The sequence below is a fragment of the Oceanobacter sp. 1_MG-2023 genome (assembly GCF_030689025.1).
Taxonomy (GTDB): domain Bacteria; phylum Pseudomonadota; class Gammaproteobacteria; order Pseudomonadales; family Oceanobacteraceae; genus Oceanobacter.
In genome coordinates, this window is record NZ_JAUYWA010000010.1 from 1 (window position 1) to 57671 (window position 57671).

At 53.3% G+C, this 57671-nt stretch carries 60 protein-coding genes, 3 tRNA genes and 1 pseudogene (1 of these 64 running past the window's edge); 10 read left to right on the top strand and 54 right to left on the bottom strand.

The window, feature by feature from the left end:
* Positions 1-166: 166 nt before the first annotated feature.
* The 7 genes from Q8W22_RS08340 to Q8W22_RS08370 form a co-directional block, all read right to left on the bottom strand.
* Positions 167-242, bottom strand: a tRNA-Thr gene (locus Q8W22_RS08340).
* A 13-nt stretch (positions 243-255) separates the two neighbouring features.
* Positions 256-329 (bottom strand) — tRNA-Gly (locus Q8W22_RS08345).
* Positions 330-402: 73 nt separating this feature from the next.
* A tRNA-Tyr gene (locus Q8W22_RS08350) sits at positions 403-486 on the bottom strand.
* Between the two features lie 104 nt (positions 487-590).
* On the bottom strand, positions 591-1247 hold the full coding sequence (locus Q8W22_RS08355; RefSeq protein ID WP_303433691.1) for a hypothetical protein: 657 nt from the start codon (positions 1245-1247) through the stop codon (positions 591-593).
* A complete protein-coding gene (locus Q8W22_RS08360; RefSeq protein ID WP_303433689.1) occupies positions 1220-1933 on the bottom strand; it encodes a type III pantothenate kinase in 714 nt (237 codons plus the stop codon). Before Q8W22_RS08360 ends, Q8W22_RS08355 begins: the two co-directional genes overlap by 28 nt.
* Complete coding sequence (locus Q8W22_RS08365) at positions 1914-2870, bottom strand: biotin--[acetyl-CoA-carboxylase] ligase (protein WP_303433687.1); 957 nt, start codon at positions 2868-2870, stop codon at positions 1914-1916. Before Q8W22_RS08365 ends, Q8W22_RS08360 begins: the two co-directional genes overlap by 20 nt.
* Before the next feature lie 210 nt (positions 2871-3080).
* Positions 3081-4208, bottom strand: a complete 1128-nt coding sequence (locus Q8W22_RS08370) for a potassium channel family protein (protein WP_305415623.1) — start codon at positions 4206-4208, stop codon at positions 3081-3083.
* A gap of 165 nt (positions 4209-4373) precedes the next feature.
* Here Q8W22_RS08370 and Q8W22_RS08375 point away from each other — a divergent pair, with 165 nt between their 5' ends.
* Positions 4374-5369 (top strand): adenosine kinase, encoded by a 996-nt coding sequence (locus tag Q8W22_RS08375; RefSeq protein WP_305415622.1) that lies wholly within the window; start codon positions 4374-4376, stop codon positions 5367-5369.
* Positions 5370-6320: 951 nt separating this feature from the next.
* The gene (locus Q8W22_RS08380) at positions 6321-6863 is read left to right on the top strand and encodes a flavodoxin (protein WP_305452060.1); all 543 of its coding nucleotides are present in this window, start codon (positions 6321-6323) and stop codon (positions 6861-6863) included.
* 327 nt (positions 6864-7190) lie between these two features.
* On the opposite strand, the pseudogene clpX reads toward Q8W22_RS08380, so the two are convergent.
* From clpX to Q8W22_RS08475, 19 genes and pseudogenes are all read right to left on the bottom strand, one after another.
* Positions 7191-8420, bottom strand: a pseudogene (gene clpX / locus Q8W22_RS08385) (ATP-dependent Clp protease ATP-binding subunit ClpX); the annotation flags it as partial.
* 58 nt (positions 8421-8478) lie between these two features.
* On the bottom strand, positions 8479-9348 hold the full coding sequence (nifM, locus tag Q8W22_RS08390; RefSeq protein WP_305452062.1) for a nitrogen fixation protein NifM: 870 nt from the start codon (positions 9346-9348) through the stop codon (positions 8479-8481).
* Positions 9345-9833, bottom strand: coding sequence for a nitrogen fixation protein NifZ (locus Q8W22_RS08395; RefSeq protein ID WP_305452063.1), 489 nt, complete (start codon positions 9831-9833; stop codon positions 9345-9347). The genes nifM and Q8W22_RS08395 overlap by 4 nt, the downstream gene beginning before the upstream one ends.
* Positions 9834-9854: 21 nt before the next feature.
* Positions 9855-10193, bottom strand: coding sequence for a nitrogenase-stabilizing/protective protein NifW (gene nifW, locus Q8W22_RS08400; protein ID WP_303433674.1), 339 nt, complete (start codon positions 10191-10193; stop codon positions 9855-9857).
* Positions 10194-10354: 161 nt separating this feature from the next.
* Positions 10355-10882, bottom strand: a complete 528-nt coding sequence (locus Q8W22_RS08405; protein WP_305452064.1) for a hypothetical protein — start codon at positions 10880-10882, stop codon at positions 10355-10357.
* A 5-nt stretch (positions 10883-10887) separates the two neighbouring features.
* Positions 10888-11637, bottom strand: a complete 750-nt coding sequence (gene cysE, locus Q8W22_RS08410; protein ID WP_368501386.1) for a serine O-acetyltransferase — start codon at positions 11635-11637, stop codon at positions 10888-10890.
* 14 nt (positions 11638-11651) lie between these two features.
* A complete protein-coding gene (nifV, locus tag Q8W22_RS08415) occupies positions 11652-12857 on the bottom strand; it encodes a homocitrate synthase (RefSeq protein WP_303433670.1) in 1206 nt (401 codons plus the stop codon).
* Positions 12858-12883: 26 nt separating this feature from the next.
* Complete coding sequence (gene nifS / locus Q8W22_RS08420) at positions 12884-14092, bottom strand: cysteine desulfurase NifS (RefSeq protein ID WP_303433669.1); 1209 nt, start codon at positions 14090-14092, stop codon at positions 12884-12886.
* A 2-nt stretch (positions 14093-14094) separates the two neighbouring features.
* A complete protein-coding gene (nifU, locus tag Q8W22_RS08425; protein ID WP_305415618.1) occupies positions 14095-15015 on the bottom strand; it encodes a Fe-S cluster assembly protein NifU in 921 nt (306 codons plus the stop codon).
* Positions 15016-15082: 67 nt separating this feature from the next.
* Positions 15083-15406: an iron-sulfur cluster assembly accessory protein gene (locus Q8W22_RS08430; RefSeq protein WP_303433665.1), complete on the bottom strand. Its 324-nt coding sequence runs from the start codon at positions 15404-15406 to the stop codon at positions 15083-15085.
* Between the two features lie 437 nt (positions 15407-15843).
* Positions 15844-16254, bottom strand: coding sequence for a hypothetical protein (locus Q8W22_RS08435; RefSeq protein WP_303433663.1), 411 nt, complete (start codon positions 16252-16254; stop codon positions 15844-15846).
* Positions 16245-16571, bottom strand: coding sequence for a ferredoxin (locus tag Q8W22_RS08440; RefSeq protein ID WP_305452066.1), 327 nt, complete (start codon positions 16569-16571; stop codon positions 16245-16247). The genes Q8W22_RS08435 and Q8W22_RS08440 overlap by 10 nt, the downstream gene beginning before the upstream one ends.
* 5 nt (positions 16572-16576) lie before the next feature.
* Positions 16577-16882: a ferredoxin III, nif-specific gene (gene fdxB, locus Q8W22_RS08445; RefSeq protein ID WP_303433660.1), complete on the bottom strand. Its 306-nt coding sequence runs from the start codon at positions 16880-16882 to the stop codon at positions 16577-16579.
* 190 nt (positions 16883-17072) lie between these two features.
* Positions 17073-17294, bottom strand: coding sequence for a CCE_0567 family metalloprotein (locus tag Q8W22_RS08450; protein ID WP_303433658.1), 222 nt, complete (start codon positions 17292-17294; stop codon positions 17073-17075).
* Between the two features lie 61 nt (positions 17295-17355).
* A complete protein-coding gene (locus Q8W22_RS08455) occupies positions 17356-17823 on the bottom strand; it encodes a NifX-associated nitrogen fixation protein (protein WP_303433656.1) in 468 nt (155 codons plus the stop codon).
* A gap of 36 nt (positions 17824-17859) precedes the next feature.
* Entirely contained in the window at positions 17860-18333 is a 474-nt protein-coding gene (locus Q8W22_RS08460; RefSeq protein WP_303433654.1) for a NifB/NifX family molybdenum-iron cluster-binding protein, read from the bottom strand.
* Positions 18334-18361: 28 nt separating this feature from the next.
* Positions 18362-19798 carry a nitrogenase iron-molybdenum cofactor biosynthesis protein NifN gene (gene nifN, locus Q8W22_RS08465; RefSeq protein WP_305452067.1) on the bottom strand — a complete coding sequence of 479 codons (1437 nt, stop codon included), beginning with the start codon at positions 19796-19798 and terminating at the stop codon, positions 18362-18364.
* On the bottom strand, positions 19795-21222 hold the full coding sequence (nifE, locus tag Q8W22_RS08470; protein ID WP_305452069.1) for a nitrogenase iron-molybdenum cofactor biosynthesis protein NifE: 1428 nt from the start codon (positions 21220-21222) through the stop codon (positions 19795-19797). The genes nifN and nifE overlap by 4 nt, the downstream gene beginning before the upstream one ends.
* A 394-nt stretch (positions 21223-21616) precedes the next feature.
* Positions 21617-22075: a hypothetical protein gene (locus Q8W22_RS08475; protein WP_303433649.1), complete on the bottom strand. Its 459-nt coding sequence runs from the start codon at positions 22073-22075 to the stop codon at positions 21617-21619.
* A 385-nt stretch (positions 22076-22460) separates the two neighbouring features.
* Between Q8W22_RS08475 and Q8W22_RS08480 the strand changes: the two genes are divergently transcribed.
* Together Q8W22_RS08480 and feoB are read left to right on the top strand one after the other, a co-directional pair.
* Positions 22461-22697, top strand: coding sequence for a FeoA family protein (locus Q8W22_RS08480; RefSeq protein ID WP_303433646.1), 237 nt, complete (start codon positions 22461-22463; stop codon positions 22695-22697).
* Positions 22694-24994 carry a Fe(2+) transporter permease subunit FeoB gene (gene feoB, locus Q8W22_RS08485; protein ID WP_305452071.1) on the top strand — a complete coding sequence of 767 codons (2301 nt, stop codon included), beginning with the start codon at positions 22694-22696 and terminating at the stop codon, positions 24992-24994. Before Q8W22_RS08480 ends, feoB begins: the two co-directional genes overlap by 4 nt.
* Positions 24995-25012: 18 nt before the next feature.
* Here feoB and Q8W22_RS08490 read toward each other — a convergent pair whose 3' ends face one another.
* Positions 25013-25624: a flavin reductase family protein gene (locus tag Q8W22_RS08490; RefSeq protein ID WP_303433643.1), complete on the bottom strand. Its 612-nt coding sequence runs from the start codon at positions 25622-25624 to the stop codon at positions 25013-25015.
* Between the two features lie 191 nt (positions 25625-25815).
* Between Q8W22_RS08490 and Q8W22_RS08495 the strand changes: the two genes are divergently transcribed.
* The gene (locus Q8W22_RS08495; protein ID WP_305452072.1) at positions 25816-26766 is read left to right on the top strand and encodes a bile acid:sodium symporter family protein; all 951 of its coding nucleotides are present in this window, start codon (positions 25816-25818) and stop codon (positions 26764-26766) included.
* Here Q8W22_RS08495 and Q8W22_RS08500 read toward each other — a convergent pair.
* Positions 26754-27638: a class I SAM-dependent methyltransferase gene (locus tag Q8W22_RS08500; RefSeq protein ID WP_305415614.1), complete on the bottom strand. Its 885-nt coding sequence runs from the start codon at positions 27636-27638 to the stop codon at positions 26754-26756. The genes Q8W22_RS08495 and Q8W22_RS08500 overlap by 13 nt on opposite strands.
* A 443-nt stretch (positions 27639-28081) precedes the next feature.
* Here Q8W22_RS08500 and Q8W22_RS08505 point away from each other — a divergent pair, with 443 nt between their 5' ends.
* Entirely contained in the window at positions 28082-28291 is a 210-nt protein-coding gene (locus tag Q8W22_RS08505; RefSeq protein WP_303433637.1) for a cold-shock protein, read from the top strand.
* 185 nt (positions 28292-28476) lie between these two features.
* Positions 28477-28893, top strand: a complete 417-nt coding sequence (locus tag Q8W22_RS16670; RefSeq protein WP_368501384.1) for a DUF1289 domain-containing protein — start codon at positions 28477-28479, stop codon at positions 28891-28893.
* A gap of 29 nt (positions 28894-28922) precedes the next feature.
* Here the strand turns inward: Q8W22_RS16670 and Q8W22_RS08515 are convergent, their stop codons facing one another.
* From Q8W22_RS08515 to Q8W22_RS08555, 9 genes are all read right to left on the bottom strand, one after another.
* Positions 28923-29666, bottom strand: a complete 744-nt coding sequence (locus Q8W22_RS08515; protein ID WP_303433635.1) for a hydroxypyruvate isomerase family protein — start codon at positions 29664-29666, stop codon at positions 28923-28925.
* Between the two features lie 31 nt (positions 29667-29697).
* Positions 29698-30588, bottom strand: a complete 891-nt coding sequence (locus Q8W22_RS08520; protein ID WP_305415613.1) for an NAD(P)-dependent oxidoreductase — start codon at positions 30586-30588, stop codon at positions 29698-29700.
* 267 nt (positions 30589-30855) lie between these two features.
* Positions 30856-31908, bottom strand: a complete 1053-nt coding sequence (locus Q8W22_RS08525) for an alpha-L-glutamate ligase-like protein (protein ID WP_370693340.1) — start codon at positions 31906-31908, stop codon at positions 30856-30858.
* Positions 31901-33430, bottom strand: coding sequence for an inactive transglutaminase family protein (locus Q8W22_RS08530; protein WP_303433632.1), 1530 nt, complete (start codon positions 33428-33430; stop codon positions 31901-31903). The genes Q8W22_RS08525 and Q8W22_RS08530 overlap by 8 nt, the downstream gene beginning before the upstream one ends.
* Positions 33427-34095: an ATP-dependent zinc protease gene (locus tag Q8W22_RS08535; RefSeq protein WP_305452073.1), complete on the bottom strand. Its 669-nt coding sequence runs from the start codon at positions 34093-34095 to the stop codon at positions 33427-33429. The genes Q8W22_RS08530 and Q8W22_RS08535 overlap by 4 nt, the downstream gene beginning before the upstream one ends.
* A gap of 255 nt (positions 34096-34350) precedes the next feature.
* Positions 34351-35472, bottom strand: a complete 1122-nt coding sequence (locus Q8W22_RS08540) for an extracellular solute-binding protein (protein ID WP_303433629.1) — start codon at positions 35470-35472, stop codon at positions 34351-34353.
* Positions 35473-35737: 265 nt separating this feature from the next.
* Complete coding sequence (gene alr, locus Q8W22_RS08545; RefSeq protein ID WP_305452074.1) at positions 35738-36826, bottom strand: alanine racemase; 1089 nt, start codon at positions 36824-36826, stop codon at positions 35738-35740.
* A 34-nt stretch (positions 36827-36860) separates the two neighbouring features.
* Positions 36861-37244 (bottom strand): RidA family protein, encoded by a 384-nt coding sequence (locus tag Q8W22_RS08550; protein WP_303433626.1) that lies wholly within the window; start codon positions 37242-37244, stop codon positions 36861-36863.
* 167 nt (positions 37245-37411) lie between these two features.
* The gene (locus tag Q8W22_RS08555) at positions 37412-38668 is read right to left on the bottom strand and encodes a D-amino acid dehydrogenase (RefSeq protein WP_303433624.1); all 1257 of its coding nucleotides are present in this window, start codon (positions 38666-38668) and stop codon (positions 37412-37414) included.
* A gap of 241 nt (positions 38669-38909) precedes the next feature.
* Here Q8W22_RS08555 and Q8W22_RS08560 point away from each other — a divergent pair, with 241 nt between their 5' ends.
* Both Q8W22_RS08560 and Q8W22_RS08565 read left to right on the top strand, forming a co-directional pair.
* Complete coding sequence (locus Q8W22_RS08560) at positions 38910-39410, top strand: winged helix-turn-helix transcriptional regulator (protein ID WP_303433622.1); 501 nt, start codon at positions 38910-38912, stop codon at positions 39408-39410.
* Positions 39411-39492: 82 nt separating this feature from the next.
* Entirely contained in the window at positions 39493-40068 is a 576-nt protein-coding gene (locus tag Q8W22_RS08565) for a TetR/AcrR family transcriptional regulator (RefSeq protein WP_305452075.1), read from the top strand.
* Between the two features lie 30 nt (positions 40069-40098).
* On the opposite strand, the gene Q8W22_RS08570 is transcribed toward Q8W22_RS08565, so the two are convergent.
* Positions 40099-40533, bottom strand: a complete 435-nt coding sequence (locus tag Q8W22_RS08570) for a universal stress protein (protein ID WP_303433619.1) — start codon at positions 40531-40533, stop codon at positions 40099-40101.
* A 408-nt stretch (positions 40534-40941) separates the two neighbouring features.
* Here Q8W22_RS08570 and Q8W22_RS08575 point away from each other — a divergent pair, with 408 nt between their 5' ends.
* Positions 40942-41883 carry a LysR family transcriptional regulator gene (locus tag Q8W22_RS08575; RefSeq protein ID WP_305415655.1) on the top strand — a complete coding sequence of 314 codons (942 nt, stop codon included), beginning with the start codon at positions 40942-40944 and terminating at the stop codon, positions 41881-41883.
* 44 nt (positions 41884-41927) lie between these two features.
* On the opposite strand, the gene Q8W22_RS08580 is transcribed toward Q8W22_RS08575, so the two are convergent.
* The 16 genes from Q8W22_RS08580 to paaG all read right to left on the bottom strand — a co-directional run.
* Positions 41928-42890, bottom strand: coding sequence for a helix-turn-helix domain-containing protein (locus tag Q8W22_RS08580; RefSeq protein ID WP_305452077.1), 963 nt, complete (start codon positions 42888-42890; stop codon positions 41928-41930).
* A 27-nt stretch (positions 42891-42917) separates the two neighbouring features.
* On the bottom strand, positions 42918-43397 hold the full coding sequence (locus tag Q8W22_RS08585) for a universal stress protein (RefSeq protein WP_305452079.1): 480 nt from the start codon (positions 43395-43397) through the stop codon (positions 42918-42920).
* A gap of 36 nt (positions 43398-43433) precedes the next feature.
* Positions 43434-44762 carry a TRAP transporter large permease gene (locus tag Q8W22_RS08590; RefSeq protein WP_305452080.1) on the bottom strand — a complete coding sequence of 443 codons (1329 nt, stop codon included), beginning with the start codon at positions 44760-44762 and terminating at the stop codon, positions 43434-43436.
* Between the two features lie 44 nt (positions 44763-44806).
* On the bottom strand, positions 44807-45316 hold the full coding sequence (locus Q8W22_RS08595) for a TRAP transporter small permease (protein WP_305452082.1): 510 nt from the start codon (positions 45314-45316) through the stop codon (positions 44807-44809).
* 3 nt (positions 45317-45319) lie between these two features.
* A complete protein-coding gene (locus Q8W22_RS08600; protein ID WP_305452083.1) occupies positions 45320-46351 on the bottom strand; it encodes a TRAP transporter substrate-binding protein in 1032 nt (343 codons plus the stop codon).
* Positions 46352-46552: 201 nt separating this feature from the next.
* Positions 46553-48613, bottom strand: a complete 2061-nt coding sequence (paaZ, locus tag Q8W22_RS08605; protein ID WP_305452084.1) for a phenylacetic acid degradation bifunctional protein PaaZ — start codon at positions 48611-48613, stop codon at positions 46553-46555.
* Between the two features lie 54 nt (positions 48614-48667).
* Complete coding sequence (paaE, locus tag Q8W22_RS08610) at positions 48668-49744, bottom strand: 1,2-phenylacetyl-CoA epoxidase subunit PaaE (protein ID WP_305452085.1); 1077 nt, start codon at positions 49742-49744, stop codon at positions 48668-48670.
* A 42-nt stretch (positions 49745-49786) separates the two neighbouring features.
* On the bottom strand, positions 49787-50350 hold the full coding sequence (paaD, locus tag Q8W22_RS08615) for a 1,2-phenylacetyl-CoA epoxidase subunit PaaD (RefSeq protein ID WP_305452086.1): 564 nt from the start codon (positions 50348-50350) through the stop codon (positions 49787-49789).
* Complete coding sequence (gene paaC / locus Q8W22_RS08620; RefSeq protein WP_305452089.1) at positions 50337-51098, bottom strand: 1,2-phenylacetyl-CoA epoxidase subunit PaaC; 762 nt, start codon at positions 51096-51098, stop codon at positions 50337-50339. The genes paaD and paaC overlap by 14 nt, the downstream gene beginning before the upstream one ends.
* Positions 51099-51107: 9 nt before the next feature.
* Positions 51108-51389: a 1,2-phenylacetyl-CoA epoxidase subunit PaaB gene (gene paaB, locus Q8W22_RS08625; protein ID WP_305452090.1), complete on the bottom strand. Its 282-nt coding sequence runs from the start codon at positions 51387-51389 to the stop codon at positions 51108-51110.
* A 21-nt stretch (positions 51390-51410) separates the two neighbouring features.
* Complete coding sequence (gene paaA / locus Q8W22_RS08630; protein WP_305452091.1) at positions 51411-52400, bottom strand: 1,2-phenylacetyl-CoA epoxidase subunit PaaA; 990 nt, start codon at positions 52398-52400, stop codon at positions 51411-51413.
* Between the two features lie 179 nt (positions 52401-52579).
* Positions 52580-53899: a phenylacetate--CoA ligase PaaK gene (gene paaK, locus Q8W22_RS08635; protein WP_305452092.1), complete on the bottom strand. Its 1320-nt coding sequence runs from the start codon at positions 53897-53899 to the stop codon at positions 52580-52582.
* Positions 53900-54054: 155 nt separating this feature from the next.
* Positions 54055-55269, bottom strand: coding sequence for a 3-oxoadipyl-CoA thiolase (pcaF, locus tag Q8W22_RS08640; protein ID WP_305452093.1), 1215 nt, complete (start codon positions 55267-55269; stop codon positions 54055-54057).
* Entirely contained in the window at positions 55262-55759 is a 498-nt protein-coding gene (paaI, locus tag Q8W22_RS08645) for a hydroxyphenylacetyl-CoA thioesterase PaaI (protein ID WP_305452094.1), read from the bottom strand. The genes pcaF and paaI overlap by 8 nt, the downstream gene beginning before the upstream one ends.
* Positions 55752-57293 carry a 3-hydroxyacyl-CoA dehydrogenase PaaH gene (paaH, locus tag Q8W22_RS08650; RefSeq protein WP_305452095.1) on the bottom strand — a complete coding sequence of 514 codons (1542 nt, stop codon included), beginning with the start codon at positions 57291-57293 and terminating at the stop codon, positions 55752-55754. The genes paaI and paaH overlap by 8 nt, the downstream gene beginning before the upstream one ends.
* Positions 57294-57671, bottom strand: partial view of a 2-(1,2-epoxy-1,2-dihydrophenyl)acetyl-CoA isomerase PaaG gene (gene paaG, locus Q8W22_RS08655; RefSeq protein ID WP_305452132.1) — the 3' end only. The gene runs 414 nt beyond the window's last position; only the last 378 of its 792 coding nucleotides appear in the window; its start codon lies off the right edge, out of view; its stop codon occupies positions 57294-57296.

Below are 57671 nucleotides of genomic sequence, written 5' to 3' on the forward strand. Positions count from 1 at the left end.
GTTTTACCATGGTCAACGTGACCAATAGTACCTACGTTTACGTGGGGTTTGGAACGTTCAAACGTTGCCTTAGCCATGACCTTCTCTCTCTTACGTGGTAGTAGATTTCAGACCGTCAGATACACAAAAAGGCAGGCATTAGCCTACCTTTCTGCAATTTAATCAATGGTGCTGATACCCAGAATCGAACTGGGGACCTCATCCTTACCAAGGATGCGCTCTACCGCCTGAGCTATATCAGCAAATTTTGTAACCTGGAGCGGGTAGCGGGAATCGAACCCGCATCATCAGCTTGGAAGGCTGAGGTTCTACCATTGTACCATACCCGCGAACCTTCAGGCCGAAGCCGGGACTGTAGGCCTCGCTCCTGTCAAATCATCGACATAGCGCTGATTCTGAATTTGGTGGTGGGGGCTGGATTCGAACCAGCGAAGCTTTCGCGTCAGATTTACAGTCTGATCCCTTTGGCCGCTCGGGAACCCCACCGAAGTGGCGCGTAATATATGACTGGAACCGATAACTGTCAACACTTTTTGTTATTTATATCCATTTTTTTGTCTTCTCCGGTTATGACACCCGGATGGACGTCTCTACTGGCACTGGCTCATTTGCCAGCTGACCGCTTTATCGTCTGCCATGATACGTTGTCGTAACCGCTCGCCCATCTCATCACTGACAGGGATTTCCAACCAGAACTCTTCTACAACATCCAACACTTCACGCAGGGCAACCGGAATATTGTATTGCTTGACCCGTTCCACCAGCCTTTCTGCAGACTCCCGTTGCCGGAACAATCCCAATGACACCCCTTCAGACAACTCACCCTTGGTAATGATGTAGCTGTCGATACCACGCCGCTGTAACTCTTTCAGGATCCGCATCGCCGCATCCCGGCTTGCCCGGGGCGGTACGTGCACCCAAAACTCACGAGGTTCCCCGCCCGGCAACTCGGTTCTGCTGGTCCGTCCATTCATGCCGAGCGCAGCCGCACGGGCTTTTGCATGGCGCGCACTCAACTCATCCTTATAAGGGCCAAGAACAAAGCAGTGCCTGTTGCTCCTGGTCTCCTGACTACGGATGTCTTTCGCCTTCGGCAGAGTCACCGCGGCTTCAGAAATCAATGTCAGCCGCTGTCCCGAGGCTATTTCAAGACCAGTGGTTGTCTTAACCGGCACCGACTCCTGCTGCCAGAACACAGCCAGAGCTAGCAAGTTACCTGTCACCAGGCAGAAAAATATCCAGCGCATAGGGTATCCAGTCCGTCAAAGATAAGCTCAGGCCAGTAAGGAACGTCGAGTGCGACGGCCAGCCATTCTCCATCACCACCGGTAAAAAAGGGGATATACCCCTCATAGTCTTCCAGCACATTACGCACAAAAGCAACCTGCTGGCGCCGCACCCCGGCGGTGACGCATTGCACCGTATCACGACCGGGTTGCAGTTGTTCGCTGGCCATTTCATCCAGGTACGGGCGTACCCGTTCGGTATTCTGCCAGAGCATCTGTTGCGCCAATGTGAGCCCCGGCACAATAAACCCGCCTTCATGCTGATTGTCTGACAACAGAAAATCAACCGTCATCGCAGTCCCGGCATCAACGACCAGTACATCAGCATCGCTGTGCTTGCGAGCACCCAGCATCGCCAGCCAACGATCAACGCCCAGGCGCTCAGGGTTGGGGTAACAATGCTGGAAATCCGTATAGTCCAGTAGTGGGTGAGACAACCACACCAGTCGATCGGCAAATTGCTGCTGCAGCTGCTGATGCAGTCCGGGGTTATCATGCACACTGGCCACCAGCGCACGTCCAACCGCAGGCCATTGCTGGGCAGCCACGTCCGCATGGGCGCAACCACCACGATGAACAACACCACCGTCGCCCTGATAACGCCACTTTATACGGGTATTCCCCGCATCAATTAACAGGACGGACACTCAATTCTCCTGCAATAACCACTTCAATACCGCGGGTGGTTTGCAACAGCAATTCCCCTTTGCGATTCACACCTTTTACGACACCATAACGTGGCTCGGCCAATCCGCTCAAAACAACCTCCTTGCGGTAAAAGACATCCCGTTCAGCCCAATACGCCATCCAGGGACCAAAGCCATCGCGCTGGAATTCATCCACCGCCCAGTTCAGTTGTTGTAACAGCACCGCGGCAACCGTATTGCGTGACAGACCTGGTTGATAATGTCGCAAGGCGGTCCAGGGCTGTTCGATACGCTCCGCATCCTGCGGGTTCAGCGCCAGATTAAGACCAATACCAATAACAATCTGACAAAAACCAGGCTGTGTCTGACAACCTTCCAACAGAATACCAGCTACTTTTTTATCCTCGATATACACGTCGTTCGGCCATTTCAGCCCAGCCCCTTCAATACCCAGCGCCAGCAGTGCTTTCTCGAGGGCAATGGCCACCATCAGGCTCAAGCCTTCCTGTTCAGCCAAGGTACCTGGCAGCGTCACCAGAAAAGACAGGTAGATATTTTTTCCAAACGGGCTGACCCAGTGGCGACCGCGTCGACCGCGTCCCTGATGCTGCTTCTCTGCCAGAACCGCATAACGCTTGCCCAAATGATCCGGCGCCCGCTGATACAACCAGCTGTTGGTGGAATCCACATCCAGCAAGATATCCAGCCGATCCAGCCGATCTGACATCTGCTGCTCGATACTGGCCTGATCGAGCAGCTCGATGGCATCCTGCAGCCGATAACCTTTACCTTTAACAGAAGAATAGGGAATATCCAGCTCATCCAGCTTTTTCATCTGCTTCCATATGGCGGCTCGACTGACCCCCAATATCTGCCCCAAGTCGTCCCCGGAATGAAAACGACCATCGGACAGTAACGCCAGTAACTGACTGAGCATTGGCACAACTCCCGCTAAATAACCGGGCGACTATAGCAGAAGGTTCGCGGCGCCAGAACGTCAAGCCTCATCGGGAAACAAGACAGTCAGCCGGAAACAGAAAGACAGCCAGGCATCGGTGAGACAACAACAATCGCATCCCTCCGTTACCACACACATTCAGAACAGGATAAACGGCCCTGACAACGCACTGTGGGAACCACGGAAAAGCTATTCGATATCAGCCAGGCCCTGATTAAAATGGATTTCGATTGCGTGCTGGATATCGCTCACGGTAGGAGGTTTTTCCGTGTGAACCAGGACGATAATCGACTGCGCCTGGACGTGTTCATCTCCATCCGGGTGGGTAAATACCTCCCCTTCCTTTGAGACAAACGCCAACGGGGTACCGAGATTATTTTGTACCACCGCATTCACTACATCAGCCCAACGTTCTCCCTCCAGCCAAACGGGATAACGCACGGCATGATCATCCTCATGAGTGAACATATCTTCAATAATCCGCTCAACGCCGGGGGCCACCATCGCCCGGACAATAATTTCCGGATATGAACGAATGGGTCGTAACAATGCCTTGATCTTCAAGTCCCGCAAACGCGCCCGATTGGCGTCGTCCACAACTTCGGCAATCACCCGCGGCCCCAGATGGCGCTCATACAGACGATAGCAGACATCAAAAGAATAGCTGTCGCTATCCGGAGAATATTCATCCCGCGACAGCACCACAATATGCCGTGCCCGCTCAACACCGGCCCGGGCCAAATCTTCCGGACGACTGGCCAACCCGGTCACATGCACCACCCCCAGCCGCCGTAAACTGTCAGGCAGACCATTGGCAAAGTCCTGATTCAACAGCATGATCGGCGTATCCGTATACTCGCCACTTTCCCGTATCTGGCTGACCATCCTCAAGAAATAGGCTTCATAATTGTACTTCGGTGAATTGATGATCAAAATGTGGTCAGCCATATTCCAGTCCCAGTGTCCGGTGCGGATACGTTCCCGCCGCGCCATTCGAAAATCGACATAATCACTGATCAGGAAAGTCATCAGTGTGATGCCGCAGCCATACATCAGCACAATCGTCATCAGCTGCCCCAACGGGGTTTGTGCCGACACATCCCCATAACCCACCGTCGCCAGCGTGGTCAGCGTCAACCACACCGCCTGCCAGGGGGTCATGGACTCCAGCCACATCATCGCTAACGCATGAACACCCACAAACAACAGCAAGGTTGATGCGGTACGCGTCATTGAACGAAAAATATTCGACTCAGTCTGATACACCGCATGACGAACACGCTGATGCTGACGGATAAAGCGGGAAACAGGATTCATCGCCGTATCATAAACGCAAACCTCAACCGACGGCATCAATAAACCGACGGTCGAACACCGGGTCAGTCACACCAGAACCAGCAGCGGCAGAGAGCCGCGGCCCATCGTCCGTTGTCGCTGTCATTTGTTACACTGCGGCCTCTTTGACATAACACGAGATACACAATGGGATACCACATTTACGGCATCGGTAACGCACTGGTCGATAAGGAATTTGAGGTGGATGACGCCTTTTTTGCCAAAGCGGGCATAGAAAAAGGCCTGATGACCCTGATTGACGAAACGCAACTGACCGGGCTGCTCGGGCAACTGACCGACACCTATGGACTGAAAAAACGTGCCTGTGGAGGGAGTGCTGCCAACACCATTATAGGAGCCAGCTATTTCGGTGCCAAAACCTACTACACCTGTAATGTCGCCAACGACGAATCAGGGGATTTTTATGTCACCGACCTCAAGGCAGCTGGCGTAGACACCAATCTGGGCGACGATCGTGAAACCGGCACCACCGGCAAATGCCTGGTTATGGTTACCCCGGATGCCGAACGCACCATGAATACCTTCCTCGGTATTACCTCAGACCTGCACGCCCGACATATCAACGAAACCGCCATCGCCAGTTCCGAGTACGTTTATATAGAAGGCTACCTGGTGACAGGAGATACCTCGCGGGCAGCCGCCGTTCAAGTACGCGAACTGGCGCGCCAACATGGCGTCAAGGTCGCCATGACCTGCTCTGACCCAGCCATGGTGCAATACTTTCGTGACGGTATTCTGGAAATCATGGGCGACGGTGTTGATCTGCTGTTCTGCAATGAGCAGGAAGCCCAACTGCTAACAGAAACCAGCCATCTGGATGACGCCATTACGGCTTTAAAAACCAAGGCCCACACCTTTGCGGTTACCTGTGGCAAAGACGGTGCCCTGGCCTGGGATGGCGAACAACTGCACCGCATTGCGCCACACAGCGTCACCGCCGTCGACACCAACGGTGCCGGAGATATGTTTGCCGGAGCTTTCCTCTATGCATTGACCCATGGCCATGACTTTGCGGCTGCCGGCCGCTTGGCATCCGCGGCATCAGCACAGGTTGTCAGCCAGTTTGGACCGCGCCTTGAAGCGGCACAGCACGAACCCTTAAAAGCATCACTGACTCAATAATCCGCCAAAGACCCAGGCTCCGGGGATCATTATGTTGTTTGCCTGGCAATCCTGTTGCCCTGCACGCTCCCCGGATTCCACCTGCACGGCAGCACGATGCCCCACCATCTGGTTATTTTTTGTACAATCTGACAGTGCCCGCCCACTCATCATGCCTGAACGTATTTTTCTTCAACTTACACCCAAAGTTATCCACAAAATCTGTGGATAATCTGTCATGTTATTTTCATTTTTACCGGAGCCTATAAGCGATATCAGTAATAATCACTCAGATTATATGATAACCAACTGATTCTCTTGCTGCTAAAAGCTATTCAAAATCCAATAAAAAAATAAATAACACCTTGTTTTTAAACAAAAAAATAAAAAACCAACAGATTAAAAGACAACACGGTTAATCCATATCATCGTCCCTCATTAGCTGACAAAAAGCATGCCATATCAAAAATTTTATACACAAGATCTGTGGATAAACATTGATTAAGTTGAGGATCAAAGCCTTATAACTCTGTATATATAACAGAGGATATCTATTTAATCCGGTGCTCACTCTTGGCCACCGGATGGTTTCGAATCACGAAGCCGACTTGCAGGCCTGACGGGTCAAGTCAAACGTCGGCGACACCGCGTCGAGATCATCCGGCAGCCCCGAAGGGCGCGGGTTGCCGCCGTGCAGGAGTAAATAGATGTCCCCGACAGTCAGAGACGGCTTGAGCAGTCAACAGCAGGATTTGTTGGAAAAGCTACAAAGCAGCAAAGATCTACCGATTAAGCTTGTCTGGTTTCCGACACATACCGACACAAAATAAAAAAAACCAGAAAATTCATAACGTTACAGCTCCGACAAACTGGCACAACGCCTGCAAAACCCCGGTATGAGCAACAGCCGTTAATGATATCGAAAATGATCAACGGCAAGTGCCTATTTACCGTCCCAAAAGGAGAACACGCATGGCCAAAATAGGGCTGTTTTTCGGCAGCAACACAGGCAAGACCCGTAAGGTTGCCAAAATGATCAAAAAGAAATTCGACGACGACATCATGGCCGCGCCGCTCAACGTCAACAGAGCCGAGCCTGATGCCTTTGCCAGCTACGAATATCTGCTGATCGGCACTCCGACTCTGGGCGACGGCGAATTGCCAGGCCTGTCATCAGACTGCGATGCAGAAAGCTGGGAAGAATTTTTACCCAAAATCGAAGATATGGATTTCAGCGGCAAAACCATAGCCATCTATGGCCTGGGTGATCAGGTGGGTTACCCGGATGAGTTTCTGGACGCCATGGGAGAGCTGTACGAGTTTTTCACCGAGCGTGGTGCCAAATTCGTTGGCAGCTGGCCAACCGATGGCTATGAATTTGAACAGTCCGCCGCCTTGTTGGACGATAAATTTGTTGGTCTGGCGCTCGACCTCGACAACCAGACCGGACTGACCGAAGAACGCCTGAATGCCTGGTTAGGCCAGATTGCCCCTGAATTTGGCTTGCCGCTGTAAATTTGCTTTTCCTTCCTCAAAGCCTTGCATGGCCAGTAATCCCCACTGGCCGTGCCTTTTTTTAGTCCTGATCAAACCTTTCAAGCCTTGCTTCTGACCCTTGCGGCCAACAAGCGGTAACTGGTTATCCCCAAACCATAAAAAAAGGCCGCCAGAGGCGACCCAAAAAACAAAACAGCAGCTCCCGTCAAATCATCAAACGCTTTGGGATGCTGCGGATAGAGCTTCAGATTTATCTGCAACGTCAACGGTTGCCGTCGGTGTCGGTAAAGGCTCCTGTACCACTTCACCATCACCATATTCTTCCCGCACGCTGAGTTGCGCCGACTCCTCTTCTCCCGACACCTGAACAGTGCACGAAGCCAGATTAGTACGGGATGGCAAGTCAAACATGGTCGACAGCAGCATGGATTCCATCATTCCTCGCAATCCCCTGGCTCCCGTCCCCCGCTTCACGGCTTCCTTGGCAATAAAGGTCAGCGACTCTTCAGTAAAGTCCAATCCGACATTCTGGAAGGCAAACAGCTGGCGGTACTGCTTGGTCAGGGCATTTCTGGGTTCGGTCAAAATCCGTTTCAGGCTGTCGACATCCAGATCCTGCAAAAAGGTAATCACCGGGAAACGGCCGATAAATTCAGGAATCAGGCCAAATTGCAGCAAGTCATCCGGCTGCAAAGCCACCAATAACTGCTCATTACTGATTGCTGAGGCGGTATTGATCGGGGCACTGAAACCAATCCCGGACTTGGGTGGCTGCAACCGCTTGCTGATCAGCTCTGTCAGTCCTGGGAAAGCCCCACCAACAATAAACAGAATATTCTGCGTATTCAGCACCACTTCCTCGCCCCCTTCCCTGCGGCCGGATTTGGAAATGCGAACTTCACTGCCTTCAACCATTTTCAGTAATGCTTGTTGCACACCTTCCCCGGATACGTCCCGGGCACTGGCACCACCACTGCCGCGGCTGGCAATCTTGTCGATTTCATCGATATAGACAATGCCCCATTGGGCTTGCTGGACATCCCCTTCGGCAGCTTCCAGCAGGCGCTTGAGCAGGCTGTCAACATCTTCACCGACATAACCGGCCTGGGTCAGAGTAGTGGCGTCACCGATCACAAAAGGCACACCAATAATCCGTGCCAGGGTTTTGACCAGCAAGGTTTTACCGGTACCAGATGGCCCGGCCAGCAGGATATTGGATTTTTCCAGCTCGACCATATCGCTGCCACCGTTAACCGGTATTCTGGCTTCGGCCTGGCTGTCCTGGAACTTCAAACGCAGATAGTGGTTATAGACGGCGACCGATAGCGTTTTTTTCGCTTCATCCTGACCGATAATGTATTCGTCCAGAAAATCCTTGATCGCCAGTGGCGTTTTTAATTCCGGCTCGGACGGATTCTGGGTACGACGCCCCCAACTGCTAACAACCTGATAGGCCAGCTTGACGCATTGCTCACAAATATGACCGTCGTTACCGGCTATCAGGGGAACTTGAGGGGATTTTTCGATCCCGCAAAATGAACATGTAGGCTGTGCGGAGCTTGGGCTGTCTGCCATGGTGACCTCCTGGATCAGTGCGCCACGCCGATAGTCTCCGGCGCAGCAGGTAATCGACTCAGACGCTGGCGGCGCGCTGTTTCAGCCAGAGCTTCTGGGTACGCTTGTTCTGACGCTGTTGCAATTCCTCTTGCAGACGAGGCAATACCTCATCCAGAGGCATCAGGGTGGCCGGGTGGATTTTTTCACACCACAATAAATGCCAGCCCAATTCGCTTTCAATCGGACCTCGCAGCTCGTCTTCCGACATCGAAAACAAGGCCTTGTCCAGCTCAGGGAACAGGGTGCCGGCACGAACCTCCCCCAACAAACCGCCATTCAGGCTGGTCGGACACTCGGAGTGTTTCAGTGCCTGCTCGGCAAAACGCTTGGGCGAACGCTTCACCCGACGCGTGATCTCCTCCAGACGCTGGTAAGCCGCGTTGCGTTCGTTCTCGGCAAAGCCTTCGTTCACGGTAATCAGAATATGTCGGGCGGTACGGATTTCGGGCTTGGCAAAACGTTCTGGATGCAGGTAATAAAACAAGGTCGCTTCGGTCGCATCAACATGCACTCCCCGGCTACCCACCAACTCCATCACCGCTTCGACCGTTAACTCCCGCAACAGACCGTCACGCAAGTCATCAGTCCCCAGCCCGTTATGCTCCAATGCTTCTTCAAATTGCGCATCGGACTCATACCGTTGGCGAATCTGATCCAGAGCCGCGTCCAGTTGAGAGGTCGGAACACTCACCTGTGCCGCTTCCGGGCTGGCCAGTATCAACTGTTCCAACGCCAGCTCATTACTGGCGATACGTTGTAATTTGCGCGCCTGCTCAGGCGTGAGCTCATGAGGTGAACAACCGAATTGCTCGCCAGCAATCCGCAGCTCACGGTAACCATTCAGTGGTCTGTCCTCATGCTCGACAGATCGGGCCAGTGCACTCATGCTGCTCCCCCTGCTATTTGTGAATCCTCATGCTCCACCGGCGGACGATCATCATCCGGAGCTTCAAGTGCCGCTTCTGGAACCTGAAAGGTACGACCGTGAAAACGAGCGTGATAAAACAACTTGCCGTCTTCACGGATCACCCGGGATATTTCTCCCAGATCCCCTGGCTGAACCACCTCCTCACCCTGACTCGACATCGACACAGTTGCCACCACCGCATCCCGGAACTCAAAACGGTTGCTGATCCAGTACGCATCCGCCGGGATCAACTCTTCCTCGCGGCAGCCAACCGTGCAGCCAGTATCCAGAAAGTGCACCCGATAGATCAGCTGGTCTTGCAAGTAGGTGCCGACGTCGTAAACACAACCAATGGCACCTCGCTGAATCAGCAGCTCCCCGACGTCCTTGCCGGGGTAAGTACCATCGTTACGGACGTTGCGAATCAGCCTTACTTCATCGCCATACTCATAGGCAGGTTTCACAGGCTCCTCCTTTTGCTTGAATTACAGCAGGCTATCCAATGGTACAAAGCCGGTTTGTGGCTCGTGCATACGGAACACTTTGAATACCTTTTCGGTCAGGGCATCAGATTCCACAAAATCGGAATAAGCACGTTCAAGCAGTGCCCGATAGACAGAGCGCAAGGCTTCGTCATTACCCAGATGTGTTGCCATGGAGTCTTCACTCTGACTCAGGTAGTCGTGATAACGCTGCATGATATGCAGCCGGTTCACATGAACCACAGCCGGATCAAAAGGTACGCCGAAATACTCCAGAAAGTCCTCCGCCGACACCAATTCATCCAATGCGTCTTCCAGGCTCAATTCGTCTTGCAGTTCCATAGCGTTACCCCTCTGTTAGGTCGCTGTTAGATAGCTCTCGTCATCAATCACGTTATTCATCACGTCTTGTCAGCTCATCGTCGGGTCGTCGTCGCACAATGGCCGGACACCCGCCGATGGTCGCAGCAAGTCAGTCGCTTGCTGTCCGTTCTTCTCTATTCTTATGATACTGCCGGGGTGACTGGCTGGTTATTGACCACCACGGCCGGGCCAATCGATTGCAGTAACGATCGGGCACCCAACCGGTCGCTGGTATCAAACTCCACCACCTTGTTCAGCATCCGTATCCCTTCGGCCATATCACCCAGCCGCAGTGTCAGATAGGCGGCTCCTTTCAAGGCCAGCAGGTAAAAGCGCACCCGGGTAAAAGATTCCAGCACCCCCCGTTTCAAATCGTCGGAGGTGAGCTTTTCCCAATGGTCCGGAAAGCCGATTCCAGGGGCAATCTCAGCCATCACTTCATGGGCGACGGCAATCGCTTCAGGCAAACGATGCTGGTAGTAATAAAACCGGTACAGGCCAACCAGAACCGTCATATGAGCAGGAGCCCGGGCATAGGCTTTTAACAAGTAGCCTTCTGCATCCCCATCGCCGTATGCATATGCTGCCCGGTTCATGAGCTCTTCAACTTCCGCGGTCAGCGGCTCGTCGAAATACATCATCTGGCCTTTGAAATCCTGCAAGTCCATGCTGCTTACCTCACCGTCCCCAATGACTGCCGGGCCTTGATCACCTGTCCACCAGGGCAGTCCTGTTCACAAATCTGATTATCTGTCTCGCAATGGCTGTAGCGCTCTTCGGCATCCCGGCTATCAAGGCGGGATTCCAACAGGTCAATCCGGCTTAACAAACAGCTGATCGCTTTACCAACAGGGTCTGGTATCAAATGATGGTCCAGATCGATGCCATAAGGGTTGAGCAAGCCCGCTTCGCGCAGTTTGACTACCTTGCCTGGAATCCCTACCACGGTGCATTGTTCAGGAACGTCCTCGACCACAACGGAATTGGCCCCAACCCGACTGCCGCTACCGACAGTAATATTGCCGAGAATCTTGGCTCCGGCTCCTACCATCACGCCATCTCCCAAGGTTGGATGACGCTTGCCCTTGTTCCAGCTGGTGCCTCCCAGCGTCACGCCGTGATAAAGCGTGACATCGTCACCAACGACGGCGGTTTCGCCGATCACCACACAAGCGCCGTGGTCGATAAAAAAACGGGCGCCGATTGTCGCTCCAGGATGAATATCCACATTACTGAGCAAGCGGGCAAAACAGGACAGCCAGCGGGCAGCGTAACACCAGCCCCGCAGCCATAACCGGTGCGAGATACGGTGAAAAATCAGCGCGTGTACACCAGGATATGTGGTCAACACTTCGAAGGTCGTGCGGGCTGCCGGATCTCGTTCAAACACGCTGGCAATGTCTTCACGCCATTGCGACCACAACGATTGGCGAGCCGTTAGCTGGCGACTGGATGTAGCTGACATACGTTCATCTCCTCTGTCGGGCCATTGGCGCTATGGCCATGGCCCATGACTGGCTCCAACGCAAGATACAAGTCCACCAACTGGCTGGCCGATGGCACCTGCTTGGAACGAGTGACCCAAATGCGAAGCTGTTGCAGTAACACCGGAACCTGCCAACTCAGCAGCTCGATACCAATGTCCTGGTAGGCCCGGATCAGCCCGTGTTTACCGGAATGCTTGCCCAGTACCATCTGGTGCTGGCGGCCCAGCTCCAGAGGATCAAGGCCCTGATAATTCAGTGGATCCTTGATCAGACCATCAACATGAATACCGGCTTCATGAGTGAAGACGCCTGCCCCCACAATGCTTTTGTTCCAGCTGACGCTACGTCCTGAAGCCTGTTCAACCAGGGCAGACAAGCCGGGCATCAACAGGGTATTCACGCCGGTTTCAAGCTGGTGCAAGTGCTTCAGCGCCAGGACACACTCTTCCAGCGGTGCATTCCCTGCCCGTTCACCCAGACCATTCACCGTTGTATTGATATGAGTGGCTCCACCCATCACCGCCGCCAAGGTATTGGCGGTGGCCAGGCCGTAGTCGTCGTGGGCGTGCATCTCCAGCTCCAGGTCAGTACGACGACGCAGAGTGCGCATGCTGTCGAGTACCGAGAATGGCTGCATGATGCCAACCGTATCGGCAAACCGCAGACGCCGGGCACCGGCATTGGCGGCGATATCGGCCAGACGGGCAACAAAGTCAGCATCGGCTCTGGAGGCATCTTCACACCCCAGGCAGACTTCGAAACCGGCATCACCGGCGGTGGCTACCAGACGCTCGACCTGGCCTTCGACCCAGCGCCGGTCGCGACCCAGTTTGTGGGTAATCTGTTGATCCGATACCGGAATCGACAAATCCACCATATCCACATCCAGACCCCGTACCGCATCCAGATCCTGATCAAACAAACGGCACCAGGCCAACAGGCGCGACGACAGCCCCAGCTCGGCAATGGCTTGCATCACCTCTCGTTCTTCATCTCCCATCGCCGGAATGCCGATTTCCAGCTCCGGCACACCCATCGCCGACAGATGACTGGCAATGGCCAGTTTTTCATCTGCGGTAAAGGCAACGCCGGCGCTTTGCTCGCCATCACGTAACGTGGTGTCATCAATAACAATGGCAGGAAGTTCTGTGGTCATGGTCGCGCTCCTGTGCTCAGTCAAACTCAGGCGTAAACAGGCGCAAAGGCTTGTTCAGGGTTTTCCACCGGACCGTTTTCATCCCAATAAGGTGACAGCTTGCGCAACTTGGCGACAATCGGTGGCACAGCTTCGATCACCCGTTCAATTTCTTCCGGAGTGTTATAACGGCTGAGAGAGAAACGCACCGTGCCATGAGCTGCGGTATAAGGAATGCCCATCGCCTTCATCACATGGGATGGTTCCAACGAACCAGAGGTACAGGCAGAACCAGACGACGCCGCAATACCAGCCTTGTTCATCAGCAACAGGATGGCTTCGCCTTCGATGTATTCAAAAGCAATATTCAGCGTATTTGGCAGACGGTTGGAGGGATCTCCGGTCACAAAGGAATGCGGCACAGCGGCAAGGATGCCGGCCTGCAAACGGTCACGCAGCTTGGCCACTTCGGTATTTTCATACTCCATGTGCTCCATCGCCAGGTCACAGGCTTTGCCCAGCCCAACGATTCCCACTGTGTTTTCGGTGCCGGCACGACGACCACGCTCCTGATGGCCACCCCGCAGCAGTGGACGAAAACGTACACCACGGCGCAGATACAACACGCCTACGCCTTTGGGCGCGTGCAACTTGTGCCCGGACAACGACAGCATATGGATGCAGGTATCCTGCAGGTTCATGGGGATCTTGCCCACGGCCTGCACCGCATCGGTATGGAACAACACACCGGCGGCATCAGCCAGCTCGGCCATTTCCAGTACCGGGAAAATGGTACCGGTTTCGTTATTGGCCCACATCACGGAGACAATGGCGACCTGGTCTGTCAGCAGCTTTTTGTACTCTTCCAGATCCAGTCGGCCCTTGTCATCGACGGCCAGCTTGTGGACGGTGTAACCCTCGGTGGCGAGGTAATCGCACAGGTTCAGTACCGCAGGATGTTCCACCACCGTAGTGATGATTTCCTTGCGTTCCGGCTGGGCTTTCAGTGCCGACAGGATAGCGGTGGAGTCCGATTCAGAGCCACAGGAAGTGAAGATGATTTCCGAATCGTGCTCTGCCCCCAGAATGTTCTGTACACTTTTGCGGGCAGCCTTGAGGGCAAATCCAACCTTGTTGCCAAAACTGTGCATGGAGGACGGATTACCAAACTGCTCACTGAAATACGGCATCACCGCATCAACCACTTCGGGATCGCACATGGTAGTGGCGTTATTGTCGAGGTAAATATCAGCCATGATCAGACTCCTGCAATTTCAACGGGACGTTCGGTGTGAGGGATAACCTTGATAAATTCACCCAGTTCTTCGATCAGCTTCTGTTGCACGCCACCCAGTGTCATGGCGGCCATCTGGCACCCGGAACAGGCTCCGACCAGCTTGACGTAAACGTTTTTGCCTTCCACATCCAGCAGCTCGACATCACCGCCATCGGCCTGCAAGGCCGGGCGTAATCCTTCCAGGACTTGCTGGATTTTCAGGATACGTTGCACCGTGCTTAACTTGGCGGGCGGCGTTGGCTCGGCCTTTGTTTCTGCCAGATTCACAAAGCCTTCTTTTTTACCGATTGCACCTGGCGCAAAGGTTTCACCACGAGCAGCCAACTCTTCGGAGAGAATATTCTCGATGCCTTCGTGACAAGAGGAGCAACCACCACCAGCTTTGGTGTAGTTTGTGACTTCTTCCACGGTGCTGAGGTTATTGGCCTTGATGGTGTCACGGATCATCACGTCATCGATCGCAAAGCATTTGCAGATCAATGCACCTTCTTCATGATCATCGGTCCAGACTTCGCCACGATAATTGGCCACTGCCGCCTGCAAGGCTTCACGCCCCATCACGGAACAGTGCATTTTTTCCGGAGGCAGGCCGTCGAGGAAATCCGCGATATCCTGATTGCTGATTTCCAGCGCCTGATCCAGGGTCTTGCCTTTCACCATTTCGGTCAGGGCAGAAGAAGAGGCGATGGCGGAGCCACAACCGAAGGTCTGGAACCCGGCGTCCAGAATAATCTCGGTATCGGGTTCAACTTTCAGTGTCAGGCGCAGGGCGTCACCACAGCTGATGGAACCGACGTCACCAACCGCATTGGCCTCAGTGACCGATCCGGCGTTTTTAGGGTTGTAGAAGTGTTCTTTAACGGTTTCAGAGTAATCCCACATAATTCTGCTCCTGGTATCGATGCCGGATTGCGGCGAGTCTGGATCGGATATAAATCAGCGATTGCATTCAGGCGCTGAATGATTTGCCACAACCACAACTGTTGGATGCATTCGGGTTTTCAAACTTGAAGCCACTGCCTTCAAAGCCGTCGACAAAATCCACCGTCACGCCCTCCAGCAGCGCTGCACTGTTTTCATCAACCAGTACGGTAAGGCCGGAAAAATCCAGTACCTCATCCCCTTGGGTAACGTTCTCTTCCAGCTTCATGCCATATTGAAAGCCGGAACAGCCGCCACCTTCGACCTTGATGCGCAGACCCGCCATCGGGGCCTCGCTGGACTGCATAAAACGGCGAACTGCGGAAATTGCACTATCGGTCATTGTGATCATGATGTTGCCTCCTGTGGCTACGGCCGCTCCCGGCAAATGACTGGAGCCGGCTGGAAAGGGTTGCCTGAAGAGAAAGTGCAATCGATATGCCACGCCAAATACGTATAAAAAAATGTTTATAATTCAGTCAGTTAAAGACAATGTCGGGAATGAAACGATGTAGCGAACACAACGCAGGCAAGGCTTTGTCGTAGTTACTACAAGCGCTTGTGTTGGGTTTATACGACAAGCGAAAGCGAACCTTTGCCAGACCTCGCGCCTGGCAACTGGCGTATATCCCGGCACAAGATAGCCACCAGGAAGTTGCGCAATCGGGCAAGAGGAATGATGAATAATCAAAAATGGCAGGGATGTATCAGGAAGGGAGAATGGAAGCAGGGAACAAGGGCCAGTGAGTGCTTTCCTGGCCACTTGTTTTATAACGTTCTGAGCATTGCTCAGGGCACCGGGATCAGTCGTAATTCAGTCTTGAGCGTGCTCGCTTGCCCCCAGGCCGTCACCGCTTCGACAAACCAGGCCGGTTTGTCTGGATGAACACACAACACATCGTATTCTGCGAACAATTGATCATCTGGCAGTAACTGCACCGTTCCCTGATTCATCCCCAAGGGGGTTTTCCAGTAACATTGCAGCGACTCACTCTGATCAAACGGATCGATGCGGATCTCGGCAGCATCAAACGCCGCCGTAATACCCGGACAATGCTCAGCCAGGCCGATCTTGCCCAGTTCCGCCAGTAACGCCTGCTGAACGGCGTTGATGCGAGCCTTTTCCTCGACCAGGCGCTCGGCCGCTGTCCCGGAGACAGCGTCGTGCTGTAACGAGCTGGCCAGCAGGCTCACTGCCATACCTCATCCGGGGCAACCTTGTCGAGCCATGGCTCGCCACCGATCAAGTGTTGGTCGATGATCTGGTCAATATCCTCCAGGGCAACCTGTATATAAAGTGTACCGCCCGGGTACACCAATACATTGGCTCCAGCCCGGCATGGTCCCAGGCAGCCTGTCGCGACCAGCGACACTTTGCTGAACAAGCCTTTGGCAATCAGGCGTTCAGAAAAAGCCTGCATCAAGGGCGCAGCGCCTTTTTCTCCACAACTGGAACGGGGATGCCCCGCTGGGCGCTGCTGACCACAAACAAAGACATGATATTCTGGTTTTGGCATGACGATTACCCCGCTAGTGCTTCATGTGTGTGACAGCTTTTTGGACAAACACGAGCGCAGGAGACACAGCCAATACAGTCATCTGCATTGGCAATAGTCATTACCTTCATCTCGTCATCATCATCGTAAAAGTCGTCGTCATCCTCTTCGGCATCGACCACATCCGCACGATCAACAAGATCAAATACATCTCGTGGGCATACCTTGTAACAACGGCCACAGCCGATGCAGGTCATCGGGTCCAGTGCCGTGACAAATTCAGGCGTCCACTCTTCTCCGCCTCGCGTGCGGCCAACGATAGTGTCAGTCATGGCCGATCTCCTCTCTCTGGTTATAAGTGCTAATCACGGTTGCTTTGTTGTGCCGGGTTCCCCCAACACCATGACGACTCCTGACATGACAACAAGACGAGACGAGCTCTTGCTGGCCCATTACTCGACTGATGGATCCGGGACGGTTAGCCCGACAGCCAGGAAAGTCCGGTTATTCCAGCGCTATGCTTCAGGCCGTTTCGGCCGCTTTGGTTTTTGTTTCATATTCCGCCTGAGCTGCTTTCCAGGCCTCACAGGCCGCGATCGCTTCCTCGGCCAGGGCTGGCAAGGTCTGGTACTCAGTCCAGAAAGTGTCTTCAACCACGTCGTGTATTTTTGACGCTATTTCAGTCGCCATACGTTTTTTGGCGCTCACGTTCTTTTTCAGTGCCTTGATCTCTTCGGGAGTCATAAACCGGCCTCCATTTATCCAATACGTTCATCGGGCCACGCTCGGCCGTGACCCGGCCTCGTTACATTTCGGCAACATCCCGATGATTGTTAATCATTGAGACGGCCTTGCCGCTGACCTTTTCGATCTCGGCAATCATTTTTTCAAGCGAATCAAAACCGAAGCGGTGCACATCACGCAGGGTTTTATCCAGTACCACCAGCTTGCCCACAATGATCATGGCGCGACCAAAACCTTCGTGAGTAATATTGATAACAGGGACAGCCATTAATCCGGCTTCCTGTTCAATGGTTGTCGCCAGGGCGTTGTAATACGCCTTGATGCGTGACACGGTGGTTTCGTCCGGATCACCCACTACCGGGATTTCGCGGCGGCGTTCCTTGGTCAGGATCATGGGGTCCAGCACTTTGTCGTCACTCCAGGTGTCGTAAGTGCCGTAGCTGTCCATGGCGCGCAATTGCACTACAACCTGACGCACCAGCGGGTTGGCCAGCTGCTCGTGATCAGCATCAATGACTGTGTCGTTCATGGTGTTTCTCCTGAGGATGAAATAGTAGCGGGCGAATTATTCGCTCCAGCCTTCCGATTCCATGGTGTCAAAACGGTTGGGGTTAAGGTGTTGCTGACTACGAATCGCTTTGGCCAGCCAGGCTGATGGCCCTTCTCGCAGCTCCTGCTGCAAGTTGATCAGCATCTCGCTGATTTCGGTGCCGTCGCTGACCTTGACCGGTTGAATGCCCAGCACCAGTAGCTGCCGCACCGCCGATGCGCCACACGCCCGGCAATACACCGCAACACACCCCCGGAGCATCTCCAGTTTTTCAGCCAGCTTGTCTTCATTGCCATCCTGTTTCAGGTCGCCAAACTCACTAACCTCGAGCAAATAGGCATTCTCGGGGTTCACGCCATAAATCGAAAAGGCATGCGCTGAGCCAAAATGCTGATCAACCGTTATCTGGTCTGATGTTGCAAAGGCAACTTTCAACAGTGTGCCGTCTTCGTTGTCATCCACCACTGCCAGTTTGCGAGTAATACTCATGCATCTGTCCTCTTTACTGATCAGCGACTCAATGAGACGAGACATCACCAGGGTATGACCCGGCTGGTACAGCATCGTGTTTTTGCGAATAACGGGAATGATATGGCTCCAGCTCGTGATGCTGACTCAAGACAAGATTAGCCAGATCAAACAGCGCCTGGCTGGTACCGCGATAACCAAACCAGCAGCGCTGAAAGCCTCCCACCACGTCGTATTGGGGAAAGCCAATCCGGAACAGCGGGATACCCAGTCGCTCGGCACTCTCGGCACCATGACTGTTGGTGAGCAGAAGCTGTGCCCCGGACGCGGCAGCAGCCATTTCCAGGTCTTCCAGATCACCAACTTGCACAGGTACATCGTGCAAGGTTTTCAAGGCCGGTCCCTGAGTCGGTACTACGGCGGTCACTACCTCAGCTCCCATGCCTTGTAGCAGACGCGTGAAACCGGTCAGCATGTCCGGGTCGGAGGCTATCGCCACCCGTGACAGTCCCAGCATAAAATGGGTATCCAGCATGGCATCCTGCAGCTGTTTGCGCTGACGCACCCAGCGTTCAGGTACTGGCCGGCCGCTGAGTTGCGACAAGGTGTGGAACCACTGATCGACGCTTTCCAGCCCCATCAAATGACCAAAACAATGTGTCGGTACTGCCGTGTGTTTTTCCAGCCATTGGGCACAGCTGTGCAAGCTTTCGCCAACAGCCAGTGTGGCCAGACTTTCACCAGCCGTAGCGATATCAGCAACAGTGACCCCACCGGTAGTGACCGGGCTGAAAGGCTCATCGGCCAGATGGCCATCCAGAGAGCCGGACAAATCCGGAATCAATAGCGGCCGTAATCCAAAGCTTTCGATACTCTCGGCGACAAATTCCAGGTCGGTTGGTGACAAATTGGCACCACAAAGGACATTGATCTGTTTGTGACGCAAACCGGCACGCGGTGCCTCGGGGTCGACTTCAGGCACCAGGGTTTGCAGTATCCCTTTAACGGTAAGCGCAAAACCACTTTCAAAAGATCCACTGAAGTCGGGGGTATTCACCGCGGTCACGGCCGTGCCAACAAACTGGGGGTACTGTTTCCGGAATTCCCCGACGGCGCGCTTGATATCAGCTCCCTGGGTTTCTGCCAGGCCGGTTGTCACCAGGCCAATCAATGCGGGGGCACTTTTTTCGCAGATCACTTTTAGCGCTTCGACAATATTGTCGTCGGCCCCCATTACCGAGCTGACCTGATCCATGGCGGTAGTTTGTAGTGGCACCGGCTCGCGAAAGTGGCGCACAAAAAATACCTTGGCAAATGCGGTACAGCCTTGGGAGCCGTGCATCAGCGGCACCGCGCGTGCAACACCCAATACCGCCAGTGCCCCACCAACCGTCTGACTGGTTTTCAGTGGGCTGACCGACAGCGCTTTTTTACGCTTTTTAATCACGCCAGACTGGCCTGGTGCCATCTTGACAATATTATTCATAATCCTGCCCCCGCTTCCTGTACCGATAACAGATCACCCTGGCTGGCAGTAGCTTCCCACGGTGCTGGCCGACGAACCGATTGCCACACCGGGCTTTCTATCGTTAGCGCCAACTGCCGTACCAGCTCCAGCATGCCGTCATAGCCGGCATAGCCAAATTCACGCTCCTGGTTGATATCCAGAAACGGGATACGGGCTTTCAGGGCGGTATACATATTGCGACCACCGGCAATCAGAATATCGGCCTGATAATCCCGCACAGTGGTCAACAGGGCTTTGGGGTTGCCCTCATCCAGCATTTTGACGTCATCCCCCATCAACTCACGGATGCGGGCCTTATCTTCTTCAGTGGATTTTTTGGTACCGGTAGCGACCACTTTCATACCCAGATCCTGCAGTGCTGAAATAACAGACCAGGATTTCACTCCGCCGGTGTAGAGCAGCACACGCTTGCCGTCCAGCCGTTGACGCCAAGGTTCCAGTGCTTTACGGATGCGCTGCTCTTCCCGTTCGATCAGGGCTTCTGTGCGTTGGCTCAAGTCGTCATCACCGATACACCGTGCAAAATCACGCAAGGCCTGTGAGGTATCGGTAATGCCGTAAAAGCTACCTTCAAACCAGGGGGTACCAAAACGTTCCTGAAGCTTGCGCGCCACGTTCAGCATCGCCTTTGAACACACCATCATGTTGACTTCGGCACGATGCATGGTCTGCACTTCATGGAAACGGGCATCACCGGACAAGGTACACAGCACTCGGATACCCAGCTCGTCCAGCAACGGCAAGACGTACCAGAACTCACCGGCAATGTTGTATTCGCCAATCAGATTAACGTCGTGCACCTTGATACCGGGACGCTGTACCGACTCCGGTAATGGTTCAGGCTCACGATGCCCGATCACATATTTGACCATGGCATCACCAGCGATGCGGTTCCCCAGATTCTTGGTGCCGTAAAAACCAGCGGCATCAACAGGAATCACCGGTACTCCCCAACGGGCCTCGGCCGTTTTGCAAACGGCATCGACATCATCACCAATCAGAGCCGGTACACAGGTGTTGTACACAAATACGGCAGGTGGGTTGTAATCTTCGACAGCCTGTTTGATGGAGTGAAACAGACGTTTTTCACCACGTCCCATGATCACGTCCTGCTCGGTCAGATCGGTGGTCATGCCGATGCGATACAGGGTGGGGCCACTGGAACGGGTACCCCGGTTATCCCAGGAGCTACCGGCACACGCGATTGGGCCATGCACCACATGAGCGACATCGGCAATTGGCAGCAGGGCAATCTGGGCACCATCAAATGCACAACCGCCGTCTGTAGCACCGGGCTTGGGCTTGGCACATCCAGACTTTTCCTTCTTGTTGTGTTCACAAGCTGGCTCGTCCATCAACTCGGCAATGTCTTTGGCTTTCATGCTTTGCCCTCATCTGCGCATCGGTGTCTTTAGCGTTCCAAAAAACCAGCTGCAAACCAGAGGCCACCACCTAACTTATTGATTTAAATGGATTAATTAGCAAGCCACGATGTAGCAAACACAACAAGACAAAACGATTGGAGGGGATATGACAATGACAGGCAGGCAACCGTAAGCGTGTCACCGGCGGTAGTCGTTCACCTACCAAGGACATCGGAGCGCCAAAGTAACGTTCTGGGACATGTGCACAGGGGCAGTGTTTCAGAGGCAATGTTTCAGGGCCATGTGATACAAGGTATGGAATTACCATCGTCATCAAACATGGAATCAGGAAGGGATATTACGGTGGATAATAAAAACAATGGGCAGCGAATATATCCGCTGCCCACTTATATCAAGATTCTTTCCAGGATTTTACAGTATCAATACCGTACTCTGCGATCCATTGATCCAACAGACGAGGATTACGTTTGATTTTGTCAACGCTCTCATCAGTGTTTGGATTACGATAAGTACCAACTTCCAGTTTTGGCTTCGCTTGAACCACTTTCTTTTCTCGTTTGCTACCACGCGCTGCAGCACGCTCAAAATGTTTGAGCAGGCTATTGTAGATAGCTAATGGTGATTCCTCGCGAGACATTTCCAGAATCCATTTCTCAATTTGTTCTGAACGGGCAATATATAGCTCAGACTCAGACAAATCATTTTGCTCGCACAAACGCTTGATCTCGACATCGAATGCCTCCAGACCCTTGAGTTTCTTCTCGTGCTCTTTTTTCATCTGCTCAAGTTCAACAATTTTTTGTTGATGCAGCTGAATTTTCTTATCGATATCGTTATCCAGAATGCTCACATTCACCTCGGCTATGGTATGGCAACACATAGAAAATCGCCCGAATGACCCTGAAAATCATAATCTGGCATGTGCATTGGTACATTCTATGTGTTTTGGTTAGTGTTAACGCCAGTATAGACCCGCCACTGTCAGAACTCTACACCGAATATGTAATAAAATATCCTATTTAATCCAGACGACCAGCCTATTTATTTTATTATTAGTTCCCGCTTAGAAAATATCGAATGAGTTTATTGACGCCAGAAAAGTTCCACCCATATTGGCAGATAATACGAGCCGCTGAATTGATCCAACAACAGCAAACCATGCAAACAGCACTTGCCCATCAAAATGATACACATTATCATTTTTCTCCTTGAGCTTCGTTCGGACGGAAAATTCTATGACCATGACACTGGATCAGGTAGGTATGGGTGAACATGTACGAGTAACCGGATTCGCCGCGACAGAAGCCCAGTTCCGCCGCAAACTACTGGCACTGGGTGTTGTTCCTGGCGCCGAGATTGAAGTCCGCCGTGTCGCCCCTCTTGGTGACCCCGTTCAGATCCTGCTTCGTGGCACATCGGTAAGCCTGCGTAAACAAGAGGCGAGCATTCTTTTGGTGGAGAGTATTACGTGAAACCTGCTGTAATCGGCCTGATTGGCAACCCTAACTGCGGTAAAACGACCCTGTTCAACCAGCTGACCGGGGCGCGTCAAAAAGTAGGCAACTGGCCAGGGGTCACGGTTGAACGCAAGGAAGGTATCGTACTGATTCGCGAGCAGTATCAAACGCTGGTTGACCTGCCTGGTACTTACGCACTCGACTGCCAGGATGACGACCTGTCCCTTGATGAACAAATCGCCCGTGATTTTGTCATCGGCGGCGAATCCGATCTGGTTATCAATATTCTTGATGGCTCGAATCTGGAACGTAATCTTTACCTGACGTCCCAATTACTTGATATGGGTGTCCCCATTGTCTGCGCCGTCAATATGCTCGACGTCGCCGAACGGGAAGGCATACATGTCGATACCCAGCAACTCTCGACATTATTGGGCGTACCAGTGGTGCCGATTATTGCATCTACCGGCGATGGTATTGAAGAATTACGCCGTGTAATCGGCCATGCACTCCAGCATGCGGCCGTGCCAACCCCCATGTGGAAAGTCTCTGGTGAGATCCAGACGGCTCTGGATGAGCTGATCGAAGTGTCCGGACAAACCCTGTCAAACCCCCGCTGGATGGCTGCCCAGGCGCTGGAAAGTGATTTTCACGCCAGCGCCAATATCGGAGAAGCCTATCGGGATGCCTTTGTGCAACGGGCGACCGACTGGCGTCAGCGTATTGAAAAGCAACAGGGCCAGCCCATTGATGTCCTGATCGCCAATTCCCGTTTTGAATCTATCCGGCGTTTAACCCACCAGGTCATCAGCCTGCATCACACCGGACAATCCTTAACGGAACGTATCGACAACTGGGTAGTAAACCGTTTTCTTGGTATCCCTTTCTTTCTCGGTGTCATGTATTTGATGTTTACTTTCGCCATTAATTTTGGCGGTGCCTTTATTGACTTTTTTGACATGGCATCCTCTGCCATTTTTGTTGAAGGCAGTCGCTATCTGCTGCATGCCATATCGGCTCCGGAATGGCTTATCACCCTGATCTCCGACGGCCTTGGTGGCGGCATCCAGCTGGTTGCCACCTTTATTCCGATTATCGGCGGCTTATACCTGTTTTTATCCATTATTGAAGACTCAGGCTATATGGCGCGGGCCGCCTTTGTTATGGATCGTCTGATGCGTGCGGTTGGGCTGCCCGGAAAATCGTTTGTACCGCTTATCGTTGGCTTCGGCTGTAACGTGCCATCCGTAATGGCAGCCCGAACAATGGATACCCATAAAGATCGTTTATTGACCATTGCCATGGCTCCCTTTATGTCATGTGGTGCCCGACTGTCGGTATTCGCCCTGTTCGCCGCGGCCTTTTTTGCTGACAACGGTGCCACAATGGTGTTTTCGCTTTATATATTAGGTATCGCCATGGCCCTGATTACCGGGCTGGCCTTGAAGAACACTCTGTTCAAACCGGAATTAACCCCGTTTGTTATGGAACTGCCGGCCTACCATATCCCGACAGCCAAAGGTGTATTGATTAAAACCTGGGAGCGCCTGAAGTCTTTTTCAATGCGAGCCGGTAAAACCATTATTATTGTTGTTACTGTACTGAGCTTTCTCAACTCCATCGGTACGGACGGTTCCTTCGGCAATCAGAATAACGAAAAATCGGTATTGTCTGGCATTGCCCGGGTAGCTACTCCGGTATTGTCGCCCATGGGAGTTCAGCAGGATAACTGGCCTGCAACCGTTGGTATCATTACCGGTATTTTTGCCAAGGAAGCCGTCGTTGGTACGCTGGACGCCCTGTATACCCCGGACATCGAAGAAGATGATCGTCCGTACTATTTACCAGGGTTATTACTGGAATCCCTGCAAACCATTCCTGCCAACCTGGCTGACGTTGCCAACAACCTGCTCGACCCCCTGGGACTGAATCTGATCGGGGCCGACCAGGCTGAAGAACAAGGTGTACACTCCGGTACCTTCAGCGCGATGGAAGTGCTGTTTGGTAGCCAGCTGGCTGCTTTCTCTTATCTGGTCTTTGTCTTGCTGTACACACCTTGTGTTGCCACTCTGGGCGCCATGGTGCGGGAGGCCGGTATCAAGTGGATGCTGTTTGTTGCAGGCTGGAGTACCGGCCTGGCGTACACTGCCGCTGTTCTGGTGTACCAGATTGGTAGCAGCCCCAGCCACCCTCTCAGCTCCGCTCTCTGGTCGCTCGGCTGTTTGGGCTTTATTGCCGGTTGTTTAATGCTGATGCGGCGGCACGGCAAACGCCGCGACGCGCTGTTGATTCCCATTGTCCAAATCAACTGAGCCTGGTTATCTGAATGCTCAGCCGGGTCTGACCCGGCTGAGCAGCTCGCCCAATCCGGCATAGTCCTTGCCGCCCAGACGGCTTAATGGATCCAGGGCTTCAGCATTGATTTGCTGCCTCTGTTTGACGGTCTCCAGCACCGCCTCATCGGCGTAAAGCTGATCTACTTGCAAAAACACCAGATGCTGTGGTCCCGGCCCCAGATCAACTTGTTGCTGGTAATGACAGGCGAAAGCCAGGGGAACATCGGCCAGCCTCGGCAAACCGCCAGCAACAAATCCAGTCACCGCCAACCCCAACTGATCGACCTCACTGTCTCCCAGAGCCAATGTTGCGGAACTGGCATTCACGGCATCCAGATCAGCAACACGGGGAATATGCACCACGCACTCGCCTGTTCTGCGCAAGTTTTCATAGCTGTCTTTTTCCACCCCTGTCGGCTTTTGTCCCATCGAAACCACCAGGGTTGGCGGGTTCGAGCAAACCGGCGCAAAAAAAGAATACGGTGCCAGGTTCAGGCTACCGGAAGGATTGCGGGTCATTACCCAAGCGATAGGACGCGGCAGTATCGCCTGGGTCATTAAAAAATAGCGTTGTGATGCTTCTATCCCGGCAAAATCAATAATCATGTCAGATCCACTCTGGTCGCAGCGATAAGGTAAATACAACAGAACAATGAGCCATAAGCCCGGCAGCAAACCGCTGCCGGACGGGTTTACACCGGCAGAATGGCACCTTGCAACACGTCTGTCACCAAGACCCATACCAGGATTCCTGATATGGTCGCGACTTCTGAATCAGCGTTACTCAGGTACACAGCATGCTGTCATTACAAAGTGTCTTTCCTCTCCTTGCTATCGCCGTCAGCTGGCTGGCCTGGAGCGACCCACAACCGTTACTGGGCTGGAGCGGCGCAGTGATTCCCTTACTGATGTTTATTATGTTTTGTATGGGGCTAACGCTGAGAGTGCAGGATTTCCGCCGTATCTTGCGCAAGCCGGAACCCGTTGCCATGGGGGTCACCCTGCAGTATTTACTGATGCCGCTACTGGGCTGGTTACTGGTGCATCTATTGGCCCTGCCAGCAGAGGTTGCACTGGGAGTGATTCTGGTAGGAGTCTGCGCTGGCGGCACCGCCTCCAATGTCATGACGTACCTGGCCGGTGGTGACGTTGCCCTGTCGGTCAGCATGACACTGCTGTCGACCCTATGGGGAGTAGTGCTCACCCCCTGGTTGCTGGTTTTCTATGCCGCAGAGAGTGTCAGCATCGATATTCTGGCGATTCTGCTCACCATGGCCAAAATCGTTATTTTACCCATTGTCGCCGGGATTGCTGTCAGCCATTACCTGCCGGAACTCCGTCAGGCCGTCAATAAACACCTGGCCAATGCTGCGACCATTGCCATCCTCGCGATTATTGCCATTGTGGTTGCCCTTAATGCCGATGAAATCGCCACCGTAGGCGTCATGACCTTACTGGCGGTGATGCTACACAACCTGCTGGGCACAGCGCTGGGTTATGGACTGGCGCGCTGGCGCGGGTTTACCGAAGTCGAATGCCGCACCATAGCAATCGAGGTCGGCATGCAAAATTCCGGGCTGGGGGCGGCACTGGCACTGCAGTTCTTTACCCCACTGGCTGCTTTGCCCGCCGCTCTGTTCAGCGTTTGGCATAACATCAGTGGTGCCTTGCTGGCGTCGTTCTGGAGCTGGCAGACCCGTCGCCGGATTCGCCAGCTACAATCGGCCAAACGCTGTCACTCCGACTGATAGCGTAAGACCTTGAGCCCTGCCGTTTCATCCACCTCAATAAAGGCGGACGGATTCGGCAAGCGCTCGATATAGCGCCACTCCGGGCATTCATCAGCCACTTGCTGACGCAAGAACGCTTCCCCCAGTTCCGGGGCATTCAGACACAGCAGCAACTCGGCAGAAGGGGCGAGCATTTCCCGCAAACGACGTAATAACCTGGGATAGTCCTTGCGAATATCGACACTGCCTTTCTGGAAGGTCGGAGGATCGGCGATGACCAGATCGTATGGGCCATGTTTTTTCAGGCGTCCGAATGAGCGAAAAATATCCACGCCTTCAAATACCACTCCCCCAAGATCATGACCGTTGAGGCGATGATTCTCTCGGCCAATCGCCAACGCCCGGCGACTCATATCAACATTCACCACTCGCTGCGCCCCTCCGGCGACGGCAGCCACTGAAAAACCGCAGGTATAGGCAAACAGATTCAATACCCGTTTGCCCGCGCTGTGCTCCATGACCCAACGACGGCCATTGGCCATATCCAGAAACAGGCCGGTATTCTGGAACTGGCCAAAACTGAGTTCATAACGCAAGCCATGCTCAGTCACCTCCAGACGGGAAGGCAATTCACCCACCACCGCCTCCATCGGTGCCATAGGACGACAGCGGTACTGTATCCCGATGACTTCGGCCTGGGGCAGAGTGGCGATCAGCCAACGTGACAACTGCTCGATCCAGCCGTCTGCCGGCTCCCGATAGACAGTCACCAGCAGCAGAGGAGCATACCAATCGATATTGATGTGTTCGAAACCGGGTTCACTATGACCCCGGCCATGAAACAAGCGCTGGGCTTCTTTTGATACTGGCAAACGAAAATCAGGAATCATAAAGGCTGTTTTATCCGGATCGATCCATTTAAGCGGTCACGGCAACAAGGCCAAAAGCCTGTCGTGTAACCCCAGAGAGGCAGCGACCAAGGCATGATAAACAAGACATTTCTGCTGCAATTCTGGCAATTATCTTGCTAAAAAGACAATAATCCAAGGCAATTTGAGCCAATCAGATTCCTCTGATAGACAATCTCTCAATTCAGGCTCAATTCATGGCCAACTATTTTGCATCAGTCCTTGGTCAGCAGAACTTACTGAGCTACTATGACGGTGAGCTTGTCGTTTCAAGCTCTATTGGCGAGTGCTCCAAATTCACCCAATGTGTGCAGGATACTGGTCGATATCGGCATTGATTGCTCACCGGATGAACGGCCAGTAGCGCAGTGCCAGCAAAATCGCATTAAATTGGCTTTGGCCAACATCAATTTCAGGAAATACAAATGGCAGATCAAGTTCAGGGCACTGTTAAGTGGTTCAACGATGAGAAAGGATTCGGCTTTATTGAGCAAGAATCTGGTAAAGATGTTTTTGTTCACTACAGTGCTATCAACGGTGCAGGCCGTAAGTCACTGCAGGAAGGCCAAAAAGTGACCATGGAAGTAACCATGGGTCAAAAAGGTCCTCAGGCTGAAAACGTCAACCCTCTGTAACATCCTGGGCCGTTCTACGGCCATGGCCCTGTTATCTGTTTGGTCACCCTTTGTGTTTTCACCAGGCGTGTCACCCTTCAAGATTCGCTGGCCAAAAGTCCGCTGAAGCCTCTGGCTTCAGCAGACCCCTCTTTTCTATCTCGCATACCACGCTCTCCAGCCATTCTCAGTGACGCATTGTCCCCATGATTGACCAAGGCGAACTGTTCGACATTCCCAATCCGTGCCGCGGCATCTGTACGGTGAATAACAAGGGATACTGCAAGGGTTGCCTACGCAGCCGACAGGAACGTTTCCACTGGAATGACTTCACCCATTTTCAAAAACAGCTGATTATCAATCTATGCGAACGCCGCCGTCTGAAATTAACAGCAGGACGAGCACGACCGGTCGATGCAACGCAGCCAGAAGAGACTCCGCAAAAGGATCTGTTTGCCAGCGCCAGCAGCGCGACAAATTTGTATCAGGATGATACACACACAATACCGACTCCCGCCGTAGAGGCTGAGACTCCACCACTGGAGCGCGCCTCCAGAACCACACCGCAGCAAGCCAGTCAGATTGGGCTGTTTGATGGCCAGAAGCCATCTGCTACGGAATAAACAGCACCGGCGCCTTATCTGACCCGGATTCAGCCCGGCAAGCGCAGGGCTTCAAATCGAGCCATCCAGTCCAGAGTCGTCGAGGTTGCCCGACTGGGTCGATACTCCGCCCCAACCCAGCCGTCATAATGACTGTTCTCGATCGCAGCAAATACTTCATCAAATTTGACACGCCCGGTACCAGGCTCCTGCCTGCCAGGCATATCGGCAAACTGAATATGACCAATCTTGTGGCCATGACGACGGATAAAGCCAGCCACATCCACCCCCATACGCGACATATGGTAAATATCGAACTGGGCCTTGATGTTGGGGTGCTTCAGTTCCACCATAATGGCCAGCATTTCCCGCCCGGTGCAGACCAGAAAATCGGGCATATCAAAACGGTTAATCGCTTCAAATGTCGTGGTAATACCAAATGGAGCAAAGCTGTCGGCGGTTACCTGCATATTGCGGAGAAAGGTCGCCATATATTCATCGCGACGCTCAGGATGGCGACAGCGCCCTGGCAACACATTCACGGTAGGAATTTTCAAGGCTCGGGCATACGACAGGCATTCAACAACCGCTGCTGCGTATTCTGCTGTTTTGCCCGGCACACAGGCCAGGCCTTCGCCGCCCTTCAACAGATCGCCAGCCGACACATTGATCAGTACACATTCAAGGTCGTTGTCACTTAACTGGCGCTTGAGATCAGCGATCGGATAGTCATACGGAAACTGGATTTCAACCGCTCGGAAGCCATCCCGACGAGCTGCGGTAAACCGTTTCATAAAGGGTAATTCTGTATATAAAGTGGATAAATTAGCGCTTGTCTTCACCTGACAATATCTCCATATACAAGTGAATCAATGTAGCAGGATCTTGCTCTCCAAACCCTCTACCTGCGTGTTGGCGTAATAATTCAACGCCCAGCCCTGCCATCGGCACGGCGCTACCCAACGACTGCGCCAGATCACTGGCCATATTCATATCCTTGAGTAAAGTGTTGACCCGCCATTTGATATTGTCAAAATCGCGGACTGCCATTTTCGGGCCCGTCAGTTGCAGTGGTGTCGTATCCGCAAAGCCCCCCTGTAAAGCCTGCGGCAATAACGATGTTTGTACGCCGGCCTGCTCTGCCAGGGCAAAAACCTCCGCCATCACCAGCACATTGCAGCTGACCAGCATCTGGTTGCAAATCTTGGCAACCTGCCCGGTACCGGTTGCTCCCATATGGGTCAGTTGCCGCGACAGCACAGCCAGGACAGGCCGCAGTTGATCTATAACGGCTCCATCACCACCGGCCATCATTGCCAATGTGCCCTGCTCGGCACCAGCAACACCACCGGATACCGGAGCATCAACCCAATTCATACCACAGCAAGAGCTGAGTTCTGTGGCCATTTCCCGGGTTGCTTGTGGTGCAATACTGGAAAAATCCACCAACACCTGACCTTGACGTCCGGTGGCAGTCACCCCCTGGGGGCCAAAAACAATATCACGAACGGCACTGGTATTGGTGACACAGACCATTAACACATCACATTGTTGTGTCAGTTCTGCTACCGATGTCGCTTGCTGGGCACCTGCTGCTACCACTGTCGCCATTTTTTCAGGCGTTCGGTTCCAGACCCGTACGGAATAGCCAGCCTGTAGCAGCCGTAACACCATAGGGGTACCCATGAGACCCAGCCCGACAAATCCGATCTTCACTGCCTCATCCTCGAAAAATAACCATCAATACTATCAAAGACTTATCGAGTTTAAACCCGCTTCCAACGGATTATTATCAGCAGACTTGATCTGAAAACAGTGTCGGTCAAAGGACCCTTTTCAACATTCTTGACAGCCGTCGGATCGACCCGCACTCAACAATCACAAGCCGGAACAATCAACCTCTTTGTTCATCCGGCATACTCACGCTACCGCCTGATCCACAGGCCATTCAGCCGTGTGTCATGTGCTTGTACCTGCTGCATGTTACAGTCTATCGGTACCTGATTCGAAGTGATCTTCCATACCGCAGGCGGCGCCTGGATGACCAGCACCGAACCACTGCTGACAGAGCGCCACCCGCTCTTCTGCCGGGCGCTGCAAATCTGCAGCAGCTAATGCATCAATAACTTTCAAGCGAGGCAATAGCCCGGCACCATTCGCCAGCTGTATCGCCAGCCCCGGACGCGCGTTTAGCTCCAGTAATAACGGGCCATGCTGGCGATCGATAACAATATCGGCACCGAGATAACCCAACCCGGTCATGTCATAACAACGGGCGGCCAGTACCAGCAGATCTTGCCATTGGGGAATAAACAGCTCTGACAGCTTCTCCTGGGTATCCGGATGTTGCATCATAGGCAGGCCATTCTGTACTCCATGTAACGCCTGTCCATTTGCCAGCCCAAGACCGACACCGACGGCACCCTGGTGCAGGTTGGCCTTGCCATCCGAGGCTCGGGTCGCCAATCGGGTCATCGCCATCACCGGATAACCACGACAGACAATCACCCGGACATCCGGTACCCCTTCATAGGAAAACCGTTGCAAGGAGTCATCAAACTGGATGCAACGCTCAATAATGGCGACATCCGGTGATCCGCCCAGACTGTGGAGGCCGGCAAGAATGTTGGAGGCATGGCGCTTGAGCTCACTCAGCATAATCGGACTGCCATTGGCCCGCACCCAATAATCCCCCTCACAGCTCTGAACAACCACAATTCCTTTACCGCCAGAGCCTTTGGCCGGTTTGATCACAAAAGCCGGGATTCCGGATAACTGCTGCCCCAATGTCTCGACTTCATGTTGTGACTGAATCGTGCCAATCAACTCTGGTACCGCAATGCCCGCCTGCTCTGCCAGGCGCTTGGTTTTTAATTTGTTATCCACCAGTGGGTACAACGTACGTGGATTATAACGGCTGATATACAAACGATTACGGGCATTCATGCCCAGAACCCCTGCCTGATGCAATTGCAACGGCAGCATCAAGCGTCGCCGCAGTGCCTGCCAAAGCGGCCGAAACGCCAGCTTACTCATGGCGCAGCGCCACAAAACGACGTAACTCCAACAGGCGATAGCCAGTGTAGGTGCCCAGCATCAATACCAGTGCCAGAATCACCAACTGCACACCAATATAGTTAAACGTCAGGTGGCGTATCAGCGGGTCACTCATTGCCCAATAGGCAACAACCGCGGTCAGCAAGCTGCCTCCGCCTTGACGCATCACTTCTCTGCCGCCTTCTTCTTCCCACAGAATCGACATCCGCTCAATCGTCCACGACAGGATAATCATCGGGAAGAAAGTGATTTTTAAACCTTCGGTCAGACCCAACTTGTAAGATGCCACACTGAACAAGCCGATAATGGCAATCACCGTAATAATCACCGCCGATATACGCGCCACCAGTAGCAGGTTAAGGCGCGACAGGTAACTGCGAATCACCAGTCCGGTAGCCACCACCAGCAGGAATCCCACCAGCCCGGTAACCAATGAGGTCTGAATAAAGGCCACCGCAATCAGTACCGGCATAAAAGTACCCGAAGTACGGATGCCCACCAGAATGCGCAACAGACACACCACTAACGCCCCTATCGGCAACAGCAGAATGGTCTTGAACATGGCCTGCTCTTCTACCGGCAGACTGTGTATGGAAAAATTCAGTAACTCGTGCTGATCCGACAACCGGTTGGCCACACTGGCAAAGGTCGACTCCTCGCGCCGAATCATGGCAAAACGCACCTGCGAATCATAACCACCCGACACTTCCAGCACCGGTTCCCCGCGCTGCTCCCACAGCAGCAGCGGCGCATTCCGATCAAACAAGGCCGGGTTGCGGGCCTGTAAGGGGATATCAAACACCTGGCTGCGGTTGTCTTGCCAGACCCGAATATAAGGCAACAGCTGCTGTTGTCGACGACCGTCCTGCAAGCGCAGGCCATATACCAGCCGTGCTGGCACACCCGCCTTGTTGAGCATGTCCACCAGCAACTGCGGCAGGCTCTGATCAAATTCACTGATCAACAACTCCACATGCTGGGCACGAGGTTCCGCTGCAAAAGCTTTCAGTAACTCTCGCGCCAGACTGAAATTATCCGCTGACGTCCGATGTGCCAGCGCCAGCAATTGCCCCACGGCACTGGCGTAAGGTTCCGGCCAGCTGCTTTCCGTTACCGCCGGTGCTGGCTCTGGCATCAATTCGTAAGCATCACTTTCCAGCACATCCGCACGATAGAACAAGGTCTGCCGCCCGCTGGCGGTACGCTTGGTCCACTCGGCAACCGGATTGCCCCCATCGATAAAATTCAAGCCATAACCGGGAGAGGCACCACTTTCACGCAGCAGCATAAATCCGGGCTGATTGGACGGCCGAGCCAGAACAGCCCGCACCGGATCACCGTCAGTACTGAGCTCAACCCGGGCTTCAACCGACCAGACCACTTGTGATTTCCCTGGTAGCAGGGGCACGTCATACACCCAGTGACGATGAAGAATCTGTGCAATTCCTGCACTTAACAGCAGCAGTATCAATGCAATATAAGGCCAGCGAGATCCGTTCATTGCTCTTCACTCACAACAGGTATCTGCAAATCGGGCTGATATTTACCCAATAGAAATTTTTTCCCAACATCAATCAAGGTGACATCTTGCAGAAATGATCGCCCCAGCAAAATCGGATATGTCATTTGCGAGCGATCAGCCAATGAGAATTCAGCTTTTTGCTGTAGTTGTTGCCCCAGGTGCACCGTCAACTCCACCACCGGCCGCCGATCCAGATCGGCATTTGACGCCTGCCGGATCAACACGTTGCGTACCAGTTTGGCTTCGATCTTCCAGGGTTCCGATTCATCATCGTGTTGTAGCAGAAATCGCACCCAGGGCTGACCGTTACGTTCAAAGCGGGTGATATTGCGAGCACTCAGTGACGACGTCGCCGCACCACTGTCAACGCGGGCACGATAATGATGCCCTGGCGGAGTGAGATAAATCCATTCGGTGGCGCCGACGACCAGCTTATCAGTATGGGTATCAGTTGTGGTCTCAGCACCAGTGGTTGGACAGCTGACCGGAGCCGGGTTAGCGGCGGTCAGGCGCCGCACCTGCCGCTGTAATGCCTTCAGCTGGGCCTGTTGCTCCTGCTGCCCGGCCAGCACCGGATCCAGCTCAGGGCAGCTCAAGTCAATATCCGGATTATGTCGAGCAACCACCTCTTCAATCGCCGCCATGTTAACGGCTCGATGCTCAGGCCCCGGCCAATGACTGCAAGCGGACAAGAGCCCACCGATCATCGCTATCAACCCTACCCGCCTGACCCAGCTGGACATACAGAACTACTCCACCGCACAAAAATCCAGTATTGAACCATAAAGGCGGATAAAGTTGCGTTCTACTGTTACCCAGACTGTCATAAATAACCGTTGGCCCACCCGCTGGCCAGTATCACACGCGCGGTACGGTTTTTATTTCACAAAATATTTGCCTCAGAACATCGAGCTCATCGGCACCGAACACCAGTTACCCCGGGCACAAATGGCATCCACCCATAAGCGCTGCATCACCCGGCTACTGCTGCGGCCTCGGGGGGCCAGTGCTTCCATTTCATGCAATTGAGCCATGGCCGGATAGATCACCGGATTGTTCAGGATCTCCGGCTCCACAAAACGATTAGCCGATGCCATCGCGGTGGGATATTCCAGATAGTTGGAATTCTTTGCAGCGATGTTACCTCGCATCAGGAAACGGATCAGTTGGTACGCCAACTCTGGCGAATTGGCGTTGGTCGGAATCGCCATCACATCAATCCATAACGCCGCCCCCTCCCGGGGAATAAAATACGACAAATCGGCATTGCCCGCTGCCGCTGTCAGCAAATCACCGGAATACCCCACAGCCACACAGATCTTGCCGCTGGCCAGGTCATCCAGATACTGGGTTGTGTGTAAATAGCTGACCTCACCCAACGAATCTTTCAGCAATTGACCAGCCTGCTGCAGCTGCTCTTTACTCAGACTGTTGACGGAATACCCCAGATACGACAGCGCTGCCGCAAAAATCTCATCCCGCTCATTCAGCAACCCGATACCACACTGGGCCACTTTTTGCCGCACATCCGGATCAAACAGCAAGGCCCAGGAATTTTCATAATCAGCCAGGCCCAGCTCCGCCAGCGCCTTGCGGTTCACGCCCAATCCGGTCGTCCCCCACATATACGGCACGCCGTTCAAGACACCGTCATCCTGCTGGCTGTAGTCACTCAGAATATCCGGACGCAATGAATCCCAGTCCGGCAGCTGCTGAGTCATCAGAGGCCGAACCAGCGACTTGCTAGCCAGCGTGTTCATGATACGGCTGGGTGGGAAAATCAGATCAAATTGCTGACGATCATCAAAATACAAGGTAGCGAACTTATCCAGACTGTCGAACTCGACGTAATCTATCTCGATATTGAATTCTTTCTCAAAAGCTTCCAATACACCCGGTTCAATATAATCACTCCAGTTCAACACCCGTAACACTGGTGTTTCTTCCTGGGCCTGTACAGCCAATCCGCCCAATGACAAAGCGCACACCAACAGCCAACCGGCCAATCTCGCTAGCATCATGATTTTTATTCCATGGTTCATCGTTTTTACCGGTGCTGGCATAGCACCAAGAGATGGAACAGAGAGAGGATCAAGCGGTGTGATTACAACACCACAGCACTTGACCTCTATCCACCCGGAGCCAAGTGTTGTGGCTCAGGCAGGTAAAAAGACATACCCCCTAGAGGGTAGATACTTCCCCTGGCCAGAAAAGGCCGGGGACAGGAAGCCGCCAAGCCGCAAGCCGTTGGCTGCCAGAGAGCCAACTTGCGCTGCAACAGGGTTTTTAACTGGTCAAATAAATACGTGGGACACGTCGGGTAACACCCGTAAACAGGTGATAGGAAATGGTATCGCAATGAGCGGCCACTTCATTGGCATCCAGCTGAGAGCCCCATAGTTCAACGGCATTACCTACCGCCGCACCGTCCACATCGGTCAAATCAACGGTCATCATATCCATCGACACCCGACCCAGAAGACGCGTGCGCTGACCGTTCACGATCACCGGCGTCCCCTCTTCTGCCTGACGTGGATACCCATCAGCATAACCCATCGCAATCGTCCCGATCCGGGTTGGTTTGGTTGCCACAAAACGACTGCCGTAGCCGACACTGTCGCCATTCTGAACCCAGCGGGTCGCAATCACCTCGGTAACCAGCGACATCGCAGGCTGTAACTGCAACGCAGTCTGGTTATCAAAATCCAATGGTGAAGCACCATAAAGAATGATACCTGGCCGCTGCCACTGCTTGTGCGCCATCGGGTGCACCATCAGTGCCGCCGAATTGGCCACACTCATATCCAGACCCAGCGCCTGAGCAACTTCAGTCAGACCCGTCAATTGAGTCGGTACATCAATACCGGGGGTGACCCGGGTATCGGCATTGGCAAAGTGGGTCATCAATGTGACCTGCCCCACCTGGGGCAAGGCCAACAGCTGCCGACTCACATCAGCCACCTCATCCAGCGCAAACCCCAGGCGATGCATGCCGGTATCTACCTTCAACCAGATATGCAGCGGTTCAGCGACACGAGTCGCTGCCAGCGCCTGGATCTGGTCGTACCGATGAACTGCGGTCCAGAAATTCTGTTCGGCGATCACCGGTAATTCGTCATTGCTGAAAAAACCTTCCAGCAACAAGACCGGCTGAGTAATTCCCGCCGCACGCAGTTCCAGCGCCTCCTCAATACAGGCCACCGCAAACGCCGGAGCGTAAGGAGCCAGTGCCTGAGCCACCGGGACAGCGCCATGACCATAGGCATCCGCCTTGACCACTGCCAACGCCTGACCGGCGGGATGTAATGAACACGCCAACTGGTAGTTGGCAATAATATGATCCAGACGAATCCGGGCCTGCGCAGGACGAGACATGTATAACTACTCCACAGTGACGATCAGCGGCTGGTTACAGCGCCAGAATCGCCTCAACTTCAATATCAGCTGCTTTTGGCAGCGCCTTTACGGCATACGCCGCACGAGCGGGATATGGCTCATCAAAATAACGCGCCATCACTTCATTCACTTGCGGGAAGAAATCCATATCCGACAGCAAAATGGTCAGCTTGGCGGCATCATTCAAAGAACCACCAGCCGCTTCAGCTACCGCTTTCAGGTTCTCGAACACCCGTACAGCCTGAGCTTCAAACGACTCGGTCACCATTTCCATGGTGGCAGGGTCCAGCGGAATCTGACCGGACATGTACAGCGTATCGCCCACCTGAACGGCTTGTGAGTAAGTGCCGATGGCAGCCGGAGCCTGATTGGTTGCAATAATCTTCTTGTTGCTCATAAAAACCTCATTATTCATTGAACGTCGCCTGATCGAACATCCGGCGACCAGGACAAATAGTACTGCCATAAAGCCACCGGCCGCAGTAAAAACAAGGTAACGGCCGTTAACTTGCTTGCTGCAGACCGGCGCCAGAGCCAGCTCGGAAATACCCGCTCAGAGCGCGACTAGAGATAGCGATGGACTGACAAGCCTTCGGTGCTGATATCAGGATCACGCTCATTCACAATATCGGCCAACAAACGTGCCGAGCCTTGTGACATGGTCCAGCCCAGGGTGCCATGACCGGTATTCAGATACAGATTATTAAACGGCGTTTTACCGATAATCGGCACACTGTCTGGTGTCATTGGCCGCAGACCACACCAGAACTCGGCCTTCTCCAGATCCCCGGCCCCTGGAAACAGATCGCTGACAACAAAATCCGCAGCCTTGCGACGGCTTTCTTTCAGGCTCAGGTCGAAGGAGGCAATCTCAGCCGTACCACCAACCCGGATACGCTCATCAAAACGAGTCACCGCCACCTTGTACTCTTCATCCATCACCGTGGATTGGGGAGCCTTGCTTTCATCCAGCAATGGCAGTGTCAGTGAGTAGCCCTTGATCGGATAGATCGGTAACTTGATGCCTAATGGATTCATCAGCATCGGAGAATAACTGCCCATCGCAACCACATACTTATCAGCGGTCAAACGTCCTTTGGAAGTCACGACGCCATGGATTTCACCACCAGACGCTTCCAGTCCCTTGACCTCGGTATCCATCATGAAAATCACCCCGAGGTCACGGCAAGCCGCCGCCAGCCCCTGGGTAAACTTGCGACAGTCACCGGTACCGTCGTTCGGGAACATCAAGCCACCAACAAACTTCTGGGAAACATTCGCCAGCGCCGGTTCATGCTGGATACAAGTCGCATGATCAATCACCTGGTGCTCCACACCGCACTCACGCAGGGACTCAAGGTCGGCACCGATGGAATCCATTTTTTCCTGATCCCGGAACAGCTCAACCGTGCCCTGATGGCGCTGGTCGTAATGGATCGGGCGGTCCTGCTGCAACTGATCAAAACAAATGCGGCTGTACTCCGTGATACGCAGCATACGATTCTTGTTAATGCGATAAGCATCTTCACCACACTGGCCGAGCATCTTCAGCATCCAGGCCGAGGTGCTGACATTAAATGCCGATGGACTGACCATAATCGGTGCCAGATCCTGCATCATCCATTTAACCGCCTTAAAAGGGATACCCGGTGCTGCCCATGGGTTGCAATAGCCATAAGACAACATGCCGGCATTACCGTAACTGGTTTCATCTGCCACACCAGAGCGGCGTTCCACCACCGTCACCTCATGCCCAGACTTGGCCAGATACCAGGCAGACGAGACGCCCAACACACCCGCGCCCAACACCAGAATTTTCATAACGACTGCCCCCACAAGATCACTGCATCACAAAGTCCGGTGCGTTATTCCGCGCTGCGATAGCAACACCGACAGGAAAACATCACCGCGTTTAATGGTGAAATTCTAGCGATAAAATCATAGAAAAAGCCTTTAATATTTACTCAAATACAGTATATTTCACTGGAAATTAAAGACTATTCAGAAGATAACCCTGAATAAATAACATTCATGACAATCTGATTTCAGGGAGATCAGCCCGATGGCAGCCACCAGTGATTACAAGCGCAAACCACTCGACAGGCTCGACCGCCGCATTCTGCAAGAACTGCAAAAAGAAGGCCGCATCAGCTACGTTGACCTGGCCGAACGAGTCAGTCTCAGCTCCACTCCCTGTATCGAGCGCGTCAAACGCCTGGAGAAAGACGGTTATATCGAGGGTTATTACGCCCGGCTGAACCCGGCGCTAATGGGTTACGGCATGCTGGTCTTTGTCGAAATTTCATTGTCTTACCAGTCACCAGACGCCTTCCAGCGCTTTAACCAGGCCGTCGATACCCTGCCTTACTTACTCGAATGTCATCTTGTCTCCGGCGACGCCGACTACCTGATCAAGGCACGTATCAATGACATGTCCGAATACCGAGCCTTACTCGGCGATATGTTACTGACCCTTCCCGGCGTAAAAAACTCCAGAAGTTACATTGTTATGGAAGAAGTCAAAGAAACAGCCCAATTACCGGTACAACTGCAACAAAGCTGATTCTGGTTGTGCCCCGTGCCAACAACCCCACACAGTTGCTACCGACAGACCCGTTTTTACCCGCTACGCAGGATGGTTTGGGATGGATATTCGCAGAGAAAAAAGTCGAAAAAAGTTAAGAAATGCACTGGCAGAGCTACTCAAGAAGCGGCCTCTGGAACAGATCAGCATTGAACAAATTGCCGACAAGGCCGGTGTCACTCGCCCGACCTTTTATTCCAATTATCAAAATCGCCAGGACATTATCATTGAACATATTGAACAGTGGCTGGCGCAGCGCGAGCAACTGTTCCAGAACTTTCTCGAAGATGAAGGCACCCCGGAACCGGATCGCCTGGTGGACTTTATCCAGCATCTGCTGGAAACCCTTTGCCCGGACGATACCCTGCTACAACTGGCATTGTCCGGCCGGGCCGGAGAGCAGGCCCTGCAACGGATCCTGAACCAGAACACCGATTTCTTCCGCCGCGGGGCCAGTCGCAGCTTCAACGAACCACCCAGCGAAGATGATATCCTGCTGATTTCTACCTTCTATGGCTCCGCCACCATCGGCATTATTTCCGGCATTATCTCCGGTAACATCCGCCAGCAACCAGCCGAACTGGCGCAGCAACTGGCAGATATGATCTACAACGGTATTGGCCATCGCCTGCTCTAGAACTGGCCGACAACCTGGGCGGTACAGGCACTAGCCTTCTCGCACCACCATCACACTGCACTTGGCATGACGCACCACACGCTCAGCATTCGAACCGATACTATAACGACCCTGACCGGGTTTCTGCGCCATCATCACAATAATATCGGCATAGCGGCTACCCGCTTCCTCAAGAATCTTTTGATGCACCACACCACGACGAACCCGACTGCTGTAATGCAGGGTTGCTGGCATCAAATTACGCAGCAAGGCCAGCAACTTGTCTTCGTTATCACGTTGGCGCAACGAGTTAAATTGCTGGTCCGGGTACAGCACCACCACGTTATTGTCTTTGCTGTCATCGATATACAGAAAAATAAAATCCACATGAGGATTGTCACTGGTCAGTTCTCTTGCCGCCTCAATCAACAACGGCAGTTCCTGCGGATAGGCAAGATCCACAGGAATCAATACTTTGTAAAACATAAGCCCTTCTTCCTAATCCATAAACCCTGTCAGGGGCCACAACACAACCGGTAACATCATGCGGCCACACAACACTGACAGGCCAAGTAAACGATATAACGGTGTATTAACAACCATGTTGATATCCGCTGGCATCATGCCTTGCCGTCAGAACAGAAGCATTCAAGGTATCCAATCTGTGACATCAACAGCGGTGGACTGTACTCTCATCAGTCTGTAGACGTTACTGAATAGCGAATAATCCACATTGCCAGATTCCGTAACACCAGCGTTGCAGGCTTGCTTGCCACCGTAACAAGACCTGACGACACAATGCATCAAACCCACCATGATAATGATGTAAATACGCCTGACATTCTGCTGCCAGGTACCGTACTGACCATACCGACGCAGAGGCACACTTTTGTAATGGCCATCAAACACGCCCTGGGCCAGCTGGGGGATTATGAAATCAGACAACTCAAGGTATTCAAGGCCGTTGCCGACTGCGGCGGCTTCAGTGCTGCCGAAACCCTCCTGAATATCAGCCGCCCAACCATCAGCATTCACATTGCCAATCTGGAATCACGACTGAATCTGATCTTGTGTCGCCGGGGGCGAGGGGGATTCGCCCTGACCAAAGAAGGCGAAGTGATCTACCAGCAAACACAACAACTACTCGATGCGCTGGAAGGCTTCCGCAACACCATCAACAACCTCAGTTCGACGCCATCGGGCAAGTTGCGTGTGGCACTGAGTGATTCTTTTGCCAACGACCCTCGCTGCCAGTTCACCGCCATCATCAACCACTACGCCCACCAGGCACCCGCGGTCGAAGTAACGGTGGACGTCTCACATATGATCGAGATGGAACGCAAGGTACTCAACGATGAACTGGATCTGGCCTTTATTCCCTATCACCGGCAACTGGAAGGGCTGGATTATATCCACTTGTTCAGCGACCGCTGCTACCTCTACTGCGGCGCCAGCCACCCGCTGTTTCATCAGGATGACAGCCATATCAGTAACACACAGATCAACGCCATTCCGCTGGTTCATGCCGGACTGCAACCCCATGAAGAGGTGTATCAACAAATCGCTGCCATGAACCTTGCCGCGGTTTCCTATCATTACGAAACCCGCGTCGCCCTGATACGGTCCGGTATCTATGCGTCGTTTCTACCCGAAAATATTGCCGCCCCCTACGTACAAGACCGGCAACTACGCGCCATATGCCCACAGACCCGGCATTATTCCCTCGGCGCAGCCGTGATCAGCAAACGCACCAGCCAGCCGAACCGCGCACGCACTCTGTTTATCCAGACAGTGCAATCCTTGCATCAACAGGGTAAACCGGATGCGCCCTACTGAGTTTGAAATTCACAGTCTGGGTGATGCGCAGAACCAGTTATGACTCATCGACGCAAGGTTTCAGAAGGCAATTCACCAATATGCTGGCGATAATGCTGTGCAAAACGCCCAAGGTTAGAAAAACCATAATGAATCACCACCTCCGTCACATTCCTTGCCGTTCGAGGCCGGTTACTTAACTCCCGAAACACACCTTCGATTTTAAGTAAGCGAATCAACTCTCCGGGGGTACAATCCAAGGAAGACCGTAGGCGGTTATACAAAGTCTTAACACTGACCTTGCAGGCCACTGCCAGAGCAGGAATATCTGCATCTTCATGCAGCCTGGTCAGCACTTCACGACGTAACTGAGCCACCACAGTATCACTCAACGGCAGCGTCGTAATCATCTCGCAGCCCAGCCCATGATACAGCTGCAGTATCAATCCATGACAAACTTGTAGCTGATGAAAACGGATGTGTTCACGGAAGAAGTCTATTGGCCGCAACGGCTGCGTCATAACTTGTATCCATTGCTCCAGTTCTGGAGCTTGACTGACCGACAACTCCCGCCGCAATTCATTGTTCAACCAACTTCCCGCAATTGCCGTCCCGCGAAGCTCAGCCAACGGTACGACCAAAATACTGAAACTACCTTCATCATCAGCTAGCAGTGCGTTATAGCTACCTGAATGTAGCAGCAGCACCTCACCAGCATGCAATCGATAGAGAGTATTGCCGTACCGTAATTTATGACACCCTTTGTGACTGATAACTATCTGAATCATCTCTGCCGGAACTTCCCAATCACAAGACAATTCCACAGCCTGAAACGTCATCAGAACATGGCCCCCAAAATACTCAACGACCACCATATCCCTGGACGGCGGCTGACTATTATTAGAAGGAACAGCATCCCCTCTCAGCACCGCAACAGCAGTCTGAAGATAAACATCATTCTGGTATGAATGCCGTCTTTCATTTCTCAAAATACCGGGGATCGGCTGGCCCTGTTGTGAATCTGTCAAAACGTATGCCATTGTAATCCAACCCTTTTAGAGAGGAACGATCAGTACTGGCCGAACACTGTGCTCCATCACCTTGGCAGCAGTTGAACCCAACAGTTTTTTGCCGAGTCCATGACGAGTCCCCATGACGATCACACTGGCCTTAATTTCATCCGCTACACGAAGAATTTCTTGCCACGCACGCCCCTCTTCGACACGAGCAACCAACTGGTCCACTTGCAGCTGCTCGTCTATCTCCAGTTCCGCAGCGCAAAAATCCTCCACCCGCGCCAGAATCTGCTCCCGCACCGCAACAAGGCTGTCATCATGCAGGTCCTGCAACAACGGATCTTGAGCCATGAGCTGCTGCGCCAGACGGTCAGCCTGACGGCTCGGCGATTCGATCACATGCAGGTAGGTAATGTGCGATTGGTAATGGCCACACAAGCTGACTGCCGCGCGAAATGCCGGGCGCGAACCCCCCTGCAAATCAGATGCGTACAAAATACGTTTAACACCAGAGAGCATAAGACACCTCCTGTTGGATGATCAGGGTAAACGACATCAGCGATACAGCCATTCCGGCAACAGCATGGCGATCGCTGGAATAAAGACAATCAGTGCCAGACGCACAATGTCGGCACACCAGAAGGGTGTCACCCCTTTGAAAATGGTCGCCGGATTCACATTACGCAGCACCGCACTGAGCACAAACACATTCATCCCTACAGGAGGCGTGATCAGACTGATTTCGGTGACCACTACCACCACAATACCGAACCACACCAGATCAAAACCCATGCTTTGCACCAGCGGGAAAAAAATCGGCACAGTCAGCAACATCATTGACAAGCTTTCAAACACCATTCCAAGCACAATATAAATACCCAGAATCACCAGAATCACTCCCATCGGACTCATATCCAACGCCGAGACAAAGGTCAGCAAATCGGCGGGCAAACCGGCACGGTTGATAAAATCGGAAAAAATCAAAGCCCCGATCAGCACCATAAACAACATGGCGCTGGTACGTCCGGTATCCGTGAGAGCCAAAAACAGTGAGCCGAACGACAGACTGCGACGCATCAAGGCAATAATAAAAGCACCGCCAGCACCAATCCCTGCCGCTTCAGTCGGCGTAAACACGCCGAGGTAAATGCCTCCCATCACCAGCGTAAACAGAATCACCACACCCCAGACCCCTTTCATCACCTCCAGCCGCTGTTTCCAATCCAGTTTGTCACCGCAAGGACCCGCTTCCGGAGTACGCCACACCACAAACTTGACTGCCCCGAGGTACAACAGAATACCCAACATACCAGGCAGAAAACCGGCGGCGAACAGCTCACGGATACTGGTTTCAGTCAGCAAGCCATAAATCACCAAAATCACACTAGGCGGTATCAGAATCCCCAACGTGCCACCGGCAGCGATTGAAGCCGTTGCCAGAGAATCGGCATAGCCGTACTTGCGCATCGGGGGCATGGCCACTTTGGCCATAGTCGCCGAGGTTGCCAGAGATGAACCGCAAATCGCCGAGAAACCACCGCAAGCCACCACGGTGGCCATCGACAAGCCACCACGGTGATGACCTAGAAAAGCATTGGAAGCGCGATATAACGCTTGCGACAGACCGGAGCTGGTTACCAGATTGCCCATCAGAATAAATAACGGTATGACCGACAGACTGTATTCCTGCGCTGTATCAATAACCCGGTTGGATGCCATCGCCAAAGCACTGGTCCAGCGAAACTCCAGCAGGTTATCAAACCCAAGTCCTTGTAAATAAGCGAAACCGAAAAAGCCGACCACCCCCATGGCAAAGGCGATAGGAATACGTACAACAATAATCAACAGCAATAATATAAAAAAGCCAACCAGCGCGACAATCATATGGGAGTTCCAATATAGAAAGTGGTAAAAATAATTTCAGTTCATCACTCGTCATTAAATATTCGATATATTCCATAGCTGACCATGGCAATGGCACAGATATAGCTCATCACTGAGATATACTGAACAATATAACCAACCGGCATTTGCAAATACTCGGTGACAACTTCGCGCCGTAACGAACGCTCAGCGGTAAACATCATGCGCCCAGCCACGGCATAAAAAGCCCCAGAGACCAGCAGAGCAGATAACAACCCCAACGCCTTGACCAGTCGATGGTTCATATAACGATCCAACAGATCGACAACGACATGACCTCCGCGCCAGGTAATAACCGGCATTTCGGCAAACACCACCACCGCCAGTGCCAGCTCGGTGATCTCCACTGTGCCATCGACCGCGTTGTTTAAAAAATAGCGTCCGATCACATCGGCACACGTCAGTAGCATCAGCGCCATCAGCACGGCAGCAGCAACACACTCAAGGGAGAAGGCCAGCCACCTAGCTGGTCCCTTCTCCTCGTAGTGTTCTGATATCCAATCAGAAAACACCATCTGCTATTTCGCTCTATGGTAATTACGGGCAGTATTTCTCAACTCAGCCAAGGCCGCCTCCGCGTCAACCTTGCGGTCAGCAACAGAGTCTATCCAGAGCTTATCCATACCGGTAATCAGCGTATTGAATTGACGCGACAGCAGCTGCGCAGCTCCGACTTCGTTGATTTCTACCTTGTCGGCCTTGGCAGTGATAAAGCCTTCCCCGTCACCTTCTTCCCAGGCCGCACCAGCCATCCGGGACAATTTCTCACCCGATACCGACATAATGGCCTTACGGTCACGTTCGCTCAGGCTATCGAGAAAATCCGGGTTGATGAACATGGAAAAGCTGCCCATGTACATGCCTTCCGGAAAAATCGTGATGTACTTGGTGACTTCGCTCAGACGTAGGCTTTTTTGCTGTGCCATCGGCATAAAGATGCCATCGATCACTCCCTGCTGCAGCATTTCGTAAGCTTTGGTGGCGGGTGCAGACACAGGAGTTACTTTCATTTTTTCTGATAATTCAGTCTGGATCCCCCCTCCTACACGAATTTTCTTGCCTTCCAGGTCAGCCAACGAGGTGACACGAAAATTCGACTGAATAGTGCCCTGGCCATGGGTAAACATCCCCAAGACCTCTAGACCTTCAAATTCATTCGCGGCGCGGAAATATTTGTCGTACACACGCCAAAGCGCCACTGAGGCAGCTTCAGCACCGACACCTAGCCCTGGCTGTTCCACAATTTGTGGCAGTTTAAAACGGCCCGGTACGTACCCGTGATAACTGAAGCTGGCATCAACCACGCCATCTTCCACCAGCTGAAACATGGTTTTCGGATGACCTAAACCGTACTCGAGTTTAACTCTAACCCGCCCTTCAGTGGCTTCTTCCACCCATTTGGCCCAGGTCGGCCAAACAATGGCATTCTGATTGTCGGTTGGTGGCAACCAGGTACCAACCCGTAATTCGGTGGCAGAATGGCTGACGGCGGAGCTCATCAATGCCGCAATTGCCACACCGGCTGCCGCCATTTTTTTAATACTGATCATGTCATTTTCACCCTTGCTTTTAGATTTATTTTATTTTGTCTCGTTATCAAACTGCGATAAAAAGCCAAATGGGCACTACTTTATTTCGGCATTAACTCATCAGGCTAAAATACCGATTTATTAACATTATCAACGCCAGAAAAATAATATTTTTATACTTCACACTCCCTTATTATATGGAAATAAAATCGTTTACCGGGGTTAATTGCCGACACCCAGTTTTTTCACCAGTGTCAGAATGTCATAGCTGGCCACCAGCCCACCCTGCTGATTGGTCACCTGAACATCCCACGCCACAACCCCCTGAGGGTCACCCTTCGGACTTTCCTTGCCCTGATCGATTTTGCGTTTACAAGTCAGCCGCGCCTGAATCGTGTCACCAATACCGACCGGATTCACAAACCGCAGGTTATCCAGGCCGTAGTTGGCCAGCACCGGGCCAACGCCGGGGGATACAAACAGACCGGCGGCGGCCGATAACACAAAATAACCATGCGCGATACGTTGTTCGAACTGCGAATCCCGTGCTGCCAGTTCATCGAAGTGCATATAAAAATGATCACCAGATAAACAACCGAAGTTGACGATATCGGCTTCGGTCACTGTACGTCGGTGCGTCAGCAACGACTCACCAATTTTCAATTCTTCAAAATGACGGCGAAACGGGTGTACTTCGGTCTCATAGGTTTGGCCACCGCGCACGTACTCTCCGGTTACGGCAGTCAACATTGTGGGCGACCCCTGCACCGCCGTACGCTGCAAATAATGCTTTACTGCCCGGATTCCTCCTAGTTCCTCGCCACCACCGGCACGACCAGGGCCGCCGTGCTTCAACATGGGCAGTGGTGATCCGTGGCCTGTCGATTCCGTAGCGGCTTCAGCATCGAGAATATGAACACGACCATGCCAGCTGGCGAGGGCGGGTACGATCCGGGCAGCCAGCTCCGGGCTTCGGGTAATCACTGACGACACCAGCGAACCCTTGCCACGAGCCGCCAGCTCAATCGCGTGGTCAATATCCCGATATGGCATCAGTGTACTGACCGGGCCAAACGCTTCAATATCATGAGCGCCACCCTCTGCATCGGGATCGCGGCACAACAGCAGGGTTGGCTCAAAGAAAGCTCCATCACTGGCACCTTCACCAAGCGGAGCGAAATCGGCCGCACCTCCATATACCCGTTCGCAGCTGGTCATCAAGGCTTCGACCTGATGACGCACGTCGCGCTGCTGGTCATGGGAAGCCAACGCTCCCATTCGTACTCCCTCAATCGCCGGATCACCGACGCGGGTTTTGGCCAACCTGGAGATCAGTTTTTCTGTCACTGCATCCACCTTGTCCGCAGGCACCAACACCCGGCGAATGGCGGTACATTTTTGCCCTGCCTTGGTGGTCATTTCACGGACAACTTCTTTTACAAACAGATCAAATTCAGCGTCGTCCGGCATTACATCCGGCGCTAGAATGGCGCAATTGAGGGAGTCGGCTTCGGCATTAAACATCACCGAGTTAGCAACCAGATTAGGCGTTACCCTCAACTTGGCCGCTGTTGCGGCTGACCCGGTGAACGTCACAATATCCTGCCCACCCAGACGATCCAGCAAGTCGCCGGTGCGACCGATCACCAACTGCAAGCTGCCTTCCGGTAACAAGCCCGACTGCTGCATCAGCCTTACAGCCGCTTCGGTGACATAGCTGGTAGAGGAACCCGGCTTGACAATACAGGGCATTCCGGCGAGGAAGTTGGGCGCAAATTTTTCCAACATGCCCCACACAGGGAAATTGAAGGCGTTGATATGCACCGCAACCCCCCGACGTGGCACCAGAATGTGACCACCCGCAAAGGCTCCTGTTGGCCCCAGCGGTATCACATCGCCTTCCGGGATCAGGTTACCAGAAGGCAATTCCCGTCGGCCCAGACTGGCGTAGGCAAACAGGGTGCCAGCGCCACCTTCAATATCAACCCAACTGTCGGCGCGAGTGGCACCACTATGGGCAGAAATGGCGTAGAGGGCTTCCTTGTGTTCGATCAGGTACTTGCCCAGCGCCCGCAAACAGGCTGCACGGCTCTGGAAATCCATCGCCAGCAGTGATTGCTGACCTGCACAACGAGCAAAGTCCAATGACTGCTCAAAATCAATGGTCTCTGCATGGGTGTGATACACCGGCTTGCCATTGACAGCGCTGGTCAGCGGGCTGGCCGCAGTCGCACCAATCCATTGGCCCGCAATAAAACTTTGTAACGTCGGTAACTGATTCATGTCGACTCCTGGAAGCTCCGGTTAAAACAGGTGATAGAAAGTGTTCAGTCATTCTTAGACTTCGTCGAAATCCAGTACCACCCTGCGACTGAGCGGGTACGACTGACACGACAATACATAACCAGCCTTTACCTCGTACTCTTCCAGGCCAACACTGACATCCATATCGACTTCACCCTCAATGACCTTACATTTGCAGGTTGAGCACACCCCTGCCTTACAGGAAAACGGCAACTCGGCGCCGTGCTCATTACCTGCTTCCAGCAAGTTGGTGGTGTTCTGGGCCAAGTCGAAGATTTTACTGTGACCATCACGAATCACCGTAATCTCACTGATGCCAGTGCCGCTGGCGGCAGCATCTGCCCGCTGTTCGCGCTTGCGCTCATTACCGACGCTGGCAAACAGTTCAAAATGGATTTTATCGGCAGCCAGACCACACTCTTTTAGGGTATCGCGCACGGTTTCTGTCATTGCTTCCGGACCACAGATAAAAGCGGCATCCAGTGTTCTGGTATCAATCCATCGACTAAACAGAGTACGGCACTTATCAGCGTCAATATGGCCGTTATACAGATCAATATCCTGCTGCTCCCGGCTAAACACGTAGATCAGGTTTAACCGCCCCATCCAAGTGTTTTTCAGGTTTTCCAGCGCTTCACGGAACATCGCCGAAGAACTGGAGCGATTGCCATAAATCACAGTGACTGTGCTATGGGGCTCCACCTCCAGCGTGCTTTTTACAATCGATAGAATCGGCGTAATGCCACTACCTGCCGCTACCAGCAGGTAGTGTCCTGCACGTTCAGGATTCAGCTCGGTATAGAAGCTGCCCATTGGTGGCATCACCTGTAGCTGGGCACCCGACTGCAACTGCTCGTTGGCAAAAGTAGAAAACAGGCCGCCAGGGACTTTTTTAACAGCAACACGGAGTTCCCCATCGTTAACACCGGTACAAATCGAATAGGAACGGCGCACGTCTTCACCTTCAATCTCAGTGCGCAAGGTCAGGTACTGGCCCTGGGTAAAGCGATAGGTGTCGGCCAGCTCAGCAGGTACGGCAAAGGCCAGTGATACTGAATCTCGTGTTTCGCGACGCAAATCGGAAACGGTTAACGAGTGAAATTGACTCATTGTCTCTCTCCAGAGCCACCGTCTTATTGGCAGTGACTCAGCTCAAATACATTTGAAATAATCGAACGGTTCCAGGCAGTCCAGGCAGCGATAAAGGGCCTTGCACGCCGTTGATCCGAATTCGCTGACACGTTCGGTGTGGACACTGCCACACTGGGGACAAGCAATCTCCGATGCCGTGGCCAACAAACTCAGCTTGTTGGCACTGCCTACCGGTGGCGCAACCCCATAGGCGCGCAAATTTTCTCGCCCAGCGGCAGTAATCCAGTCAGTAGTCCAGGCTGGATCCAGCTGCTGCTTCAGTACCGGTTGGTGAAATCCTGCAGTAGTCAGGGCTTCTTCAATCAGGGTTTCGATAAATTCAGTCGCCGGGCAACCGGAGTAGGTGGGCGTGACGATCACCTGCAAGTGCCCCGCTGACCAGCGTACGTCGCGCACAATGCCGAGATCGACGACATTGATCACCGGCACCTCAGGATCCATCACGTCGGCCAGTACGGACCAGGCTCGCTCAATGTCCTCAGGGCTACCAGCGCGCCCCTGTCGATCACTGCCAATCAGCTCAATTACCGCCGCCGACAACGGAGGCAACTCACCAGACGGCATCAGGGTACGCTCGTTGCAGGGACTGCATTTCAGCCAGCAATACGCCCAAACACTCGGTATGCATGCCTTCACGGCCACTCAGATAAAACGAAGGCGCGGCTGGCGGCACGGTTAGCGTCGCCTGCTCAAGCACCTGACTGACGGTTGCCAGCCATTGCTCTGCGATCAATTCCGGAGCAGCTATCACTCCAGCAGCTGCCAACCGATTTTCTACTTCGTCCCCAGCCATCAACTCAACGGTAAAACGCCAAACCACATCCAGTGCCTTGACCATCCGGTCGTGGCTTTCCTCGGTGCCATCGCCAAGGCGCTGTACCCAGTCGGAGGAACGGCGCAAATGGTAGGTCACCTCCTTCAGAGCCTTCGCGGCAATCGTCGCAACACGTTTGTCGGACGAGGCTTTTAATGCCGTCAGTACGTGGTAGTGCCAAGCGTCGTAAAAGAACTGCTTCAACATCGTGACAGCAAAATCGCCGTTTGGCTGCTCGACCAGCAAGAGGTTGCGATAGGCACGCTCATCGCGACAGAAAGCCAGTTGATCGGCAGAACGACCGTCATCCAGCCGTTCTGCCGTGAACTCCAGCCAGTTGCGAGCCTGCCCAAACAGGTCGAGACCCACGTTCATCAATGCCATTTCTTCTTCCAGTGCCGGTGCCCGTCCGCACCATTCACACAGGCGTTGCCCCTGCACTACAGCGCTGTCACCGAGGCGCAGCAAGTATTCGCTCAGATCGTCATATTGGTTCATGGCAGTGCCTCACATGTGGCCGACTTCATCGGGCAGCTTGTAGAAGCTGGCATGGCGATAAACCTTGTCATCGGATGGATCGAACAAAGCTTCTTTTTCGTCGGTCGCCGACGCTGTGATCATATTGGAAGGCACAATCCACAGGCTGACTCCTTCGCTGCGACGGGTATACAAATCGCGGGCGTTTTCCAGCGCCATGTCGGTATCTGCCGCATGAACGCTGCCAACATGCTTATGGTTCAAGCCGTGTTTGCTGCGCACGAACACTTCAAAAAGAGTCCACTCAGACATAGTTTTAATCTCCGGTATCAATCAGGCAGCTGCCCGTTGTTTTTTCTTATTAGCGTGTGCAACCGCTGCCTGGCGAACCCAGGTACCGTCGCTGATGGCATTCCGGCGAGTTTCAAGGCGTTCACGGTTACAGGGGCCATTGCCTTTGATGACGTCAAAAAATTCCCCCCACTGAATCTCACCGAAATCGTAGTGGCCTCGCTCTGCATTCCACTTGAGGTCGGGATCGGGGGCGCTACAGCCGAGAATTTCCAGCTGTGGCACGGTCTGGTCGATAAAGCGCTGACGCAATTCATCGTTGGTGTGACGTTTGATTTTCCAGGCCATGGATTGCGCACTGTTGGGTGAGTCAGCATCGCTGGGGCCAAACATCATCAAGGCTGGCCACCACAGACGATTGATAGCGTCTTGCACCATTGCTTTCTGGGCGTCATTTCCCTGTTGCATCATAGTCAGCAGCATTTCGTAACCCTGACGCTGGTGAAAACTTTCTTCCTTGCAAATACGGATCATGGCGCGGGAATACGGGCCGTAAGACGTGCGCTGCAACACCACCTGGTTCACGATGGCAGCACCGTCGACCAACCAACCAACAGCACCCATATCCGCCCAGTTCAAAGTCGGATAATTGAAGATAGAGGAATATTTGGCCCGGCCACTGTGCAATTTTTCAACTTCTTCATCACGATCGGCACCGAGGGTCTCCATCGCACTGTACAGATACAGTCCATGACCCGCTTCATCCTGAATTTTCGCCATCAGCTGCAGTTTGCGCTTGAAGGTCGGGGCACGAGTGACCCAGTTCCCTTCTGGCAACATGCCGACAATTTCCGAGTGGGCATGCTGGGACACCTGACGAATCAGGGTCTTGCGATAGGCGTCTGGCATCCAGTTTTTGGGCTCAATCTTGATTTCCGCATCAACCTTTTCCTGAAAGGCGCGCTCTTCCGGGGACATGTCGTCCAGAGCTTTGACTTGCTTGACCCCTGTCTCAACCATTTGTGCGTACATGAATATCTCCGGTAGTACTGGGCAGCCGCTGCTGCCGTTGATTCCAATAATGATACTAAAAACTAATTTAAATAAAATATTTCGTATCACTTAAAGAGCAAAACTATCCGATCCCAGGGACATTGGCCTGGATTGACCAACCCGCGACAGGAAGCCCTGGCCAAACAGCGCCCTGTTCGTTAGCCCTGTCGCCGTTTGTCGAACACCCGCTGAGCCTTTCCCTCTGATCGGGCAATAGTGCCTATACCACGTACATCAACAGCCACACTGATACCCACTGATGACTTCACGTGGTGCTTCAGTTCCTGCACCAAACGCTGGGTCTGTGCCTCATCCAGATAGTGGAATTCTGGCCGCAGCTCTACGTGCACTTCCATGCTATCCATGTTTCCTTTGCGATACAGGTGTATCGCATAAGTTTCTGAAAACTGTGGAACTTTAACCACCTCTTCTTCGATCTGAGTGGGAAAGACGTTAACACCACGAATAATCATCATGTCATCGCTACGACCGGTAATCTTGTCGATCCGGCGCATCCGGCGAGCACTGCCAGGCAACAATCGGGTCAGATCTCGGGTGCGATAGCGAATCATCGGCAAGGCTTCCTTGCTAAGGGTGGTAAACACCAGCTCGCCCATCTCACCATCCGCTAGAACTGCACCGGTGGCCGGGTTAATAATCTCCGGATAGAAGTGATCTTCCCAAACGGTCGGACCATCTTTGGTTTCCGCACACTCCATCGCCACGCCGGGCCCCATGATTTCCGACAGGCCATAGATATCCAGCGCCTGAATGCCCAGCCGCTGCTCCACTGAACGACGTAGCTCATCAGTCCATGGCTCCGCACCAAAAATACCCAACCGCAAGGACAGATCATCTGGAGTAATGCCCTGACGCTCCATTTCATCGGCGATATTGAGCATATAGGAAGGGGTAACCATGATAATGTCAGGCTGGAAGTCACGAATCAGGCGCACCTGTTTTTCAGTCTGGCCACCAGACATTGGAATCACACTACAACCCAGGCGTTCAGCTCCGTAATGCGCGCCCAGTCCACCGGTAAACAATCCATAACCATAAGAGATATGCACCTTGTCACCACGATGACCACCTGCCGCCCGAATGGAACGAGCAACGATGTTGGCCCAGGTATCAATGTCATTCTGGGTATATCCCACCACCGTCGGCTTGCCAGTGGTGCCACTGGAGGCGTGCAAGCGCACGATGTCATCCATCGAGGTCGCGAACATGCCATACGGGTAGTTGTCACGCAGGTCGGCTTTGGTGGTAAAAGGCAGCTTGGCCAAATCATCCAGCGACTGAATGTCTTCCGGGTGAATACCGGCCGCATCAAAACGCTGGCGATACAGCGGCACGTTATGGTAAGCGTGACCAATACTCCATTTCAGCCGCTGCAGCTGATGGGCACGTAACTCATCTATGCTGGCAGTTTCCATCGGATCGAGCTGATCCTGCTTGAACTGGTCTCGAATATTCATGCTGAGTCTCTCTATCTATCTTTTATTGTTGTTTTGATAAGGTAATGAAACCCACTCAGGGGTTCTGCAGCATCCAACTGGGCGCCGACTGTTTTCTTTTTTATATTTTCCGACTAGCCAAAGGCCGCCAGGCCAGTGCCGACTATCCGGTCAGCTCAGTCATTTGTTAGCTCAATCACCATGGCAATCCCTTGGCCAACACCGATACACATGGTACAGAGAGCATAGCGACCACCGATACGTTGCAATTGATACATTGCGGTCATTACCAGACGAGCACCACTGGCTCCCAGCGGATGACCGAGCGCTATGGCACCGCCGTTCGGATTAACGCGAGTCGAATCATCCGCCAGGCCCAGCTCACGCAGTACCGCCAGGCCTTGAGAGGCGAACGCTTCGTTGAGTTCGATCACATCCATCTGTGCCAGCGACAGACCTGCTTTAGCCAACACTTTTCGGGTTGCCAGTGCCGGGCCAAAACCCATAATGCGTGGTTCCAGGCCAGCGGTAGCCATCGCCACAACACGCGCTTTGGGTATCAGGCCGTTTTTCTCTGCAGCAGCTCTGGAAGCAATCAATAGCGCGCAGGCACCGTCGTTCACACCGGATGCGTTACCAGCTGTAACCGAACCACCCTCACGGAAGGGCGCTTTCAACTTGGCCAGCCCTTCCAATGTCGTGGATGCTCGCGGATGCTCATCGGTATCCACCACAATATCCTCACCCTTGCGTTGCGGGATCACCACCGGGCAAATTTCTTCGTTGAACAAGCCAGCGTCCATAGCAGCGGCCGTTTTCTGCTGACTGCGGTAGGCAAAAAGATCCTGATCTGCACGGGATATATTAAAATCTTCAGCGACGTTTTCGGCGGTTTCCGGCATTGATTCCACACCATATTGCGCTTTTATTTTCTGATTGATAAAACGCCAGCCAATGGTGGTGTCGTACAACCCGTTCGCTGTGCGACTAAAAGCGGATTCGGCCTTGCCCATCACAAAAGGGGCACGAGACATGGATTCACAACCACCCGCGATCATCAGTTCAGTTTCTCCAGACTTGATCGCCCGCGCTGCAAGACCAATAGCATCCATACCAGAGCCGCAGAGGCGGTTGACTGTCGTGCCCGGCACCGAGACTGGCAAACCGGCCAGCAATGCCGACATGCGCGCAACGTTGCGGTTGTCTTCACCAGCCTGGTTGGCATTGCCATAAATCACATCATCAACCGAAGCCCAATCGACATCGGGGTTACGCGCCATCAGCGCCTTCAGCGGAATAGCACCCAAATCATCGGTACGCACCGGAGCCAGAGCGCCGCCGTAACGGCCAAAAGGGGTGCGGATGGCGTCGCAAATATAGGCATCAATCATTGTTATTCTCCTGGGTGTTGGTGGCTTGAATATGAGTTTTCGGCTCCAGAATCTGGCCACGCACCCGGTAGGATTTGCCATGAAACAAGGCAATCAGATGACCATCCTGATTATGAATTTCGACATCGTAGTTGCCGGTCCGACCACTGCGGCTGCGCTCAACCGCCGTTGCCGTCAGCACATCTCCACCGCGCCCCGGCGCAACATAATCGATGGCGCAACCGATCGCGACAGTGGGCTCGTTGTAGGTATTGCAGGCGAAAGCGAACGCAGAGTCCGCCAGCGTAAACAGATAACCACCGTGACAAGTCTGATGACCCTGCAACATAAAATCAGCCACTGTCATCGCTACCGTGGATTGGCCCGGTGACGATCGCAGCAGCTCGATGCCCAGATGTTGTGTCGCGCGATCACGGCGATACAACTCGTTGGCACAAGCCACCGCCAGTTCCTCGGCACTCATCGCTTGCAGGTGCGGTTGATCAGTCATGGAAACGACCTCCTTGCAGTGCCAGACGACGAATCAACAAGGAAGGACGATAACGATCATCGCCGTAAGCCGCCTGCAAATGAGTCAACAGCTGGTCGACTCTGGCAAGGCCGATCTGATCGGCCCACCGCAACGGCCCACGAGGATAATTCACCCCAAAACACATGGCGGTATCGACGCCGATTGCATCACCAACCCCCTGCAATACGGCATCCGCACCTTCATTCGCCAACATGCAAACCGTTCGCATCACCGCCAACCCCGGCACATCGGTCAGCTCACTGACCTGAATCCCGGCCTGAGCCAAGCAGTCCACGACTTGCTGAACTGCGTCTGTCGATGTGTTGTGAGCACGGCTAATGGCCAGTCTGGATGCCTGGTTGTAGTCCAGCGCCAAATCAATCAGCACCAAGTTAGTGAGACCCTCTTCCAGCGCCCGCTGACATGCCAGTCGACCGTCAGTCAAAGCGACGGTGGCGGTTCCGATGCGCAACACCCCGGCATCGGATGCAGACTCCTGATCCACCGTGATACCCGCTTGTGCCAGCCGTTGCACCAATACCGACAGCAAACCGACATCACCAAGTGCCACACATCCGGATGGAGTATCAGAACTGACCGGCACGGTAAGGGCTAACGGTTTCTCAGCAGCCTCACCGTAGTGATAAAAACCGCGACGGGCCTTTCGGCCCAGATAGCCAGCATCGACCAGCTCTTTCTGGATCAGTGAGGGCTGGAAACGGAAGTCGCCGTAATAGGCAGTAAAAACAGAGCAGGTCACCGCATAGTTAACGTCATGACCGATCAGGTCGGTCAGTTCAAACGCTCCCATACGAAAACCGCCAGCGTCGCGCATCAAGGCATCCAACGTGGCACAATCACCGGCCTGCTCCTGCAGCAGACGCAGACTTTCAGCATAAAACGGACGCGCCACTCGATTCACAATAAAGCCCGGTGTGGAGAGGGTATGCACCGGCTTTTTGCCCCAGTTCAGGGCAGTGTCGTACACAGTGCTGGCGACATTGGAATCCGTTGCCAGGCCAGACACCACCTCCACCAGCTTCATGATCGGAGCTGGATTAAAGAAGTGCATACCGATGATACGGCCAGGATACCGGCAGTCGGCGGCCAGACTGGTGATGGATAACGACGAAGTATTGCTGGCCAGAATGCAATCGCAGGAGCAAACGTCTTCCAGTGTTGCCAATACGCTGCGCTTGACGTCGAGGTTTTCAACAATGGCCTCGATCACCAGCTTGGCATCCGCCAATGCTTCAATGTCATCAACCGGAGTGATACGAGACAGTACCGCATCACGCTGTTCAGCCGTGAGTTTGCCACGAGCAACCAACTTATTCAGCTGAGCAGCCATCGTATCAATGGCATGGGCAGCAGCACCTTCGCGATTGTCATACAGTTTCACCGGGTGACCGGCCTGGGCCGCGACCTGAGCGATACCCGCTCCCATCGCACCGGCACCAATGACGGCAACCAGAGTGTCGATACTCAATGTATGGGTCTGTTCTGGCATCATTCAGCGCCCCTTGAATTCAGGTGTGCGTTTTTCCATAAAGGCTTTTACGCCTTCGCGGTAGTCGGCAGTACGACCGGCCAAACGCTGTAGATCTCTCTCCAGCGTCATCTGCTCCTCGAAGCTGTTGCTGACGCTGCGATTCAAGGCACGCTTGATCAGCGCCAAACCTTGCGTCGGTTGAATCGCTAATTGCTTCGCCAGCATCAGTGCTTCGTTACGCAGGGCTTCGTCATCCACCACGCGGTAGATCATGCCCCAGTCATACGCTTGCTCAGCCGTAACAGGCGTTCCCAGCAAGGCCATTTGTTTAGCACGGGCCAGGCCGACCAAGCGTGGCAGAAACCAGCTACCACCAGAATCCGGCACCAGACCAATTTT

What these genes read in the sequence shown, in the direction of transcription:
- paaH (WP_305452095.1), bottom strand. Translation starts at nt 57,293, where the DNA reads ATGATGCCAGAACAGACCCATACATTGAGTATCGACACTCTGGTTGCC.
- Q8W22_RS08505 (WP_303433637.1), top strand. Translation starts at nt 28,082, where the DNA reads ATGGCAGATCAAGTTCAGGGCACTGTTAAGTGGTTCAACGATGAGAAA.
- Q8W22_RS08560 (WP_303433622.1), top strand. Translation starts at nt 38,910, where the DNA reads ATGGCAGCCACCAGTGATTACAAGCGCAAACCACTCGACAGGCTCGAC.
- alr (WP_305452074.1), bottom strand. Translation starts at nt 36,826, where the DNA reads ATGTCTCGTCCTGCGCAGGCCCGGATTCGTCTGGATCATATTATTGCC.
- Q8W22_RS08555 (WP_303433624.1), bottom strand. Translation starts at nt 38,668, where the DNA reads ATGAAAATTCTGGTGTTGGGCGCGGGTGTGTTGGGCGTCTCGTCTGCC.
- nifV (WP_303433670.1), bottom strand. Translation starts at nt 12,857, where the DNA reads ATGACCACAGAACTTCCTGCCATTGTTATTGATGACACCACGTTACGT.
- Q8W22_RS08565 (WP_305452075.1), top strand. Translation starts at nt 39,493, where the DNA reads ATGGATATTCGCAGAGAAAAAAGTCGAAAAAAGTTAAGAAATGCACTG.
- Q8W22_RS08535 (WP_305452073.1), bottom strand. Translation starts at nt 34,095, where the DNA reads ATGGCGGCGATTGAAGAGGTGGTTGCTCGACATAATCCGGATATTGAC.
- Q8W22_RS08570 (WP_303433619.1), bottom strand. Translation starts at nt 40,533, where the DNA reads ATGTTTTACAAAGTATTGATTCCTGTGGATCTTGCCTATCCGCAGGAA.
- Q8W22_RS08500 (WP_305415614.1), bottom strand. Translation starts at nt 27,638, where the DNA reads ATGATTCCTGATTTTCGTTTGCCAGTATCAAAAGAAGCCCAGCGCTTG.
- nifS (WP_303433669.1), bottom strand. Translation starts at nt 14,092, where the DNA reads ATGGCTGATATTTACCTCGACAATAACGCCACTACCATGTGCGATCCC.
- Q8W22_RS08550 (WP_303433626.1), bottom strand. Translation starts at nt 37,244, where the DNA reads ATGAGCAACAAGAAGATTATTGCAACCAATCAGGCTCCGGCTGCCATC.
- paaC (WP_305452089.1), bottom strand. Translation starts at nt 51,098, where the DNA reads ATGAACCAATATGACGATCTGAGCGAATACTTGCTGCGCCTCGGTGAC.
- Q8W22_RS08460 (WP_303433654.1), bottom strand. Translation starts at nt 18,333, where the DNA reads ATGAGTATTACTCGCAAACTGGCAGTGGTGGATGACAACGAAGACGGC.
- Q8W22_RS16670 (WP_368501384.1), top strand. Translation starts at nt 28,477, where the DNA reads ATGATTGACCAAGGCGAACTGTTCGACATTCCCAATCCGTGCCGCGGC.
- Q8W22_RS08600 (WP_305452083.1), bottom strand. Translation starts at nt 46,351, where the DNA reads ATGATCAGTATTAAAAAAATGGCGGCAGCCGGTGTGGCAATTGCGGCA.
- paaI (WP_305452094.1), bottom strand. Translation starts at nt 55,759, where the DNA reads ATGACTGATCAACCGCACCTGCAAGCGATGAGTGCCGAGGAACTGGCG.
- Q8W22_RS08585 (WP_305452079.1), bottom strand. Translation starts at nt 43,397, where the DNA reads ATGCTCTCTGGTGTTAAACGTATTTTGTACGCATCTGATTTGCAGGGG.
- Q8W22_RS08440 (WP_305452066.1), bottom strand. Translation starts at nt 16,571, where the DNA reads ATGCCAAAACCAGAATATCATGTCTTTGTTTGTGGTCAGCAGCGCCCA.
- Q8W22_RS08515 (WP_303433635.1), bottom strand. Translation starts at nt 29,666, where the DNA reads ATGAAACGGTTTACCGCAGCTCGTCGGGATGGCTTCCGAGCGGTTGAA.
- nifW (WP_303433674.1), bottom strand. Translation starts at nt 10,193, where the DNA reads ATGGAACTGCAAGACGAATTGAGCCTGGAAGACGCATTGGATGAATTG.
- Q8W22_RS08525 (WP_370693340.1), bottom strand. Translation starts at nt 31,908, where the DNA reads ATGAGTAAGCTGGCGTTTCGGCCGCTTTGGCAGGCACTGCGGCGACGC.
- nifN (WP_305452067.1), bottom strand. Translation starts at nt 19,798, where the DNA reads ATGAATAATATTGTCAAGATGGCACCAGGCCAGTCTGGCGTGATTAAA.
- Q8W22_RS08455 (WP_303433656.1), bottom strand. Translation starts at nt 17,823, where the DNA reads ATGAACGACACAGTCATTGATGCTGATCACGAGCAGCTGGCCAACCCG.
- Q8W22_RS08430 (WP_303433665.1), bottom strand. Translation starts at nt 15,406, where the DNA reads ATGATCACAATGACCGATAGTGCAATTTCCGCAGTTCGCCGTTTTATG.
- paaK (WP_305452092.1), bottom strand. Translation starts at nt 53,899, where the DNA reads ATGAATATTCGAGACCAGTTCAAGCAGGATCAGCTCGATCCGATGGAA.
- Q8W22_RS08490 (WP_303433643.1), bottom strand. Translation starts at nt 25,624, where the DNA reads ATGATTATTGATTTTGCCGGGATAGAAGCATCACAACGCTATTTTTTA.
- paaA (WP_305452091.1), bottom strand. Translation starts at nt 52,400, where the DNA reads ATGTACGCACAAATGGTTGAGACAGGGGTCAAGCAAGTCAAAGCTCTG.
- Q8W22_RS08450 (WP_303433658.1), bottom strand. Translation starts at nt 17,294, where the DNA reads ATGACTCCCGAAGAGATCAAGGCACTGAAAAAGAACGTGAGCGCCAAA.
- Q8W22_RS08540 (WP_303433629.1), bottom strand. Translation starts at nt 35,472, where the DNA reads ATGATGCTAGCGAGATTGGCCGGTTGGCTGTTGGTGTGCGCTTTGTCA.
- Q8W22_RS08370 (WP_305415623.1), bottom strand. Translation starts at nt 4,208, where the DNA reads ATGAATCCTGTTTCCCGCTTTATCCGTCAGCATCAGCGTGTTCGTCAT.
- Q8W22_RS08575 (WP_305415655.1), top strand. Translation starts at nt 40,942, where the DNA reads ATGGCCATCAAACACGCCCTGGGCCAGCTGGGGGATTATGAAATCAGA.
- Q8W22_RS08480 (WP_303433646.1), top strand. Translation starts at nt 22,461, where the DNA reads ATGACCATGACACTGGATCAGGTAGGTATGGGTGAACATGTACGAGTA.
- Q8W22_RS08495 (WP_305452072.1), top strand. Translation starts at nt 25,816, where the DNA reads ATGCTGTCATTACAAAGTGTCTTTCCTCTCCTTGCTATCGCCGTCAGC.
- paaZ (WP_305452084.1), bottom strand. Translation starts at nt 48,613, where the DNA reads ATGAATCAGTTACCGACGTTACAAAGTTTTATTGCGGGCCAATGGATT.
- Q8W22_RS08365 (WP_303433687.1), bottom strand. Translation starts at nt 2,870, where the DNA reads ATGCTCAGTCAGTTACTGGCGTTACTGTCCGATGGTCGTTTTCATTCC.
- paaB (WP_305452090.1), bottom strand. Translation starts at nt 51,389, where the DNA reads ATGTCTGAGTGGACTCTTTTTGAAGTGTTCGTGCGCAGCAAACACGGC.
- Q8W22_RS08375 (WP_305415622.1), top strand. Translation starts at nt 4,374, where the DNA reads ATGGGATACCACATTTACGGCATCGGTAACGCACTGGTCGATAAGGAA.
- Q8W22_RS08595 (WP_305452082.1), bottom strand. Translation starts at nt 45,316, where the DNA reads ATGGTGTTTTCTGATTGGATATCAGAACACTACGAGGAGAAGGGACCA.
- Q8W22_RS08380 (WP_305452060.1), top strand. Translation starts at nt 6,321, where the DNA reads ATGGCCAAAATAGGGCTGTTTTTCGGCAGCAACACAGGCAAGACCCGT.
- paaE (WP_305452085.1), bottom strand. Translation starts at nt 49,744, where the DNA reads ATGAGTCAATTTCACTCGTTAACCGTTTCCGATTTGCGTCGCGAAACA.
- Q8W22_RS08435 (WP_303433663.1), bottom strand. Translation starts at nt 16,254, where the DNA reads ATGGCAGTGAGCCTGCTGGCCAGCTCGTTACAGCACGACGCTGTCTCC.
- Q8W22_RS08405 (WP_305452064.1), bottom strand. Translation starts at nt 10,882, where the DNA reads ATGGACTTGCAGGATTTCAAAGGCCAGATGATGTATTTCGACGAGCCG.
- paaD (WP_305452086.1), bottom strand. Translation starts at nt 50,350, where the DNA reads ATGCCGTCTGGTGAGTTGCCTCCGTTGTCGGCGGCGGTAATTGAGCTG.
- Q8W22_RS08530 (WP_303433632.1), bottom strand. Translation starts at nt 33,430, where the DNA reads ATGAACGGATCTCGCTGGCCTTATATTGCATTGATACTGCTGCTGTTA.
- Q8W22_RS08355 (WP_303433691.1), bottom strand. Translation starts at nt 1,247, where the DNA reads ATGCGCTGGATATTTTTCTGCCTGGTGACAGGTAACTTGCTAGCTCTG.
- nifU (WP_305415618.1), bottom strand. Translation starts at nt 15,015, where the DNA reads ATGTGGGATTACTCTGAAACCGTTAAAGAACACTTCTACAACCCTAAA.
- nifE (WP_305452069.1), bottom strand. Translation starts at nt 21,222, where the DNA reads ATGAAAGCCAAAGACATTGCCGAGTTGATGGACGAGCCAGCTTGTGAA.
- nifM (WP_305452062.1), bottom strand. Translation starts at nt 9,348, where the DNA reads ATGAGTGCACTGGCCCGATCTGTCGAGCATGAGGACAGACCACTGAAT.
- pcaF (WP_305452093.1), bottom strand. Translation starts at nt 55,269, where the DNA reads ATGATTGATGCCTATATTTGCGACGCCATCCGCACCCCTTTTGGCCGT.
- fdxB (WP_303433660.1), bottom strand. Translation starts at nt 16,882, where the DNA reads ATGACTGACACTATCGTTGGCCGCACGCGAGGCGGAGAAGAGTGGACG.
- Q8W22_RS08590 (WP_305452080.1), bottom strand. Translation starts at nt 44,762, where the DNA reads ATGATTGTCGCGCTGGTTGGCTTTTTTATATTATTGCTGTTGATTATT.